We start from the raw sequence: 56,171 nt of genomic DNA, 5'->3' as shown, positions 1-56,171 counted from the left end.
GGGGCGATAAAGCCCGTGGCGGCAAGGGCACGGGCCTGGGCTTGGCGATCGTCAGGCGGATCGCCTCGATGCATGGCGGCAATGTCGAACTGCGCAACCGGACCGGGGGCGGCCTGGAAGCGCGGGTTCGTTTGCCGCTGGGGTTGATGCTGCCCCGCGATGCGGTCTAAAAGCAGCGGCGAGCTACAAGCTATAAGCTGCAAGCAAGAGCGCCGCTGCCTTTAGCTTGCGGCTTGAAGCTCATAGCTCGTAGCTGCTTTTATCCTTTCCCTTTGGTCCGGGTCATGTTCGGGCCGCCGTTCTTCTCGATGTGCTCGATGATGATCCCGGCCACGTCCTTGCCGGTGGTCACCTCGATGCCTTCCAGGCCCGGCGAGGAGTTCACCTCCATCACCAACGGGCCGTGATTGGAGCGCAGGATATCCACCCCGGCCACGCTCAGGCCCATCACCTTGGCCGCACGAATCGCGGTCATGCGTTCTTCCGGGGTGATCTTGATCAGGCTGGCGCTGCCGCCGCGGTGCAGGTTGGAGCGGAACTCGCCGGGCTTGGCCTGGCGCTTCATCGAGGCAATCACCTTGTCGCCGACCACGAAGCAGCGGATATCGGCGCCACCGGCTTCCTTGATGTACTCCTGGACCATGATGTCCTGCTTCAGGCCCATGAACGCCTCGATCACCGACTCCGCCGCCGTCGCCGTTTCGCACAGCACCACGCCGATACCCTGGGTGCCTTCGAGCACCTTGATCACCAGCGGTGCGCCGTTGACCATCGCGATCAGGTCGGGGATATCGTCCGGCGAGTGGGCAAAACCGGTGACCGGCAAACCGATCCCGCGCCGCGAGAGCAACTGCAGCGAGCGCAGTTTGTCCCGCGAACGGGCAATGGCCACCGATTCGTTGAGGGGAAACACCCCCATCATTTCGAACTGGCGCAGCACCGCGCAGCCATAAAAGGTCACCGACGCGCCGATCCGCGGGATCACCGCATCGAAACCTTCCAGGGGCTTGCCGCGATAGTGGATCTGCGGCTTGTGGCTGGCGATGTTCATATAGGCGCGCAAGGTGTCGACCACCACCATTTCATGGCCACGGGCGATACCCGCCTCTACCAGGCGGCGGGTGGAATACAGACGCGGGTTACGCGACAGCACAGCGATCTTCATGCAACACCTGTGGCAGAGGTAGTAGTGACCGGGAAAACCGGCTTGTCTTGAACGTATTTGTGCTCCGGATTGACCACCAGTTGGCCGTCGATCAGAGCTTTGGAACCGAGCAACAGGCGATAACGCATGGCCTTGCGGCAGGCGAGGGTGAACTGCACCTGCCAGACCCGGTCGCCCAGGGCCAGGGTGGTGGCGATCACATAACGCACCTGGGCATGGCCGTTGGAACTCTTGATGGTCTTCATCGTCAGCAAGGGGGCTTCACAGCGGCGGTGGCGCAACTGCACCACGCTGCCCAGGTGAGCGGTAAAACGTACCCACTTCTCACCGTCGCGCTCGAAGGGCTCGATCTCGGTGGCGTGCAGGCTGGAGGTGCTGGCGCCGGTGTCGATTTTTGCCCGCAGGCCAGCGACTCCCAAATCTGGAAGCGCCACCCACTCGCGTAGACCTACAACAGTCAAATGGTCAAATGTCTTCAAAATGCTCAACCGGTGAAAAAGCGTGCTCTGGCTGCCCGGCAGCCGTAATCGCGGTATTCACGCAGAATATCGGGTAAATGGCGATAGTTATCTCAGCGACCTGTTTCAGGTCGTGAAATTACCCCCTGGATCACCTGGCATTCTAGACTGGCCAGGACCATTCAGCTTCGACAGCAACGGTAGTACAGTTCGACAATATTTCAGTTTGAGGAAGGCCAGTGGCGCAGAAAGCGGAAGAGGACGACAAGGTTCGGTTGGACAAGTGGTTATGGGCGGCGCGCTTCTATAAAACCCGTGCCCTGGCCAAGGCGGCGATTGAAAGCGGCAAGGTGCATTGTCGTGGCGAGCGCTGCAAGCCGGGCAAGGAGCCGCGGGTGGGCGACGAGATCCAGATTCGCAACGGTTTCGACGAACGGACCGTGGTGGTGCAGGCGCTGTCACTGATCCGTCGTGGCGCTCCCGAGGCGCAGACGCTCTATGCTGAAACCGAGCAGAGCCTGGCCAAACGCGAGGCTGCGGCGGCACAACGCAAGGCCGGAGCGCTGGGCCTGACCACCGACGGCAAGCCGAGCAAGAAACAGCGGCGAGATCTGTTCAAGTTCCGTGGCAGCGGCACCGAATAGGGCGTAATACCGGGCGTCTTCTGGAGATGAGGTTTAGCGGAGGGGCGCGGTCCTTGTAGGAGCCGGCTTGCTGGCGATTGCGATGCAAGCTTCACTGACGCCATCGCTGGCAAGCCAGCTCCCACAGGTTTTGCGTTACCTGGCCGACCAATGTCCTTGACTGAGCGGCATTCGCCCCCATGTTGCTTGGTACAAATCCCGTTTGTTCATAAAATGCTCACCTACCTGGGCAGAACACCCTTATTCCTACTTCCAGAATTGATACCTATGTCAGACCTACCGGACACCGACTACTCCCAGCGCTTCATCTTTGATGACAGCGACACCCGCGGCGAACTGGTGTCGCTGGAGCGCAGCTATGCCGAAGTGCTGGCCAAGCACCCCTACCCGGAGCCTATCGCGCAATTGCTCGGCGAGCTGATGGCCGCCGCGTCGTTGCTGGTCGGTACCCTGAAGTTCGACGGCCTGCTGATTCTCCAGGCGCGTTCCGACGGCCCGGTGCCGCTGCTGATGATCGAATGTTCCAGCGAACGGGAAATCCGTGGCCTGGCCCGTTACGACGAGGCCCTGATCCCTGCCGACGCGACCCTGGCCGACCTGATGCCCAACGGCGTGCTTGCCCTGACCGTCGACCCGACCCAGGGCCAGCGCTACCAAGGTATTGTCGACCTCGACGGCGAAACCCTGGCGGAGTGTTTCACCAACTACTTCGTCATGTCCCAGCAGGTCGGCACGCGTTTCTGGCTCCACGCCGACGGCCGTCGTGCCCGTGGCATGCTGCTGCAGCAACTGCCCGCCGACCGCCTGCGCGAGCAGGAGGAGCGCGACGCCAGCTGGCAGCACCTGACCGCCATGGCCAGCACCCTGAGCGCCGACGAACTGCTGAGCCTGGACAACGAAACCGTCCTGCACCGTCTCTACCACGAAGAGGCCGTGCGCCTGTTCGACATCCAGCCGCTGCGCTTCCATTGCAGCTGTTCGCGGGAGCGTTCGGGCAATGCATTGGTCAGCCTGGGGCTGGAAGATGCGCAGAAACTGGTGGTCGAACATGGAGGCCACATCGAGGTCGATTGCCAGTTCTGCAACCAGCGTTATCTGTTCGATGCCGCTGATGTTTCGCAATTGTTCGCCGGTGCCGGCGTCGACACCCCGTCAGATACTCGTCACTAAAACGGTTCAGCGCAGGTAAATCTCCTGTCAAACGACAGAAAACGGTCGTTCTGACAGGAGGACCCTACTCTTTTTGGGCTTTTCTGGCATAATCCCGCCCACTTTTTTCGCGGTAGTAGTGCACGACTTTCTACTACAAAACGTTTGGAGCACTCGGCCAGTGGCCGACGGGGAATCTCATGACGCAAGCAAACAATGCCGTGTACACCGATCTGAGTGTTGACGATCTGGTAAAAGAAGCCCTGGCTCGTGGTGAAGGCGAACTCGCCGACACCGGCGCGCTGGTAGTGCGCACCGGTCACCGCACCGGTCGTTCGCCTGTCGACCGTTTTATCGTCGAAGAGCCTTCTACCCAGGACGCCATTGCCTGGGGCCCGATCAACCGCAAGTTCCCGGCCGACAAGTTCGACGCCCTGTGGAACCGTGTCGAAGCCTTCATCGGCGAGCGCGAGCGCTTTGTTTCCCACGTGCACGTCGGTTCCGATCCGGCGCACTACCTGCCGGTCAAGATGACCACCGGTACTGCCTGGCACAACCTGTTCGGCCGTTGCCTGTTCATCAACCCGGAAGCCGGCCAGTACAACGCCGGTGGCAAGGACGAGTGGCAGATCCTCAACGTGCCTGAGTTCGAGTGTGTGCCAGAGCGTGACGGCACCAACTCCGATGGCACCGTGATCCTCAACTTCGCGGCCAAGAAAGTCCTGATCGCTGGCATGCGTTACGCCGGTGAGATGAAAAAAGCCCTGTTCTCGGTGCAGAACTTCCTGCTGCCGGCGGTCGACGTGCTGCCAATGCACTGCGCGGCGAACATGGGCGAAGAGGGCGACGTGACCCTGTTCTTCGGTCTGTCGGGCACCGGCAAGACCACCCTGTCGGCTGATGAAAGCCGTTACCTGATCGGTGACGACGAACACGGCTGGGGCGTGGGCGTGGTGTTCAACATCGAAGGCGGTTGCTATGCCAAGTGCATCGACCTGTCCGAGAAGAACGAGCCGGTGATCTGGAAAGCCATCCAGCACGGCGCCGTGCTGGAAAACGTCGTGTTGGACGCCAACAAAAAGGCCGACTACGCCGACGACAGCCTGACCCAGAACAGCCGTGCGGCCTACCCGCGTGAACTGATCGAAAAACGCGCAGCGAAAAACCTCGGTGGCGAGCCAAACGCCGTAATCTTCCTGACCTGCGACCTGACCGGCGTACTGCCACCGGTGTCGATCCTCAGCGAAGAGCAGGCCGCTTACCACTTCCTGTCCGGCTACACCGCACTGGTGGGCTCGACTGAAATGGGTTCGGGCGCCGGCATCAAGTCGACCTTTTCCACCTGCTTCGGCGCACCGTTCTTCCCGCGTCCGGCGGGTGAATACGCTGAGCTGCTGATCAAGCGTATCCGTGGTTTCGGCTCGAAGGTCTACCTGGTCAACACCGGCTGGACCGGCGGCGGCTACGGCGTTGGCAAGCGCTTCAACATCCCGACCACCCGTGGCGTGATTGCAGCGATCCAGAGCGGTGCGTTGATTGGCGCCGAGACCGAGCACCTGGACACCGTCAACCTGGACGTGCCATTGGCCGTGCCGGGCGTCGAGACTGGCCTGTTGAACCCGCGCAACACCTGGGCTGACAAGGCTGCCTACGACGAAGCGGCAAAAGCGCTGGCGGGTCTGTTCATCGAGAACTTCAAGAAGTTCGACGTGAGCGACGCGATCAAGGCGGCTGGGCCGAAGTTGTAATCGGGTCTGGTTACCCGCTTCAAAAATTAACCGCCCCTAGGGGCGGTTTTTTATTGTGTGGACAGCGTGCCACGGACAGCCAAGAAGCTGCCGCAGGAGCGAACTTACGTCGTTGGCGTTCCTGGCCCCTTATTGAACCTGTTTTCATCTGCGATAACATTCGTCCGTTCTCCCAGAAAGTCTGGATCGGCGAGGGGTAGTTCAGCCAATGAAGCCCAAGTGGGTTGTACATTGCGCGCAGACGCGGCGTTGGGTTCGTGGCAATTTCCGAGAGACGGCATTGGTGCATCTTCGGATTTTGCATCAAGAGCTTCTTGCGGTTTGGCATTTTTCTGATGTTCCAGACCGCTGCATGGGATAGAGACAGCGGCGATGCGAGAGGAAAAGTACTTCTTGAAGTCCTCCCCGTCTCGAAACTCTTCGGGTGCAACAGATAGCGCCATGAGGCGGCCAATGAGGCCACATATCCAGTCTGCGCATTGGAGTGTCTGGAAAAGGTGGCTTTCGCCTTGGACTGGAGGCTCGATCAGAGTCCTGCACGTGGGGAGCTGCAGTTTTGTGCTCACCTGTGTAGAACACGTGCCCGCCGACTTGTTTGATCTGATTCAGCAGCCGAAATGTAGAGTGTCTCAGCGATTGATACTTGGCAATGTTCGTAGGCGTGTAAATCGAAGCGCCTTTCTTTTCCCATTGGTAAGGAGGCAGTTGCCTTGGATTTTTATGCTGTAGATCCCAGGCCAGCAGATGGCACTTGAGTTTGTAGAAGTAGATCGCGAATTCGCGCACGTGGTGCGCGGGAATGAGCATGCCACCCAGCCCGAAAACAGGGCTTGTCTTGTATTGAGAATGGTTTCTGGAAACGTATTGGCCGACGTGTCCGAACTCGTCGAGATAGGCAACGTAATGCATTGGCTTTCCTTATGCCCGAATACACGAAAGCCCACTCGACGAATCGATGTGGGCCTCGGAAGGTGGGCAAATGGTTAACCAGATGCGTTGAGAAAATACTATCAACGGGGTTGCTGCCAGGCAAGCTGTTTGAGAATGGTTTGCCTGGTGTATTTTTTCTAAATGTATCTTCTTTTTTTCAAGGATAGGCTTGGTCATCGGAGCGGTCCCGTCAGTGCGTCGGTGAGGAGCTCCGAACAATGAAGGACCTGGCGCTTGTGCTGAATCAGCATGTACCGGTGCAGGGTGTGGCCGGGCTCTCAAGTGCTGGTTATTAATTGCCTCGTATGAGTAGGCCATTTCCTTTGAGGAAATAACCTACCCGCGAAGGGGCTACTAAGCGACTGGCCGGCTCAGCGCCATCGTCCGCTGTTTTCCCCTACGCGCTAAACGTCTTCATCGCCGTGCAATAGCGCTCCTGCATCCCTTTGCTTTTCTCCTCCTGGTCGCGGTCCCAGCGCTTGCCCCATTCGCCGCACTGTTCCTTGAAAAATACCGCTGCCGACTTGCGGCATTCGCTGTGCTCGGTACTGGTGGCCAGGAAGTTGCCGCAGACGCTGGCGTTGTCGATGACGTTGTTGAAGATCCGCCACTTCGCCTGATAACGGTCGCGGCCGTCCCATTCGCGAATGCTGACCGTGGCGATTTCGTACTGGCGCGTCTGTCTGGCTTCAGGCGCATTCAAGTTGGCCTGGTAACCGGCCAGGTAGCTGGCCGACACCAATCCCTGGGCCTTCGGCACGGGGGCCGAGACTGTGGCGGGCGCTGCCGCCGCCGCTGGGGCCTGAGTCTGCACCACGACAACCACTTGCGGTGCGGGCGTCGGCGCGATTTTGGCGCTGGGCGGATTAGGTGCTTGCACCGGCTCCTCCGGCACTTGGGGCTGCGCAGGTGCTTCAGTCGGCAACGGCTCAGCCGCCGGCATTGGCTCGACAGAAATCGGGCGGCTGCTGTTCCGGTTGAGCGTCATGTAGCCGAGCATGCCCACGAGTATCAGCACCATTACCCATATGCCGTAGGACTTGGGCTGCGCAGGGCGCGGCACTTTCTGCTTGGCCGGGTGCGATCCCAGCACCACGTCGAAATGTTCGGGGTGCAGGCGTTTGAAACGGATGACGCCATCGTCATCTTCTTGCTCGGAATGTTGCATATCGCCGCGGCCTTCCATGGTGAGTCAGCGGGTTATCGGCGCTTTCTCGTGGGCTTTGAGGGGGATTGCAGATTAAATCTTCAAACAGCTATTGGCGAGTAACGACGGCTCCACAAAAATGAAATTTTCCTTTTAAAAAGCAGACGCCTCGGACAAAAAATCGGTATGTTTCGCACCAATTTTCAGGGCGCCTCCCGGTGTCCGAGTTTTGCACTTAAAGGGAGTTAAGTATGTCTCTGCTTCGCGTGGCCTCTGTCTTGTCGTTGTGTGCCGTCGCCTGGTCGGTCCAGGCCGGGCAATTGCCCATCGAAGTCCTCAGTGCCGTGGTCAAGGATCAGAAGATCGCCGACGCCGAAGTGCTGTTGCAGCGCAACGGCGAGCAGAACGTGGTCGGCAAGACCAACGCCCAGGGCCAGGTCGTCCTCGAGGCCAGCTTCGCCGACGATGCCAGCAACCTGTTGATCATCAAGAAGGCCGGTTACTCCAATCTGGTGGTCAAGTGTCCCTGCAAGGACATGACCTATGCCGTCAGTCCAGTGATGCAGAGCCTCGACGGCCTGCGCGTGGTGCTGACCTGGGGCAAGACCCCGGCAGACCTCGATTCCCACATGATTTTCCCCGGTAACAATATCTACTTCGAACAGCAGAAGGGCACCGACGCCGAACTGGACGTGGATGACACCGACAGCTATGGCCCGGAAACCATCACCCTGCAGAAGAAGCACTACGGCGAAAGCTATGTGTATGCAGTGCATGACTACACCAACGGCAACAATCCGGCCTCGCGCCAACTGTCCAACAGCCAGGCCACGGTGTTTGTCTACATGGGTCAGTCCCTGGTTCGTACCTATTACGTTCCCACCAACCGCAGCGGCAACCTGTGGACCGTGTTCCGGATGACCGGCAGCGGTGACTTTCAGGACATCAACACCTTCAGCGGCGCGACCGTAGAGGCCAAGGATGTGCTGAATGAAGTCTCGCCGCTGCTTGATGACAAGGTCGCGGTCGCCGAAGTGGCGGTCAGCTCTACGGCGCAGATCGATGCAAAGGCTCTGAATGTGAAAGGCGAGGCGGCCTACAAGGCAGGTAATCTGGAGCAGGCGATTGCCTTCTTCCGTCAGGCCATCGATCTGAACAACAGCTTTGGTCAGGCCTACAGCAACCTCGGTCTGGCGTATCAGAAGGCCGGTAATACCGCTGAAGCCATTTGGGCCAACCGCAAGGCCGTTGCCCTGGCATCCGGCAGTTCGGCCAACACCGTTCGCGCCAGTTCCTACTACAACATTGCTCGTATCTATGAAGGTGCCGGGCAGTTCTCCGATGCTCAGCGTCACTACGAGCTGGCCAAGGAACAGAAAGCCAATCCGGTGTATGACACGGCGATCGAGCGAGTAAAAAATCGCTGAATCACACACTGATCCAGCCCCACAACGCGCCCTGTCTGGCGCGTTGTTCGTTTCCGGGGGCTGTTACAGGGACATTGTTTTGCGTGTTCTATCCCGCAGGACCGTTATCGGTAGGTGAGAGTTGTCGGCGGCTGCTTCGCTCGCTTGCCAGTCGCGTTGCTGCCGCCAGATCCATCAGTCACCCCAGTCGCCTCGATGTAATCGGCACTCTCAGCAGGACGCACCTGTAGATTTGTATCTGGGTATTGGCCGCTACCCCGCAACCGCGGCCCGCTTTGCGCTAGTCTGGCGCGCCGTAGCAGTTTGTAATGCTTGCCTCGGCCCTTTTCTCGCCCGACCGCCTAGGGTTTGTTTATCCACAGCGGTCAACGGAGTGACAGCTTATGTACGACACCCTCCAGCGGGTTTTTGGTTATCCACAGTTTCGCGGTGGCCAGGAGGCGGCGATCAGTGCGGTATTGGCCGGGCGTTCGGCGGCGGCGATTTTCCCCACCGGTTCCGGCAAGTCCTTGTGTTATCAATTGCCGGCGCTGCTTCTGCCGCACCTGACGCTGGTGGTGTCGCCACTGCTGGCGTTGATGCAGGATCAGTTGGCCTTTCTGCAACGCCATGGCATTGCGGCGGCGAGCATCGACTCGGCCCAGAGCCGGGATGAGGCCAATGCGGTGATGGCCCGAGCCCGTTCCGGCGAATTGAAGATCCTGATGATTTCCGTGGAACGCCTGAAGAACGAGCGCTTCCGCAATTTTCTCCAGCAGGTGCAGATTTCCCTGCTGGTGGTGGACGAGGCGCACTGTATTTCCGAGTGGGGCCACAATTTCCGTCCCGATTACCTGAAGCTGCCGGACTATCAGCGCCAGTTCCGCATTCCCCAGGCGTTGCTGCTGACCGCCACCGCCACCCCGAAAGTGATCACGGACATGCAGGCCAAGTTTGCCATTGCGCCGGACGATGTGGTCACCACCGGTTTCTATCGGCCAAACCTCAACCTGTTGGTGGAGTCGGTCGGCGGCGATGACAAGCATCGTCGGCTGGTGGAATGGCTGGGCGGCCGCGTCGGGCAGCCGAGCATTGTCTACGTCACCCTGCAGAAGACCGCCGAGCAGATCGCCCAGCACCTGAGCCGCAATGCCATTCCGGCCACGGCCTATCACGCCGGTTTGCCCCATGAGCAGCGGGAGGCGATCCAGAAGCAGTTCATGGCCGGGCAGTTGAATTGCATCGTCGCCACCATTGCTTTCGGCATGGGCATCGACAAGGCGGATATCCGCAACGTGGTGCATTTCGACCTGCCCAAGTCCATCGAGAACTACAGCCAGGAAATCGGCCGGGCCGGACGCGACGGCCAGCCTTCCGATTGTCTGGTGTTGGCCAACCGCGACAGCCTGAATGTGCTGGAAAACTTCGTCTACGGCGATACGCCGGAGCTGGAGGGGATTCGGCGGGTGCTGGACGAGCTGAAGGGCGCGATCCCGGATGGCCAGTGGGAGTTCCTGCTCGGGCCCTTGGCGGACCAGAGCAATATCCGCCAGTTGCCACTCAAGACCCTGCTGGTCCAGCTGGAGTTGCGGGGCTTGATTGCACCGCGTTATGCGTATTTCGCCGAATACCGTTTCAAGTTCCTGGTGGAACCCGAGGTGTTACTGGAGAAGTTCGAGGGCGAGCGGCGCGACTTCGTCTCGGCGATTATCCAGACCTCCAGCCGCGCCCGGACCTGGGCCACGGTGAATTTCGACGCCTTGTATCAACAGCATCAGGCCGAGCGTGGCCGGGTGGTAAAGGCCTTGGACTTTTTCCAGGAGCGGCGCTGGATCGAGCTGGAAAGCAAGCAGATGACCGAGGTCTACAGCCTGTTGGTCAGCGACTTCGATCCCCATGCCCTGAGCCTGGAGCTGTATGCCTATTTTGCGCAGCACGAAGTCAGCGAGATTGCGCGGATTCACGCCATGCTGGCGCTGTTCGCGACCGAACAATGCCTGGGTTATCGGTTGGCCCGCTATTTCGGTGATGAGCAGGCGCCTGAGCGATGCGGGCATTGTTCGGTGTGTCACGGGCAGGTGGCCTGCCTGCCGGAGCCGCCGGCGTTGCCTGCCCTTGATCAGCGCGATTTCCCTGGGCTGTGCAGCGGCTTTATCCACAGGCATCAGGAGCACAACGGGCATTCACCGAGTGCGGAGTGCCTGACGCGCTTCCTCTGTGGTATCAGCGTGCCGTTGTTTACGAAGCTGAAGGCCAGGGCGCTGCCGGGGTTTTCGGTGTTGGAGGCCTATCCCTATGCAGAGGTGCGGGAGTGGGTTGCGGCTTGGTCCCTTGAGGGGCAGGCACAAACCGCTTAGGTGCTATCCAGGGCGGCGCGTCTTATTGCGCAACCGGTCGGTCACTGAGTACCGCGTACTCTTCGCCTTCCAGAGTGAAGCCGGCGACTTCATGCATGCCCAGGCGCTCATGGGCACGCAACGAGGCGCTGTTGTCCCGGCGTATGAACAGAATCGCCTCGCGCCCCGGGCAATGCTGTTGAAGTTGCGCGTAGAGCCGGGGCAGAAGGCCTTGGCCTCTTTCCGAGGCGGCGATGCAGGCCGGACCGTACACGTAGGCGTCGGGCGCGCCCGGCCAGGCGGCCAGCATGGCGGTGATCGATGGCGGAGCGGGGTGCAGGTCTTTCGCCGCGCTGAACAGCACGCCAACGACGGTGTTATCGCGGGAGGCAACTACCACGGGGGAGCCGCCGAGGGCCATTTGCCTGACCTTGTCGAGGGGGAACTCCCCAGTCAGTGATCCACCCCGGGAAGGGGCGTTGGCCTGGAGCAGTTGGGCGATACCTTCGATGTCCGCGGCGGTAGCCAGGTTGATCTTGTACATGAGTAGTCTCCTGAAGGGAGGCGAACCTACTGCATGGATGGCGCCTGGGCATTCATATTACGCCCGGAAGGCTGGCCGTGGCAGGCACGGCTGTATTGCATTCAGTTTCCAGGTGGCGTGGAGGTCAGGTTCTGCCCCACCGCCAGTCCGGCGCGGATCGCTGCCAGTGCGGCCTGGTAGTAGGCCTTGCCTTCCGGCGATTCGGCAAAAGTGCTGAACTCTTCCAGCTCCGGGTCGGACAGGCCGCGGTAGACGTAGAGCAAGGTGTTATCCAGGTCGTTGCCGATCTGTTCCATCAAGCGTTCGCGCTGGCCGTTCAGCATGCTCTGTGCCGCTCCCGCCCCCAGCAGCCCGGGGATCATCGAGCTCAGGCTGTCGGCCGCCACGCCGGCGATGGCCAGGCTGACTTCGGCCCCGGCTTCGCGCGCCGGCAGCGCACGGCCCAGATGGTTGATCAGCAGGCGGCGGGTGGCGCTGGCGTCGATATGCGGCAGGCCCTTGGCATTCTTGGCCAATTGGTCGCGGCGGGTGGCGAGCAGTTCGGCAGAGACGATCTTGCGCCCCAGCGGTGACTGGAAGAATGTCAGTGCTGGTTTCGGGTTGTCGAGGTTCTGGCGCAACTGGGCCTCGGCCCGCTGGTCCATGGCCTGGGGCGCGAAACGCTGGTTGCTGTTGCTCACCAGGGCGTCATAGACCGCCGGTGGCAGGCTATTGCGGTACTTTTGCTGGGCGGCGCTCAGGGCATCGTTGAAATGCGCGCGTTGTTCCGGCCAACCGGCGACCCGGTACAGCTGGTCGTGGTTGTCTGCCCAGGCGGGCAAAGTGCAGAACATCAACAGCGAAAAAAGCAAACGGCGCATAGGGACTCCTGTCTACAGCCGGCTATTGTCCCGGCGAGCGCGGTACTTGTCGAGAATTCCTGTAAGTCGTTCGGGGGGCTCTGTCGGATTTCCGGGCATCTGGATACTATGCGCGGCATGCACATTCCCTCTGATCATCCGCTGCTGTTACGTATCGTCGACGACCTGGCCGAGCGCGGCTGGTCGCAGCAGAGCATCTTCCTGCCGCCAGCGCTGACCGTTGCCCTGGCCGCCGAGTGTCGCCAGCGCGCCGCCGAAGGCGAGTTGGCGCCGGCCGGGGTCGGTCGCGGGCCGGCCCAGGAAGTGCGCGAGGGGATTCGTGGCGACCATATCCAATGGCTGGAACCGGGCCAGGCCGGGCCCTGCGATGAGTACATGGACTTGATGGACAGCCTGCGCGAGGCCCTCAACCGCGGGCTGTTTCTCGGGCTCGAGGATTTCGAAAGCCATTTCGCCCTGTACCCGCCCGGCGCCTTCTACAAAAAACATGTCGACCGCTTCCGTGACGATGATCGACGCGCGGTTTCTGCGGTGATCTATCTGAACGACGCCTGGTTACCTGAGCACGGCGGCCAGTTGCGCATGTACCTGGAGGACGGCGTGGAACATGACGTGGTTCCGACCGGCGGTTGCCTGGTGCTGTTCCTGTCGGGCGATGTGCCCCATGAAGTCTTGCCTGCCACCCGCGAGCGCCTGTCACTGACCGGCTGGTTTCGTCGGCGTGGCAATGATCCGTTCTGATGAAACAGAAAATTCTGGTCAGTCGCTGCCTGCTGGGGCATCTCGTTCGTTATGACGGCGGGGCCAGCGGGCCTTATGCGCAGCTGTCCCAGTGGCAGGCCGAGGGGCGGGTGGTGCCGTTGTGCCCGGAAGTGGCCGGCGGCTTGCCGACACCCCGGGCGGCAGCGGAAATTCCCGGCGGACAGGGCGTGCAGGTACTGGCAGGGCTGGCCCGGGTGATCACCAGCGAAGGCGAGGATGTCAGCGAAGCCTTTCTCTCGGGTGCGCATCAGGCGCTGGAGCTGGTGCGGCGGCATGGCATCGGCATCGCCGTGCTCAAGGCCAACAGCCCGTCGTGCGGCAACCTGCTGACCTACGACGGCACCTTCAGCGGCGTGAAGGTGCGCGGCGAAGGGGTCACGGCGGCCTTGTTGAAGCAGGCTGGCGTGCAGGTGTTCAGTGAGTTGGAGCTGCCTGAAGCACTGATCGCCCTGCAGCGCCTGGAACATCCCCCCGCACCGTAAAGCGCCGACTCACGGTTTCGGCGGCTGGGTCGTATCCTTACCAAACCACTTCTGCGAGAGCGCGGCGAGGCGTCCGTCCGCTTTCAGGCGTTGCAACGCCTTGTCGAGACTGGCCTGGAACGCCGGATTGCCTTTCTGGAACGGAATCACCAGGGTCACCGTTGCTCCCTCGACCGTATCCGCCGTGAGCGGTAACGGGCTTTCGCGCATGGCGAGGGGGATCTGTGTCGGCGAAACTTCCTTGTGCACGATCAATTGCGCGCTGGGGTAACTATAAGGTTCGCTGAAGTCGTAACGTTTTTGCAGTTCAGCAGTCATAGCCATGTGGTTGATGGCGACATCGTATTTGCCCGTCTCGACGCCCTGCAACAGGTCAGTGGCGTCGGTGGGGACGAACGAGGCTTGCACGTCCAGTTCCTTGGCCAGTTGCTCGCCCAGTTCGACCTCGAAGCCGGTCAGGTGTCCGTCTTCGTTGAAACCGAAGGGTCGCATGTCGCCTTCCAGGGCGATGCGTAACTCGCCCCGGTCGTTGACGTCATCAATCAGTTCAGCCTGGGCAAAAGGGCTGGCGAAGGGCAGTAAAAGTAATAGGCCAGGCAGAAAACGCATGGTCGCTCCCGAATTGGAATACAAATATGTTCCGCGCCGTTCAAGCACGCTTTGCTATGTTATTGAGTGCCTTGGACCACGAATCGCCACAAAGTTGTCATAACCGTACTGAAATCGCGGAAAAACTGGAGAAGTGAATGAACACCTTAGTTTCTCGTATTGCGTTGGCTACTGTTTTGCTGGGCTCTTCGATGCTGGCGCTTGCGGATGATATTCCGCGGGTTGCGGCGCCCGAGGGTGCCAAGGTCTTTATCGTTTCGCCGAAAGACGGCGCCACGGTCGGCAAGACCTTCACGGTCAAGTTCGGCATGAAGGGCCTGACACTCAAGCCGGCCGGTGATCTTACCCCTGGCTCCGGTCACCATCACTTGCTGGTCGACCAGACGGCTCTGCCGGACCCAACCCTGCCGATCCCGGCGACCGACACCGTGATCCACTACGGCAAGGCCCAGACCGAAACCCAACTGACCCTGACCCCGGGCAAGCACACCTTGCAATTGGTGGCGGGCGACAAGGGCCACATGCAGTTCGATCCGACCGTTGCCTCGAAAACCATCACCGTCAATGTGAAATAAAAAAGGAGCCCCGAGGGGCTCCTTTTTTGGCAGCAAGCGGCAAGCCATAAGCTTCAAGCGGGCGTTTGGCTTGCCGCTTGAAGCTTACCGCTGCTTTTAAAACAACACTCGGGAGCGGATGGTGCCCTTGATGTGTTGCAGCTTCTCTTGCGCCAGGTCCGAGTACTCGGCGTCAACGTCGATGACCACGTAACCGACTTTCTCGTTGGTCTGCAGGAACTGGCCGGAGATGTTAATGCCGTTTTCCGCGAAGACCTTGTTGATTTCGCTCAACACACCCGGAATGTTTTCGTGGATGTGCAACAGGCGATGTTTGCCAGGGTGAGCCGGCAGGGCCACTTCAGGGAAGTTCACGGACGATACCGAGGTACCGTTGTCGCTGTACTTGACCAGCTTCTCCGCCACTTCCAGACCGATGTTGGCCTGGGCTTCAGCGGTCGAGCCACCGATGTGCGGGGTCAGGATCACGTTGTCCAGGCCACGCAGCGGGCTTTCGAAGATGTCGTCGTTGGAGCGTGGCTCCACCGGGAACACGTCGATGGCCGCGCCGATCAGGTGCTTGTCCTTGATCGCGTCCGCCAGGGCGTCCAGCTCGACCACGGTGCCGCGGGCAGCGTTGATCAGGATGCCGCCCTTCTTGATGGCGCGGATTTCCTTCTCGCCGATCATCCACTGGGTCTCAGCGGTTTCCGGAACGTGCAGGGTGACGATGTCGGACATGCCCAGCAGGTCGGTCAGGTTCGCGACCTGGGTCGCGTTGCCCAGCGGCAGCTTGGTCAGGGTGTCGTAGAAGAACACCTGCATGCCCAGGCCTTCGGCCAGGACCGACAGCTGCGTACCGATCGAGCCGTAACCGATGATCCCCAGTTTCTTGCCCCGGATTTCAAAGGAGTTGGCCGCGCTCTTGATCCAGCCACCGCGATGGCAGGAAGCGTTCTTCTCGGGAATACCGCGCAGCAACAGGATCGCTTCGGCCAGCACCAGCTCGGCAACGGAGCGGGTGTTGGAGTACGGGGCGTTGAACACGGCGATGCCGCGTTGACGCGCCGCGTCGAGGTCGACCTGGTTGGTACCGATGCAGAAACAGCCGACGGCGACGAGCTTCTTCGCGTTTTCGAAGAGTTCCTCGGTCAGTTGGGTGCGCGAGCGAATGCCGATGAAGTGGGCATCGGCGATCTTTTCCTTCAGTTCGGCGTCCGGCAGTGACTTGGTGTGGTACTCGATGTTGGAGTACCCGGCGGCCTTGAGGACGTCGACTGCGGATTGGTGGACGCCTTCGAGAAGAAGGAACTTGATCTTGCTCTTATCGAGAGAAGTCTTGCTCATCTGCGTAAACCTGTGTCCCGGAGAAAAATGGCAGGGAAATGGACAGCTTGAGCTGACCGCGCGGCGTGATCGCCGGCACCGCAGATCGGCTTGTTAGCACGCTCGAACGGGGGGCGTATGCTAGCATATGCGACCTGCAAACACTCATTCTGCGACGTGAAGCGTCCTCAGGATGACCATGAATTGTTCGAGAGTTCTGTCGATGACCCATCCTGCCCTGATTGATGAGCTGAAGACCCTGGTTGAGCCTGGCAAAGTCCTGACCGATGCTGACTCCCTGAATGCTTACGGGAAGGATTGGACCAAGCATTTCGCCCCGGCGCCGACGGCCATCGTGTTCCCGAAAACCACCGAGCAGGTCCAGGCCATCGTGCGCTGGGCCAACCAGCACCAGGTCGCGCTGGTGCCATCGGGCGGTCGTACCGGGTTGTCGGCTGCGGCCGTGGCGGCCAACGGTGAAGTGGTGGTGTCCTTCGACTATATGAACCAGGTGCTGGACATCAACCTGACCGACCGTACCGCGGTCTGCCAGCCGGGTGTGGTCACCGAGCACTTGCAGAACGTGGCCGAAGAACAGGGCCTGTACTACCCGGTGGACTTCGCTTCGGCGGGTTCCAGCCAGATTGGCGGCAATATCGGCACCAATGCCGGCGGGATCAAGGTGATTCGCTACGGCATGACCCGTAACTGGGTGGCCGGCATGAAAGTCGTGACCGGCAAGGGCGATGTCCTGGAACTGAACAAGGACCTGATCAAGAACGCCACCGGTTACGACCTGCGCCAGCTGTTCATCGGCGCCGAGGGCACCCTGGGTTTTGTGGTCGAGGCGACCATGCGTCTGGATCGCGCGCCGAAGAACCTGACCTGCATGGTCCTCGGCACCCAGGATTTCGATTCGATCATGCCGGTGCTGCACGCCTTCCAGGGCAAGCTGGACCTGACCGCCTTCGAGTTTTTCTCCGACAAGGCCCTGGCCAAGGTCCTCGGCCGTGGCGACGTACCGGCGCCGTTCGAAACCGACTGCCCGTTCTACGCGCTGCTGGAGTTCGAGGCGACCACTGAAGAAGTGGCCAACCAGGCCCTGGAAACCTTCGAGCACTGCGCCGAGCAGGGCTGGGTGCTGGACGGCGTGATGAGCCAGAGTGAAACCCAGTTGCAGAACCTCTGGAAGCTGCGCGAGTACATCTCCGAAACCATTTCCCACTGGACGCCGTACAAGAACGACATTTCGGTCACCGTGTCGAAAGTGCCGGCTTTCCTCAAGGAAATCGACGCCATCGTCGGCGAATACTATCCGGACTTCGAAATCGTCTGGTTCGGCCACATCGGCGACGGCAACCTGCACCTGAATATTCTCAAGCCGGAAAACCTGAGCAAGGACGAGTTCTTCGCCAAGTGCGCTACCGTCAACAAGTGGGTGTTCGAAACCGTCGAGAAATACAACGGTTCGATCTCCGCCGAACACGGCGTGGGCATGACCAAGCGCGATTACCTGACCTACAGTCGTTCCCCGGCTGAAATTGAATACATGAAGGCGATCAAGGCGGTGTTCGATCCGAACGGGATCATGAACCCGGGCAAGATTTTCGCGGTTTGAACCTGAAGTCACTGATGACAAAGACCAGGAGTCGGTAATGAGCTATCAGCACCAGTATGTCGACGGTACCCGTATTCACTTTCCTCTCGGCAAAGTGGTGTGCATCGGCCGTAATTACGCCGAGCACGCCAAGGAGCTGGACAACCCGGTGCCGACCGAGCCGCTGCTGTTCATCAAGCCAGGCAGTTGCGTGGTGCCGCTCGAGGGTGGTTTCAGCATCCCGGCGGACCGTGGTTCGGTGCATTACGAGGCCGAGATTGCCGTGTTGATCGGCAAGCCGCTGTCCAACAAGCCGAGCGCTGAAGAAGTGCTGGATGCCATTTCCGGTTTCGCCCCGGGGCTGGACCTGACCTTGCGTGACAAGCAGGCGGAGTTGAAGGGCAAGGGTTTGCCTTGGGAAATCGCCAAGTCGTTCGACGGTGCCTGTGTGCTGGCGCCGTTCGTGGTTGGCAGCAGCTTTGCGGACCTGACCCAGATCGGCATTCGCCTGACCATCAACGGCCAGGTTCGCCAGGACGGGATCAGCAGCGACATGCTCAACCCGATCGTGCCGATGATCCAGTACATGGCGGCGTGTTTCTCGCTGCAGGCTGGCGATGTGATCATGACCGGCACGCCGGTTGGCGTCGGTCCGTTGAATGCAGGGGATGAGCTGGTACTGGAATTGCCGGGCGCCAGCAGCTTCAACAGCAGCGTTCGCTAACCCGGGTTGCTCCCACCCTGTGGGAGCTGGCTTGCCAGCGATGAGGCCGGCAAGCCTTGCGTTGTCCTTGATGCCGCCATCGCCGGCAAGCCGGCTCCTACACAGGGAGTCGGTGTTTGCCGGTCTGGCGTTCCAATCAGACCTTGAGGGTCTTCACGCCTTCAGGCGTGCCCAACAGCAGCAGATCCGCCGGACGGGCCGCGAACAGGCCGTTGGTGACCACGCCGACAATCGCGTTGATCTGGCTTTCCAGCTCCACCGGGTTGGTGATCTGCAGGTTGTGCACATCCAGAATGATGTTGCCGTTATCGGTCAACACGCCTTCGCGATACACCGGATCACCCCCCAGTTTCACCAGTTGGCGCGCCACATGGCTGCGGGCCATCGGGATCACTTCGACCGGCAGCGGGAATGCGCCGAGCACCGGTACCAGCTTGCTGCCGTCGGCGATGCAGATAAAGGTCTTGGCCACGGCCGCGACGATCTTCTCGCGGGTCAGGGCCGCGCCGCCGCCCTTGATCAGGTTCAGGTGTTCGTCGCTTTCGTCGGCGCCGTCGATGTAGAACTCCAGGTCGCTGACGGTGTTCAGCTCATAAACCGGAATCCCGTGGCCCTTGAGGCGGGCGGCGGTGGCTTCGGAGCTGGCGACCGCGCCGTCGAAGGCGCCCTTGTGTTGCGCCAGGGCGTCGATAAAGCAGTTGGCGGTGGAGCCGGTGCCCACGCCGACGACGCTTTTGTCATCGAGCTTGGGAAGGATGAAGTCGACAGCGGCTTGGGCCACGGCCTGTTTGAGTTGATCCTGGGTCATGCGGGCTCCGAAAGCGGGCAGAGGGGTGTGCGAAAGGCCGGCATTATAAGCGTCGGGGCGGGGAAGGTCATTGTCCGTTTGGCCGCAGGCGTGGCTAACAAAACCTCAGGAACCCTGTGGTCGTTGCCGCAAGCGCTGGGTTAGACTCCTCGGTCCCTGTCCACACCCGCCAGCGATGCCTTCCGATGCTTGAACAGTACGTCAAGAAGATCCTCACCTCGCGCGTCTACGACGTTGCCGTGGAAACCCCGTTGCAGACCGCTCGCCAGCTCTCCGAGCGGCTGGGTAACAAGGTCTGGCTCAAGCGTGAAGACTTGCAGCCGGTGTTCTCCTTCAAGATTCGCGGTGCCTACAACAAGCTGACCCAGCTCAGCGACGCCGAGCGCGCCCGTGGCGTGGTCACCGCGTCGGCAGGCAATCATGCCCAGGGCCTGGCCCTGGCGGCCAAGGTGCTGGGGGTCAAGGCGACCATCGTGATGCCCAAGACCACGCCGGAAATCAAGATCGAAGGCGTGCGCTCCCGTGGCGGCAAAGTGGTGCTGCATGGTGACTCTTTCGCCGAAGCCCTGGCTCATTCCCTGAAGCTGGTCGAGGAAAAAGGCTACGTCTATATCCACCCCTACGATGATCCGCACACCATTGCCGGGCAGGGAACCGTGGCAATGGAGATTCTGCGTCAACATCCGGGGCCGTTGGATGCGATCTTTGTTCCGGTCGGTGGCGGCGGGTTGATTTCCGGTATCGCGGCCTATGTGAAGTACCTGCGGCCGGAGATCAAGGTGATCGGCGTCGAGCCGGATGACTCCAACTGCCTGCAACAGGCCATGGCCGCCGGCGAGCGCGTGATCCTGTCTTCCGTGGGCCTGTTCGCCGACGGCGTGGCGGTGGCGCAGATCGGCCAGCATACCTTTGATATCTGCAAGGACTATGTCGACGAGGTGATCACCGTCAGTACCGACGAGATCTGCGCCGCCATCAAGGATATCTACGACGATACCCGCTCGATCACCGAGCCGGCCGGCGCCCTGGGCGTGGCGGGGATCAAGAAGTACGTCGAGTCGCGCAAGATCACCGGGCAGACCCTGGTGGCCATCGACTCCGGCGCCAACGTCAATTTCGACCGCCTGCGCCATGTCGCCGAGCGCGCCGAGTTGGGCGAGGGCCGTGAAGCGATCATCGCCGTGACCATTCCGGAGCAGCCGGGCAGTTTCAAGGCGTTCTGCGAGGCCATCGGCAAGCGTCAGATCACCGAATTCAATTACCGTTATCACACCGGTCACGAAGCGCACATTTTTGTCGGCGTGCAGACCCACCCGGACAGCGATCCGCGTAGCGTCCTGATCGACAGCCTGACCGCCCAGGGCTTCCCGGTGCTCGACCTGACCGACAATGAGCTGGCCAAGCTGCATATCCGCCATATGGTCGGTGGCCATGCGGCCCATGTCAGCGACGAAATGGTGCTGCGTTTCGAGTTCCCGGAGCGTCCGGGGGCGTTGTTCAACTTCCTCAACAAGTTGGGTGGGCGCTGGAATATCTCGATGTTCCACTACCGCAACCATGGCGCGGCGGATGGTCGAGTGGTCGCGGGCTTGCAGGTACCGGTGGATGAGCGCCATCTGGTGCCGGCCGCCCTGGCGGAAATCGGCTACCCGTATTGGGATGAAAGCGATAACCCGGCGTACCGCTTGTTCCTCGGCTGAAACCGGGCGCAGGACTGCTAAGCTGATGAGCAAGGCGCTTTCTGGCGGCCAATGCGGTCATTGTGGGAGCTGGCTTGCCAGCGATGAGGGCCGCGAGAGCGACGCAAGTCTCCAGGTCCCCATCGCCGGCAAGCCGGCTCCTACAGGGGTTGTGTAGAAGCTGCTGTCTGATTGCTGCTCGAAAGTTGATCGTAAAAACCAGGGAAACAATGAAATGGAAACCTTCACCGCCTTGAAACTGCTACACGTTGTGGCGCTTGTGCTGTTGCTGGGCAGTGCATTGGCGGTGACCATCGGCCTTTGGCGTGGCCGCCGTGCCGGCGACGGGGCCGTGCTGAACCGGGCCTTGCAGCTCCCCTGGGTTTTCGCCTGGGCATTGATGGCGCTGTGCCTGGCCGTGCTGCCGGTCAGTGGCTGGTGGTTGGTGCACCTGGCCGGTTGGTCGCTGGGCCAGACCTGGCTGCTGGCTTCGAGTGTGCTCTACACCCTGAGCACCTTGAGTTGGGTCTGGCTGGTGGTCCGTCTCAATCGCCTGCGCCGTGGCATAACGGCGCGGCATCCGGGGTTCACGCTGGCCCTGGCTATTTTCACGGTTGTCGGTTTTATCGCCATTGCCGGCCTGATGGGCGCGAAACCGGTTTAAGCCGTCAGGCTAGGGAATTGCCATGAAGGTGCTTCTGGTGGGGGCCACGGGTTTCGTCGGCCGCCATTTGCTGACGGCGTTGAACGCCGCCGGCCACGAAGTGATCGCGACCAGCCGTGGCCATCACCTCCGCTCGCTGCCGGGCGTCGAATGGCAGGTGCTCGACCTGGATCGGTTGGCCGAGGACGCCAAGCATTTCATCCTGCCCCACGATATCGACCTGTTGATCAATGCCGCCGGTTTGCTGAGCGTCGATGAGCAGGCACTGCGCCTGACCCAGGACCTCGGTACGCGAGCGCTGTTCGACCTGGCGGCGCGCCAGGGGCTGCGGGTGTTGCATATTTCCGCGCTGGGCGCCGGCGAACAGCCCGACGTCCCGTTCCTGGCGAGCAAGGCGGCGGCGGATGAGTACCTGATGGGTCTCGGCGTGCCGGCGGTGGTGCTGCGGCCCTCGTTGCTGTTGGGGCCGGGTGGCGCCAGCAGTGCCTGGCTGGCGCGCCTGTCGCCGTGGCCGCTGATTCCCCTGCTGGACCTGCAAGCGCGCCTGCAACCGCTGCATATCGATGATCTGTGCGCTGCCGTGCTGGCCTTGCTCAGGCATTGGCCGGCGCAGTCCCAGATGTTGCCGCTGGTGGGGCCGCAGGTGCTGACCTTGGCTCAGGTCCTCGATCAGTTGCGTGAGGCCCAGGGCTGGGGGCCGGCGCGTTATGTGAAAGTGCCGGGGATCCTGTCGCGGGCGGGTGCCTGGCTGGGTGAGCGACTGGGCTGGCGGGCCTTGAATCGTCAGAGCTTGCGCATGGCCCAGCGTGACAATGTCGCCGACCCGGAGGCGTTGGCTGCGGTCTGTGGTTACCGGGTCGCGCCACTGTCGACCCGCCTGGTAGATTGGCCGAACGCCGGCCAGAGCGTCCAATGGGCGCTGCGGCCGTTGCTGCTGGCGGTGATGCTGTTGATCTGGCTGGGAACGGCGGCGGTTTGCCTCGGGCCGGGTTATGACTGGGGCCTGCGGATCATGGCCGAGGCCGGTGTGAGCGGGACACAGGCGGTGTTCGCGGTCTATGCCGGGTCGCTGTGCGACGCGTTGCTGGGCCTGGGAATGCTGTTTCGGCCCACGCGCAAGTGGGCGTTCCGGGCGCAATTGCTGTTGATGACTGGCTACACCCTGATTATCAGCTTCGTGCTGCCGCACTACTGGTTTGACCCTTATGCCGCTGTCGCCAAGAACCTGGTGTTGATAGTGGCGACACTTTGGCTGCTTTGGACCGAACCGCGTCGATGAGTGCTTACCTGCTGCTGAAAACCCTGCATATCCTGTCTTCCACCATTCTCTTCGGCCTGGGCGCCGGTTCTGCCTATTACGCCTTGCGTGCCTGGCGTACGGGTCAGGTCGAGGTGATCGCGGTGACGTTCAAACACCTGGTGTTCGCCGATTGGGCGTTTACCACGACCACGGCGGTGTTCCAGCCGTTGAGCGGGCTGGGGCTGATGCATCTGGCGGGGTGGCCGATCCAGCAAAGCTGGCTGATGTGGAGCCTGGGGCTGTTCGTGTTTGCGGGGATCTGCTGGTTGCCGGTGGTGTGGCTGCAGATTCGGGTGCACAAGATGGCCGAGCAGGCCTTGCGTGAGGGTACGGCGATGCCGATCCGGGCCGAGACCTATATGCGCTGGTGGTTTGCCTTGGGCTGGCCGGCGTTTTTGTCTTTTATGGCGATTTTCTACCTGATGGTCTCCAAGCCGGCCTGATCGCCGCCCGCCAGGGCTCTTGCGGATTTGCCCGTGATGGCGATGTCGGATTCACTGCCGCCATCGCCAGCAAGCCGGCTCCTACATGGGTGGTGGGGATCAGTCGCGCAGACTGATCACCGGCCATCCGCGCTTTTCGGCCTCGGCCCGCAGATTCGGGTCCGGGTCCACGGCCACGGGATTAGCCACCTGCTCCAGCAACGGCAGGTCATTCATCGAGTCGCTGTAGAAATAGCTGTCTTCCAGGCCATGCCCGGTCTCTTCCAGCCAGAGATTCAAACGCGTCACCTTGCCCTCGCGAAAGCACGGGATATCGGTGCTGCGCCCGCTGTAGCGGCCGTCGATCATCTCGCACTCGGTGGCGATCAGGGTCTCGACCCCCAGCCGCGCGGCAATCGGTGCCGTCACGAAGCGGTTGGTGGCGGTGATGATCACCAGCTTGTCGCCGGCATCGCGGTGCCGGGCCAGCAGCGCCAGGCCCTTGGGCAGCACGATGGGCTCGATGCAGTCGCGCATGTAATCGCGATGCCACTCGTCCAGTTGGGCCATCTCGCTGCGGCCGAGAATCTCCAGGCAGAAATTCAGGTATTCGGCGTTATCCAGGCGCCCCGCCAGGTAGTCCTGATAGAACTCGTCGTTGCGGGTTTTATAGGCCACCGGATCGAGAATACCCCGTTCGCAGAGGTAATCGCCCCAGGCGTGGTCGCTGTCGCCGCCCAAAAGTGTGTTGTCCAAGTCGAATAAAGCCAGACGCATTGCGGTTACTCGCTGATAAGCCTGTAAAAAGGCCTCCAGAATACGGTCTTTTCACAAGAGTGCACATAAGGTAGGAAGGCTCGTTGCTGCTTTCACAACCTTTGTGGAACAATGCGATGACATGCGTTTGCGAGGTGGTTGCCGTGATCGACCCCGATGGTTTCCGTCCTAATGTCGGGATAATTCTGACGAATGATGCTGGGCAGGTCCTCTGGGCGCGCCGCATCAATCAAGATGCATGGCAGTTTCCGCAAGGCGGGATCAATCCAGACGAAACGCCTGAAGACGCTTTGTACCGCGAATTGAACGAAGAAGTCGGCCTGGAACGCGAAGATGTGCAAATTTTGGCCTGTACCCGGGGCTGGTTGCGCTATCGTTTGCCGCAACGTCTGGTGCGTACCCACAGCCAACCGCTGTGCATCGGCCAGAAACAGAAGTGGTTTCTCCTGCGCCTGCTCTCCAACGAGCAGCGGGTGCGGATGGATTTGACCGGTAAACCGGAGTTCGATGGCTGGCGTTGGGTCAGCTATTGGTACCCGTTGGGCCAGGTGGTGACATTCAAGCGCGAGGTCTACCGTCGCGCGCTCAAAGAGCTTGCCCCGCGCCTGTTGGCGCGCGACTGACACGGAGTTCGACCCCGAGCCATGCTCAATACGCTGCGCAAGATCGTCCAGGAAGTTAACGCCGCCAAGGATCTCAAGGCGGCGTTGGGCATTATTGTATTGCGCGTCAAAGAGGCCATGGGCAGCCAGGTCTGCTCGGTCTACTTGCTGGACCCCGAGACCAACCGCTTTGTCCTGATGGCCACCGAGGGCTTGAACAAGCGCTCGATCGGCAAGGTCAGCATGGCGCCGAATGAAGGCCTGGTTGGCCTGGTGGGTACGCGCGAAGAACCGCTGAACCTGGAAAATGCCGCCGATCACCCGCGGTATCGCTACTTTGCCGAAACCGGTGAGGAGCGTTACGCCTCTTTCCTCGGCGCGCCGATCATCCACCATCGCCGCGTCGTCGGCGTGTTGGTGATCCAGCAGAAAGAGCGTCGCCAGTTCGATGAAGGCGAAGAAGCTTTCCTCGTGACCATGAGCGCCCAGCTCGCCGGCGTTATTGCCCATGCCGAAGCCACCGGTTCGATCCGTGGGCTGGGGCGTGAAGGCAAGGGCATCCAGGAAGCCAAGTTCATCGGTGTGCCGGGTTCTCCGGGCGCGGCGGTGGGTACGGCGGTGGTCATGTTGCCGCCGGCGGACCTGGACGTGGTGCCGGACAAGGCGATCGCCGATATCGACGCCGAACTGGCGTTGTTCAAGACCGCCATCGAAGGTGTGCGTGCCGATATGCGCACGCTCTCGGCAAAACTGGCAACCCAGCTGCGCCCGGAAGAGCGCGCGTTGTTCGACGTCTACCTGATGATGCTCGACGATGCCTCCCTGGGCAGCGAAATCACCAACGTGATCAAGACCGGCCAATGGGCCCAGGGCGCCTTGCGCCAGGTGGTGACCGATCACGTCAACCGTTTCGAACTGATGGACGACGCCTACCTGCGCGAGCGTGCGTCGGACGTCAAGGACCTCGGGCGGCGGTTGCTGGCTTACCTGCAATCCGAACGCCAGCAGGCCCTGGTCTACCCGGACAACACCATCATGGTCAGCGAAGAGCTGACCGCGGCGATGCTCGGCGAGGTGCCGGAAGGCAAGCTCAAGGGCCTGGTGTCGGTCTTGGGTTCGGGTAACTCCCACGTGGCGATCCTGGCGCGAGCCATGGGTATTCCGACGGTCATGGGCCTGGTCGACCTACCGTACTCGAAGGTCGACGGCATCGAGATGATCGTCGACGGCGCGCGCGGTGAGGTGTTCACCAACCCCAGCGAAGTCCTGCGCAAGCAATACGCCGGTGTGGTGGAAGAAGAACGCCAGCTGTCCGAGGGCCTGGACGCCTTGCGCGAACTGCCGTGCGTGACCCCTGACGGTCACCGCATGCCGCTGTGGGTCAACACCGGTCTGTTGGCGGATGTGGCCCGGGCGCAGCAGCGCGGCGCCGAAGGTGTCGGCCTGTACCGCACCGAAGTACCGTTCATGATCAACCAGCGCTTCCCGAGCGAGAAGGAGCAACTGGCGATCTATCGCGAGCAGTTGTCTGCGTTCCACCCGCAACCGGTGACCATGCGCAGCCTGGACATCGGCGGCGACAAGTCGCTGCCGTACTTCCCGATTGAAGAAGACAACCCGTTCCTCGGCTGGCGCGGTATCCGCGTGACCCTCGACCACCCGGAAATCTTCCTGGTGCAGGCGCGGGCCATGCTCAAGGCCAGCGAGGGCCTGAACAACCTGCGGATCCTGCTGCCGATGATCTCGGGCATCCACGAGATGGAAGAGGCGCTGCACCTGATCCACCGGGCCTGGGGCGAAGTGCGCGATGAAGGCACGGACGTGCCGATGCCGCCCGTGGGCGTGATGATCGAGATTCCGGCGGCGGTGTATCAAACCCGCGAGCTGGCACGGCAGGTGGATTTCCTGTCGGTGGGTTCCAACGACCTGACCCAGTACCTGCTGGCCGTGGACCGTAACAACCCACGGGTGGCCGATCTTTACGACTACCTGCACCCGGCGGTGCTGCAAGCCCTGCAGAACGTGGTGCGTGACGCCCATGCCGAAGGCAAGCCGGTGAGTATCTGCGGCGAAATGGCCGGTGATCCGATGGCGGCGGTGCTGTTGATGGCGATGGGCTTTGACAGTTTGTCGATGAACGCCACCAACTTGCCGAAGGTGAAATGGATGCTGCGCCAGATCAACCTGAGCAAGGCCCAGGAACTGCTGGCCCAGGTGATGACCATCGACAACCCGCAGGTGATTCGCAGTACCTTGCAGTTGGCGCTGAAGAACCTCGGGTTGTCACGGATGGTGGTGCCGACCGTTACGCATTGAGGCGAGGGGGTCTAGAGTTTCAACTCCACCTCGCCCAAATGCCCGCCATAAGGGCCGAAGCTGCGCTCCAGCAAATGGCGCGTGCCGTCGGCCTGGGTGATCAGCACCGTGCTGGCCCGGGTGCCGTAGCTGGGGCTGGCGATGAAGACGCTGGATAACAGGCTCTCGGTCGCCAGTCCCACCCCGGTCTCCGGCAATTCGGCGGGCGGCGCGGTTGTCGGATCGCCGAGCAACGCCAGCAATGCCTCCGGCCGGGGATCGGCCAACTCCCAGGACAGAGCCGCGCGGGCCTTGAGCAATTTCGGCCAGGGCGTATCGAGCCCGGCATTGGACAGTCCGTACACGCCCTCCGCCAACTGCCGCGGTGCTTTCTCGTGAGAATTGAAATGCCACAACGCATCGGCTGTTCCCAGCAGCAGGTTGAAGCCGGCATATTCCGATGATCTTGCGTTGATTTCGGCTAAATAGTGATCAATGGACAGGTTTTCGCTGAGAAACCGCGCCACCAGCTCTCCGCGTGAACGCCGGCCGAGCGGCTGGTGCGGGTCGCGGATATTGGTCAAGGCGGCAAAGCGTCCCTGTGGGCCAATCCCGAGCCAGGTCCCGCCGGCTTCCAGATCCCGCCCGGCATAAACCTGCGGCGCTTCGGGCCATTGCGCCAGCGGCAGGCTTGGCCGGGCATAGAACTCGTCACGGTTGGCTGCGACGATCAGCGGCTGGGCATGGCCCGGGCGCCAGGCAAAGACAATCAGGCACATCAGGTGGTCCTCGATGTTTTTGCCCACTCTACGCAGGGTATCCATCGCCATCCAGTAGAGCCGTGTGTCTCCTTCCGTTACCATGCCGGACTTGTTTAGCGGGTGCGCCCATGGAATTTCTGCTCTATCTGCTGTTGGGGGCCTGTGCCGGCGTGTTGGCCGGGCTGTTCGGCGTGGGCGGGGGAATCATTATCGTCCCGGTGCTGGTGTTCAGTTTCACCCTGCAAGGCTTTGATCCGCTGATCCTTACGCACCTGGCGGTGGGCACCTCCCTGGCGACGATCATTTTCACTTCGTTCAACACCATTCGCGGGCACCACAAGCGTGGCGCGGTGCGCTGGCCGGTCTTTGCCTGGATGGCGGTGGGCATCCTGCTCGGCTCGGGCCTCGGCGCGTTGACCGCCAACGCCATTGCCGGCCCGCACCTGCAGAAGATCATCGGTGTGTTTGCCCTGGTGGTCGCGGTGCAGATGGCCCTGAGCCTCAAGCCCAAGGCCAGCCGCAGCGTACCTGGCAAGTTCGGCCTGGGCCTGGCGGGTGCGGTGATCGGCTGGGCGTCGGCGATTTTTGGCATCGGTGGCGGCTCCCTGACCGTGCCGTTCCTGACCTGGCGCAGCGTGCCGATGCAGCAGGCGGTGGCGACCTCCTCGGCCTGCGGCTTGCCGATTGCCCTGGCCAGTACCTTGAGTTTCATGATCCTGGGTTGGCACGATCCGTTGTTGCCGGCCCACAGCCTGGGCTTTATCTATTTGCCGGCCTTGCTCGGCATCGCCCTGACCAGTATGTTTTTTGCTCGTTTTGGTGTGCAACTGGCGCACCAGCTGTCGCCGTTGTTGCTCAAGCGGCTGTTTGCCGGCCTGTTGTTCATTGTCGGCATGAAGTTCCTGTTGTAGCGGTAGGAGCGAGCAAGCTCGCTCCTACCGATGAGCCGGCACCTGCGCTGGCGCAATATTGGCTTAATGGCGCGGTTGCAACATGACCCGCCGGCCCAGGCGAGGACTGTTCGCCGGGCCCTGAATTTTTACTCTATCGAGGAGTTGCAATGCTGCCTTACCCGCAGATTGACCCGGTGGCCCTGGCCATCGGCCCGCTGAAAATCCACTGGTACGGCCTGATGTACCTGGTCGGCATTGGCGGTGCGTGGCTGCTGGCCTCCCGGCGCCTGAACCGTTTCGACCCGACCTGGACCAAGGAGAAGCTCTCCGACCTGATCTTCTGGTTGGCCATGGGCGTGATTGTCGGCGGACGGCTGGGGTATGTGCTGTTCTACGATCTGCCGGCCTACATCGCCAGTCCGACGCTGATCTTCGAGGTCTGGAAGGGCGGCATGGCGTTCCATGGCGGCTTTATCGGGGTGATGGTGGCGGCCTGGTGGTTTGGCCGGCGCAACGGCAAGTCGTTCTTCCAACTGATGGACTTTGTCGCGCCGATGGTGCCGATCGGCCTGGGTGCCGGGCGGATCGGCAACTTCATCAATGGCGAGTTGTGGGGCAAGCCGACCGACTTGCCGTGGGCGATGATCTTCCCGCCGTTCAGCGACCCGGCCCAGTTGCCGCGCCACCCGTCGCAGCTGTACCAGTTCGCCCTGGAAGGCGTGGCCCTGTTCGTGATTCTCTGGTTGTTCTCGCGCAAGCCGCGGCCGACCATGGCGGTTTCGGGCATGTTCGCGTTGTTCTACGGGATCTTCCGTTTTGTCGTCGAGTTCGTCCGGGTGCCGGATGCGCAACTCGGCTATCTGGCGTTCGGCTGGGTGACCATGGGGCAGATTCTCAGCCTGCCGATGATCATCGCTGGCCTGGGTCTGCTGTGGTTCGCTTATCACCGTGCCCCGACGACACCGGCAGCGAAAGACGCCGCGCTTTAAATTCGAATCGGGGTCCACGGGCCCCGCATTCAAGGATGCAGGTAATTCATGAAGCAATATCTCGAACTGGTCGCCCACGTCATCAAGAACGGCACCAAACAGGCCAACCGTACCGGCGTGAACACCATCAGCTTTCCCGGGGCCATGCTGCGTTATGACCTCAAGGAAGGCTTTCCGGCGATCACTACGCGCAAGATGGCCTTCAAGTCTGCCGTCGGCGAGATGTGCGGTTTTCTCCGTGGGGTGAACAACGCCGCCGAGTTCCGTGCGCTGGGCTGCAAGGTCTGGGACCAGAACGCCAACGAAAACGCCCAGTGGCTGGCCAACCCGTTCCGTCAGGGCGAAGACGACCTGGGCGAGATCTACGGGGTGCAGTGGCGCAAGTGGCCGGCGTACAAACAGATCGCCAAGAGCAATGTGGCGGCGATTGAGCAGACCTTGGGCCAGGGCTATCGGCAGATTGCCGAAGGCGAGGAAAACGGCCAGGCCTATGTGGTGCTGTACAAGGCCATCGACCAGGTGCGCCAGTGTGTCGACACTATCATCAAGGACCCGGGCAGCCGGCGGATCCTGTTCCATGGTTGGAACTGTGCGCAGCTGGATGAAATGGCGTTGCCGCCGTGCCATTTGCTCTACCAGTTTCACCCGAATGTGGAGACGAAGGAGATTTCCCTGACCCTCTACATCCGCTCGAATGACCTGGGGCTGGGCACGCCGTTCAACCTGACCGAAGGCGCGGCGTTGCTGAGCCTGATCGGACGGCTGACCGGTTATACGCCGCGCTGGTTCACCTACTTCATCGGTGATGCCCATGTGTATGAAAACCACTTGGACATGCTCAATGAACAGCTGACCCGCGAGCCGTTCCCGATGCCGAAGCTGGTGATTTCCGAGCGTGTGCCGGAGTTTGCCAAGACCGGTGTGTACCAGCCGGAGTGGCTGGAGTGGGTGGAGCCTGGGGATTTCTCGCTGGAAGGCTACCAGCACCATGCGCCGATGACGGCGCCGATGGCGGTTTAAGCCGGGTCGAGAGTGCACTTTGTGGTGATCGGGCTCTGTGGCGAGAGCGCTTGTTGTGGCGAGCGGGCTTGCCCGCGCTGGGCTGCGAAGCAGCCCTAAAACCAGTGATTGCGGTGTGTCAGGTAGAACACGGTGATCGATTTTGCGACTGTTTCGCAGCCGAGCGCGGGCAAGCCCGCTCGCCACAAGGGTGCGGCGTTCCGACAAACCTGCTCACCACAGAAGGTCGTTAGTGGCCGTGGCTGCGGCCCACATGGGAGTGCTCGGTCTCTGTCGGCAGCACACTGCCGCTGACTTCCAACCGCTGCAAAATCCCGCACTGATCCAGATCCGGCCCGCCACCACAGCGTTGGCGCAGGTCGAGTAACTGCGTCTGCAACGCCAGCAAGCCGTCGATCCGCGCTTTCACGTGGTGGATATGCTCGTCGATCAGCGCATTCACGCTTTCGCACTGGTCCTGCGGACTGTCGCGCAGGCCCAGCAGGCTGCGGATCTCCTCCAGCGTCATGTCCAGGCTGCGGCAGTTGCGGATAAAGGTCAGGCGTTCCACATGGGCCTGGGTGTACAGGCGGTAGTTGCCCTCGCTGCGCGCCGGTTCCGGGAGCAGGTTTTCCTTCTCGTAATAGCGGATGGTTTCCACCTGGCAGTCGGTGAGTTTCGCCAGTTCGCCAATCTTCATCGTTCGATCTCCCAAAAGGGTGCTTGACCCTATAGTGGCTACAGGGTGTTCACTTGGCAACAAGCACTTTCAGGGACGCACCCATGAGCGACTCCATTCACACCTCTCACAAACCTGCCGGCGATCACGCCCATGCTGGCCACGATCACGATCACGATCACGGCCACAAGCATGACCACGGCCATGACCACGGTCCTGCCGATAAGCCGGCGCCTCAGGCTTTCCATGTCCTCAAGCCGGTAAAGGCCTCCCACTCCCACGGAGCGGCCGGGCATGCCCACAGTTGCTGTTCGAGCGCCGAAGCGCCCGCGCTGATCAAACTCAGCGAGACCACCAGTGCCGACGCACGCTTGAGCCGTTTCCGCATCGAAGCCATGGACTGCCCCACCGAGCAGACGCTGATCCAGAACAAGCTCGGCAAGCTGGCCGGCGTGCAGCAGCTTGAGTTCAATCTGATCAACCGGATCCTCGGTGTGACCCATGACCTGCCTTCGACCACGCCGATTGTCGAGGCCATCAAGTCCCTGGGCATGCAGGCCGAGCCGCTGGACGAGGGCGCAGGCGCCGAAACCCCAAGCTCGCCGCCGGTGAAGAAACCCTGGTGGCCCCTGGCGCTGTCCGGTATCGGCGCGTTGGCTGCCGAAGTGATTCACTTCACCGGCCTGGCCCCGACCTGGGTGGTCGCCATCGTCGCGCTGGTTTCCATTCTCAGCGGCGGCCTGACCACCTATAAAAAGGGCTGGATCGCCCTGAAGAACCGCAACCTGAACATCAACGCACTGATGAGCATCGCCGTGACCGGCGCACTGCTGATCGGCCAATGGCCGGAAGCGGCCATGGTGATGTTCCTCTTCACCATTGCCGAATTGATCGAAGCCAAGTCGCTGGACCGTGCGCGCAACGCCATCAGCGGCCTGATGCAGATGACCCCGGAAAAGGCCACGGTCCGCCAGGACAACGGTGAATGGGTCGAACAGGAGGTTAAAAGCATCGAGCTTGGCGCCTTGGTACGGGTTCGTCCCGGCGAGCGCATCGGCCTCGACGGCGAAGTGGTCTACGGCAGCTCCAGTGTCGATCAGGCACCGATCACCGGTGAAAGCCTACCGATCGAGAAGAACCCTGGCGACAAGGTCTTCGCCGGTACCATCAACCAGGCCGGTTCGCTGGACTACCGGGTAACGGCCGTCGCGGGCAATTCGACCCTGGCGCGGATCATCCATGCCGTCGAGCAGGCCCAGGGCGCGCGGGCACCGACCCAGCGGTTCGTCGACACCTTCGCGAAAATCTACACCCCGGCGGTGTTCGCCTTCGCCCTGGCCGTGGCGGTGCTGCCGCCACTGTTCATGAACGGCCTGTGGTTCGACTGGATCTACCGGGCACTGGTACTGCTGGTGGTCGCCTGTCCGTGTGCACTGGTGATTTCGACCCCGGTGACCATCGTCAGCGGCCTGGCCGCGGCTGCTCGCAAGGGCATCCTGGTCAAGGGCGGGGTGTATCTGGAAAGCGGGCACAAGCTCGATTACCTGGCCCTGGACAAGACCGGGACCATCACCCACGGCAAGCCGGTGCTGACCGACTATCTGTCCCTCAATCCACAGTTCCTCGAGACGGCGCCGCTGATCGCCGCCAGCCTGGCGGCACGCTCCGATCACCCGGTGTCCCTGGCGATTGCCCGGGATGCGAAGGACAAACAGTGGACGCTGCGCGACGTCGAGGCCTTCGAGGCCCTGGCCGGGCGCGGGGTGCGCGGTGAGGTCGGCGGCAACGCCTATCACTTGGGCAACCATCGTCTGGTGGAAGATCTCGGTCTTTGCTCGGCGGCCCTGGAAGAAAAACTCTTCGCCCTGGAAAAACAAGGCAAGACCGTGGTCCTGCTGCTCGATGCCTCCGGCCCGCTGGCGTTGTTCGCCGTGGCCGATACGGTCAAGGCCTCCAGCCGGGAGGCGATCGCCGAGTTGCATGCGCTGGGGATCAAGACCCTGATGCTGACCGGCGACAATGTCCACACCGCCCGGGCCATTGCCGCCCAGGTCGGGATCGACGAAGCGCGGGGTGACCTGCTGCCCACCGATAAACTGCAAGCCATCGAAGCGCTCTACGCCCGTGGCCATCAGGTCGGCATGGTCGGTGACGGCATCAACGACGCCCCGGCCCTGGCCCGCGCCGAGATCGGTTTCGCCATGGCCGCCGCCGGTACCGACACCGCCATCGAGACCGCCGATGTCGCCTTGATGGACGACGATCTGCGCAAGATTCCGGCTTTCATTCGCCTTTCGCGCCAGACCGCGGGTATTCTCAGGCAAAATATCGCCTTGGCGCTGGTGATCAAGGCGATCTTCCTGGCGGTGACTTTCCTCGGCCTGGCGACCATGTGGATGGCGGTGTTCGCCGATATGGGCGTCAGCCTGCTGGTGGTGTTCAATGGGTTGCGCCTATTGCGCAAATAAACGAATGAGAGGGTGATGTGCTGAGTGCCGAGCTGAAGGCGTTTTACATGGTCGCCCGCCTGGGCAGCATCACCCTGGCGGCGAAAAAACTCGGCCTCAGCCAGCCCACGGTAACCACCCAGATCCGTCATCTGGAAAGCCAGTACTCGGTCGAATTGTTCTATCGCGGTGGTCGGCGGCTGAGCGTCAGTGAAGACGGCGCGCGCTTGCTGCCGATGGTCAAGACGTTGTTGCAGCAGGAAGCCGATATCGAGTTTTTCCTGCGCAATGCCGGGCAGGTGCAGGGTGTCTTGCGGATTGCCGCGACGGCGCCTTACTACATCCTCGATCTGGTGAAGGCCTTTCGCGAGCGCTTGCCGCAGGTGGAAGTGTCGGTGGAGATCGGCAACTCCCAGCAGGTGCTGGAGGCGCTGGAGGATTACCGGGTCGATGTGGCGGCCTCGTCGCAGTTGCTGGAGGACCCGAGGTTGATCCGCCGGGTGCTGGGCAGCGATCCGCTGGTGCTGGCGGTGCATCGCAACCATCCTTTGGCGGTGCATGATCATGTGCCGCTGAGTGCGTTGGCCGGGCATTGTCTGCTGATGCGCGAGGCGGGCTCGACCACTCGGCAACTGACCGAAGCGTTATTGCGCGATGCACAGGTCAGCTATGGCCCGCTGCTGGAAATCGGCAGCCGTGAATCGATTCGTGAGGCGGTGCTGCGCAATATCGGCATCAGCATCATTGCCCGCCAGGAAGTCCCCCACGACCCGCAATTGCGGGTGCTGACAATCGAGAATGCGCCGCAGATTCCCGAATACCTGTATTGCCTCAAGGAGCGCAAGGCCGCGCGCCTGCCGGCGGCATTCATGGGGCTGGCCCAGGAAATGGCGCCGGTCTGACCCAAATCTGCCAATACCACTATCGGCAGCTTTTGCCTTATTGCCACATAGCCTACGCATTCGCTCCCTAGCATGACCCTCATCCGCTTGATGAGGTCCGTCCATGAACAACTCGATCGCCAACGCCCTGGCCAACCCCGGCGCCCCGATGAAGGTCCGTGGCGTGCGCAAGCGCTTCGGCGCCTTCACCGCGCTGGATAACGTCTCCCTGGACGTGGCCGCCGGTGAGTTGGTCTGCCTGCTGGGCCCCTCCGGCTGCGGCAAGACCACCTTGCTGCGCTGCATCGCCGGCCTGGAGCGTCAGGACGACGGCGAGCTGTTCCTGGGCGAACGCAACGTCTCCGAACTGCCACCGCAAGCCCGTGACTACGGCATTCTGTTCCAGTCCTACGCGTTGTTTCCGAATCTGACAGTCGAGGCGAATATCGCCTACGGTCTCACCGGCAGTGGCCGCGAGGAAACCCGCAAGCGTGTCGGCCAGATGCTGGAACTGGTGGGGCTGCTCGGCAGCGAAAAGAAATACCCCGGCCAACTGTCTGGCGGCCAGCAGCAACGGGTGGCCCTGGCCCGTGCCCTGGCCCCGGCGCCTTCGCTGTTGCTGCTCGACGAACCGATGTCGGCCCTCGACGCCCGGGTCCGCGAGCATCTGTGCACCGAGCTGCGCCAGCTGCAACGCAACCTCGGCGTGACCACGCTGATGGTGACCCACAACCAGGACGAAGCCATGCTGATGGCCGACCGCATTGCCGTGATGAACAACGGCAAGGTCGAGCAGTACGCCACGCCCCAGGAAATCTACGACAAACCGGCCACGCCGTTTGTCGCCGAATTTGTCGGCCAGGGCAACTGGTTGCCATTCCAGCGCAGCAGCGACAGTCATGCGCGGGTCGGCGGGATGGATGTGCGTTTGGCCGATGGCACCGCCCGCGCCGCCTCCGGTCGACTGTTCTGCCGTCCTGAAGCGATCAACGTCAACCCGCCGGTCCATGAGGAAAATCTGTTCCCGGCCCGGGTTCGGGAAATTACCTTCCTCGGCAACCGCTGCCGTATGAGCTTCGAACTCAATCAATTGCCCGGTCACGCGCTGTTGGCCGAAGTCGGCCCGCAGGACATGCCGCGCCTCGGTGCGCCGGATATCTGGGTGGCGCTGCCGCCGCGCAGCCTCCAGGTGTTTGCCTGAGATGGCCGCGCCAATCAGCCTGGCCTTGTCCCGACAGTCCCACGTGAAGACCGCGCGCGTTGGCCTCGGCGACCGCCTGTTCGTGGTCGGTGGCAAGCTGCTCTGGCTTTGCCTCCTCGGCGTGGCGGTGTTGCTGCCGCTGCTGGCGATCTTCTGGCGCGGTTTCAGCAGTGAAGCCGGGCAGGGCGGTGGCTGGCTGGCCGCGAAGGAACTGGTGAACAGCGACAACTTTCACTGGCTGCTGGGTAATAGCCTGAAAGTTTCCCTCAGTGTCGCGGCGATCGTCGTACCGCTGGCCTATCTGTTTGCCTACGCCCTGCAACGGACCCTGATCCCCGGCAAGACGCTGTGGCGGGCCTTGTCCCTGTTGCCATTGATGGCACCGTCGATGTTGCCGGGTATTGCACTGGTCTATCTGTTCGGTAACCAGGGCCTGCTGCGTGGCCTGCTGTCAGACAATATCTACGGTTTCTGGGGCATGGTCCTCGGCGAGGTCATCTACACCTTTCCCCACGCCTTGATGATCCTGATCTCGGCCTTGTCCCTGGCCGATGCGCGGCTGTTCGACGCGGCCTCAAGCATGGGCGCCAGCCCCTGGAAAGCCTTTCGCAGCATCACCTGGCCGGCCAGCCGCCAGGCGCTGTTCGCGGCCTTCTGCCTGGTCTTCACCCTGACCATCACCGACTTCGGCGTGCCCGTGGTGGTTGGCGGCGACTATCAGGTGCTGGCGCTTGAAGCCTACAAGGCGGTGGTCGGCCAGCAACAGTTCGGCCGAGGCGCTTTGATCGGCATGATCCTGTTGCTGCCGGCACTGTTCAGTTTTGCCGTCGATGCCTGGCTGCGCCGTCGTCATGGCGAGGCCATGAGCGGACGCGCCCAGGTATTCAAACCGGTGCCGTCATGGCGACGCGACGCCTGCTACCTGGTGATCGTACTGTTGATCTGCGCGGCCCTGCTGCTGGTGTTCGGCATGGCGGTGTACTCGTCGCTGGTGAAGTTCTGGCCGTACAATCTGTCGCTGTCGCTCAGTCACTACGCCTTTAATGCGAGCACCGGCAGCGGCTGGCTGGCCTACCGCAACAGCCTGACCCTGGCCTTGAGCACGGCATTGATCGGCAGCGGGCTGATTTTCACCGGGGCCTACCTGATGGAGAAAACCCGCAGCCAGCGCGGCCTGAACCTGGCCCTGCGGATCCTCGGTTTCGTGCCGATGGCGGTTCCGGGCTTGGTCCTCGGCCTGGGCTACGTGTTCTTCTTCAACCTCAACGGCAACCCGCTGAATGTGTTCTACGGGACCATGAGCCTGCTGGTGGTCTGCACCATCGCCCATTACCTGACCACCGCGCAGATGACCGCCACCACCGCGCTGCGTCAGCTCGACAACGAATTCGAAGCCGCGGCCCTGTCCCTCAAGGCGCCGCTCTACCGGCATTACCTGCGGGTGACACTGCCGATCTGCCTGCCGGCGTTGCTGGATATCGTCCGCTACCTGTTCGTCTCGGCGATGACCACGGTGTCGGCGGCGATCTTTCTCTACAGCCCCGACACCATCCTCGCGGCGGTGGCGGTGCTGAACATGGACGACGCCGGCAATGTCGGCGGTGCCGCCGCCATGTCGACCCTGATCCTGTTCACCTCGGTGGCCGTGTCGCTGCTGCTGGCCTGGGCTTCGCGCGGCGTACTGCGCCGCTCCCAGGCCTGGCGGCAGACCGAGCCCGGCCATTGATCCCGCGCCAACCCTTTGCCCAACCCCAACCGCACTCAACAAGGAACCGCACCATGTTCAAGCCCCTGGCTCTTGCCGCTGCTGTCCTCACTGCTTTCAGCCTGAATGCCTTTGCCGCGAAAACCGAGTTGACCGTGTACACGGCCCTCGAATCCGAGCAGTTGACCGCCTACAAGAACGCGTTCGAAGCGGCCAACCCGGACGTGGAAATCAAATGGGTGCGTGATTCTACCGGCATCATCACCGCCAAGCTGCTGGCCGAGAAGGCGCGTCCGCAGGCCGACGTGGTCTGGGGCCTGGCGGCATCGAGCCTGGCGATTCTCGATCAGCAAGGCATGCTGCAAAGCTACGCACCCAAGGACCTGGGCAAGATCGGCAGCAACTATCGCGACGCGGCGAACCCGCCGTCCTGGGTCGGCATGGACGTGTGGGCGGCGACCATCTGCTTCAACACCGTCGAAGCCGAGAAGCAGCACCTGACCAAGCCGGTGAGCTGGCAGGACCTGACCAAGCCCGAGTACAAGGGCAAGATCGTGATGCCGAACCCGGCCTCGTCCGGCACCGGTTTCCTCGACGTCAGCGCCTGGTTGCAGACCTTTGGCGAGAAGCAGGGCTGGAAGTACATGGATGACCTGCACCAGAACATCGGCCAATACGTTCACTCCGGTTCCAAGCCGTGCAAGCTGGCGGCGTCGGGCGAGTTCCCGATCGGTATTTCCTTTGAATACCCGGCGGTGCAGCTGAAGCGCCAGGGGGCGCCGCTGGATATCATCTTGCCGAAGGAAGGTCTGGGCTGGGAAATCGAAGCCACGGCGGTGATCAAGGGCACGCCCCATGAAGAGGCGGCGAAGAAGCTGGCGGATTTCTCGGCCAGTCCTGCGGCGATGGAACTCTACAAGGAAAACTTCGCCGTGCTGGCGCAGCCGGGCATTGCCAAGCCGCAGACCGAATTGCCGGCGGACTACGAGCAGCGCCTGATCAAGAACGACTTTGCCTGGGCGTCGAAGAACCGCGACGAGATCCTGACCGAATGGCGCAAGCGTTATGACGGCAAGTCGGAAAAGCTGCCGCAGTAAGTGTGTTGCCTGATCGCGGAGCAGCCTTTGTGCCTGTCACTCAAGGCTGGCCGCGATCCCTTGTAGGAGCCGAGCTTGCTCGCGATCCGCGTAGCGGCCATTCCCCTCAGGACCCCTCCATGACCAATAACAGCGACATCCTCATTGTCGGCGCCGGCATCCTGGGCCTGTCCCACGCCTATGCCGCCGCCCGACGCGGCCTCAAGGTCAGCGTCTTCGAACGCAGCGCCACGCCTCTGGGGGCCTCGGTGCGCAACTTCGGCCAGGCCCTGGTCACCGGCCAACCGCCGGGCCCAATGTTCGACCTGGCCCGCGCCAGCCGTGAAATCTGGGCCCAATGGGCACAGCAGGCGGGCTTCGCGCTCAAGCGCAACGGCTCGTACCTGTTCGCCCGCACGGAAGCCGAAGAACAGCTGCTCGACGCCTTCTGCGCCGGGCGCGCCCAAGAACAGGGCTACCGGGTCGAGTTGCTGCGCGGCGCCGCGTTGAACGACCTCTACGGCGGCCAGTTCAGCCATCACCGCGCCGTCCTGCACGGTCTTGACGACCAGCAACTGTACTCGCGCGAAGCGATCCCGACGTTGATCGAGTACCTGCAACGGGAACTGGGCGTGACCTTCCACTTCTCGACCCTGGTCCGCGACGTCGAGCCCGGCCGCTTGTACAGCACTGCCGGGACCTTCCACGCCGAACAGATCATTGTCTGTTCCGGTCACGATTATCAGACGCTGCTGGCCGAACCCATCAGCCAGCTGCAACCAAGCATCTGCCGCCTGCAAATGCTCCGCGCCCGGCCCACGGTCGAATTGGACCTGCAGCACGCGCTGCTCACCGGCCTGAGTTGCGTGCACTACGGCGCTTTTGCCGACCTGCCGGAAGCGGCGGCGATCCAGGCGCAGATCCTGCGGGAAGCCCCGCACCTGCACGAACACGGCATCCACCTGCTGATCAGCCCGACCCCTTATGGCGAACTGATCATCGGCGACTCCCATCACTACGGCAGCGATGCGTCGCCGTTCAACGCTGAACAGGTGGATACCTGGATGCTGGAACTGGCCGAGCAGACCCTGGGTTGCAAGGTGCAGGTGGTGGAGCGTTGGCAGGGGGTCTATGGCTCCAGGGGACCGGGGCCGTTTTCGCTGCTGCCGGTAGCCCCCGGACTGAGTGCTGCGCTGATGCATACGGGGGTGGGCATGAGCGTCGGGCCGGCCCTCGCCGAAGGTCATATCGCCCGCTTGCTGGGGGAGTCGGCATGAAGCCCGTCGAGCAGGTGCTGGATGAGGTCTTCGGTCTCTACCAGCAGTTCGGCAACGCCGACTACATCGGTGAGCCGGTATCCCAGTTGGAGCATATGTCCCAGGCCGCGCAACGGGCGTTGGCCGAGGGCTTCGACGACGAAGTGGTGCTGGCGGCGTTCTTCCACGACATCGGGCATATCTGCCCGACCGAGGAGCCGCTGACGGGAGATATGGGCGGTTATGGCGTGGTCAGTCATGAGCGCCTCGGCGCTGACTATTTGCGCCGGGCCGGCTTCAGCGAGCGGCTGGCGCGACTGGTGGAGTATCACGTCCAGGCCAAGCGTTTTCTGACGTTGCGTGAGCCTGGGTACTACGAGTGCTTGAGCGAAGCGAGTCGCCGTACCCTGGAGTATCAGGGCGGGGTCATGACGGAAGAGCAAGCCCGCTTGTTCGAGCAGGACCCGTTGTGCGCCGTGAGCCTGCGGATGCGTCATTGGGACGAGCAGGCCAAGCTCGAGGAGGTGCCGCTGATCGACCTGCAACTGTTGCGCACCAAGGCGACGCGGCTGCTGAGTTTGTAAGGTCAGGTTCCTACAGGTTCATACGGCTTTGCGCCGTCTTGCGGAGACTATTCGGATATAAATAAATACGACCTTGGCCGAAGATGGCTCTCGCAGTTCAAGCACGGCACGCCGTTCCGGAACTGTCTGAAAGTTCGAGTTTACGCTGCTCTCGCCGCACGACTCGATGCTGTCTTCATCCAATAATAATGCCGAGGTCTACACCTATGCTGGAAGCAACCCAACAAGAAAACACCCTTCAGGAAATGACCCTTGAAGAGACCCAGGACGTTCGTGGTTCCGGGTTCTTCACCGAATTCGGTCCGATCCTCGACAAAGCCGTCGACTGGATCTCCGAAGGCCTGAGCAAAGCCAGCTGATCAGGCACTTGATGCCCGGGCGATAGACATCGCCCATTGTGCAGGAGCCGGCTTGCCGGCGATGGCGTCCGGATGGGCAACGCGAGACCTTGCGGGCCCATCGTCGGCAAGCCGGCCCCTGCCGTGTGCATCCTGTCCTCAAGCCTGTATTCCTTCATCGGCGCGAGCCCTGTCGCGTCGGTTGCCCTGCATGAGTTCCCCCTATGCTTGAATTGGGCAAGGTCGCGCCGCGAGCGGCGCTGGCACCCGTGGTCTTCGCCTGGTTCGTCTGCCTGTTTTTTGCCGGTGGTCTGGTCTTGCTGTTTATCGGCAACTACGCGAAGAAAGAAGATGTCCAGGGACGCATCCTCACCCGCGATGTGGTCCGCATCACCAGTGAACGCCCGGCTCATATCCGCGAGGTACTGGTCGCGGCCGGTGACTCGGTGAACAAGGACCAGCCCCTGGTGCGGATCCGCACCCTGGAGCCGGAAAGCTTCAACGAAGGCAGCGACAAACCCCTTTCCGCCCAAAGCGCCGAGCGCCTGGGCAGCCTGTTGGACGATGCCGCCGGCGACGAAAGCCAAACCCGTTCGGCCCACGCCACCCAGAAAAAACTCCTGCACTTGCAGATCGAACAGTTGCACAAGGACCTGCAGCTCACCGCCACCATCAAGCGCTCGATCCAGCGGCGGGCGGCGATTGCCCAGGAAAACCGCCAGCGTCATGAACGACTGGCGGCAGAGGGCGCGGTATCCGTGGCGGCATTGAACGAGGTGATCGTCAAACACGAAGCGGTGCTCCAGGACCTGGCGAACAACGATCTGGCCCAGGCCAGCGCACAGCAGCGCATCCTCGAACTGGAGCAGCGCGGCAGCGAGGCCGATCACACCCTCACCAGCCGTCTCAGCGATCTCGCCCGGCAACGCCATGACCTGCGCGAACGCCTCGAAAACCTCAACAAGAGCCAGGAATATGTCCTGTTGTCCCCCGTCGAAGGGGTGGTCGATGCCGTCTCGGTATTTCCCGGCGCACGGGCCCAGGGCGGTCAGCCGATGATGTTGCTGCGCATCAGCCGGGCCTTGCACGAGGCGCCGGTGGTGGTCCTCGATGTCAGCCCGGCGGCCATCGGCTTCGCCAGCGCCGGCACCGAGGTCATCGTGCGGGTCGATGCGTTTCCCTATGAACGTTATGGTGTGATCAAGGGACGGATCGTGCGCAGCAGCGCCAGTACCTACCTTGAAGCGCCGCCCGGTGCGAGCACCGCTGGCGAGGAGCCGGGGCCGACTTATCGAGCGGAGGTGGCGCTCGATTTTTCCGACCCGCGCACCAGGATCCGCCAGGATTGGCTCAAGGACGGCATGACCCTCAGCGGCTCGCTGCGCCTGGAGCGCCTGAACCTGATGGAGTGGCTGTTTCTGCCGGTGCTCCGTGGGCTGGCGGGCAATCCGGACTACCTGCCGACGCTGGCGCCGCCTGTGGACAAGTCGGCATGAGCCGCCTCAAGCAATCGCTGCGCGAGGCCTTGGCCCGTTCGCGGCAGCTGTTCCAACGCACGGTCCCGGTGATTCTCCAGGACGAAATGTCCGAATGTGGCATGGCCTCGATTGCCATGGTCGCCGGTTATCACGGCAAGGCCCTGAGCCTGCGTGAAATGCGCCAGCGCTACCGGGTGGCGCGGGACGGCATGTCGTTGTTCCAGGTGATCAAGGTCAGCGAGGAGCTGGGCTTCAGCTGCCGCCCGCTGCGCCTGCAACTGCATGACGTACGGCAACTGCGCGCGCCGTCGATCCTGTTCTGGAACAACATGCATTTCGTCGTGCTGCAATCCACCAACCGCCAGGGGCTGCATATCGTCGACCCGGCGGTGGGACGGCGCTTCTATACCTGGGAGGAGGCGCTGTCGATGTTCAGCGGCGCGGCACTGGAAATGCTGCCGGGGCTGGGCTTCACCACCCAGGTCCATCGGCAGGCCCCCGGCACCTTCGGCCCGCTCGGCGTGCTGCGTAACAACCCCTGGCTGTTGCGTTACCTGGTGCCCATGGGCTTGCTGTCGGTGGTCGGCTACTTCGGCGCCATCGCCGCGCCCAAGCTGTTTTCCCTGACCATCGATGAAGTGGTGGCGAAGAACGACGAGGATTTCCTGTTTCTGATCCTTTATGTGTTTGGCGGGATCTTTCTGTTCAAGAGCCTCGCCGCCTGGTTGCGCGCGGTCCTCGATATGCGCCTGCGCATCGCCCTGAGCCAGGACCTGTCCACCGGGGTGATCGCCTGGCTGCTGCGTCTGCCGGTGAGTTACTTCGAACGCCGGGCGCCCGGCGATATCCTGCGGCGGACCCAGGCCACCGACAAAGCCTTCGTGCAGTTCACCGCCGGCTGGATGGACATCGCCATCGACCTGGCCTTCGGCGTGGCGTTCCTGGCGTTGATGGCCTTGATCAACGCCAAGCTGGCGGCCCTGTCGTTGCTCTTGTGCCTGCTGTTTTTTGTCTTTCGCGGCGTGACCCTGCCGGTGATGGAGAAACACCACAAGACCTCGATCGAAGCCGAGACGGCGCGCAACGTGACCTTGCTCGGCACCCTGGGCAATGTCGAATCGATGAAGCTCTACAACTATGAAGCGGCCAAGCTGGCGAACTGGAGCAACCAGCACACCGACACCGAAATGGCCCGCGCCGGCGTCCAGCGTTTGCAGGCGATGAATCAGGTGGTGCACGAAGGTTTGTCCCACGGCCATTCACTGCTGGTCAGCGCCCTGGGTGCGCTGGCGGTGCTCCACGGCGAAAACAGCGTCGGCGATCTGTTCGCCTTTGTCCTCTACAAGGACATGTTCATGGGCTGTGCGCTGAAGGTGGTCGATAGCTACATGAACCTGCGACTGGTGAAGGTCGAGCTCAAGCGGGTCGAGGAAATCGTCGATGAGCCGGTCGAGCAGGTTGAGTCGAGCGTGTACAGCGCCGATCCCCTTGGCGGGCAGCAGCCCCTGCACTCGATCCAGATCGAAGGCGCGGGTTTTCGCTACAGCTCGTTCGACCGGCCCACCTTCGAGGACCTGAGTTTCAGCCTGGAAGGCCCGTGTCGACGCATCGCGATATTCGGCCCTTCGGGTTGTGGCAAGAGCACCTTCCTGAAAGTGCTCGCCGGGTTTTATGTCCTCGACACGGGGCGTTTCAGGATCAACGGCCTGGCGATGCGGCACTTCGGTTTGCGCCGCTACCGCCAGAGCGTGGCCTATGTCACGGCCCATGACGAGATCATCGCCGGCAGCGTGATCGAGAACATCCTGATGGACAGCGACCCGCTGGACGGTAGCCGGTTGCAGACGTGTGTCGAGCAGGCCGGGTTGCTGGAGAGCATCCTGAAACTCAGCAACGGCTTCAACACCTTGCTCGGGCCCATGGGCGTGCAATTGTCCTCGGGGCAGAAGCAACGCTTGCTGATCGCCCGGGCGCTGTATCGACGTCCGGAGCTGTTGTTGCTTGATGAGCCGACCTCGCACCTGGACCCCGGCGCCCGTGATGTGATTATCGAGACCGTGCGCCGCTTGCCCATGCTGTGCGTGATCGTGACCCACGACAAGGCCGTGGCCCAGGCCTGTGACACGGTGTTGGTGATGCATCAGGGGCGTTTGCGGCCGCTGACCGGTGCGCCGCGATGACGCCGTTTCGTCCGGGCTGGCCGATCCGTCGCTGGTTGCTGTGGATGCGCCTCAAGGCCAGGTTGCGGGCGCGCCTGATCAAAGGGCTGGCATTGCTGTTTCGATTGAAGATCGCCCATCGTGGCTTGCCGTTATTGCCGGGCCTGCTGCTGCGATTGCCGTCCGCGTGGCGCGGACCGGAGTACAACGCCTGCCGACAGAACCTCGAATTGTTCGGACTGGAGCCTGGCACCTGTCGCCTGCTGGCCTGTCGCTACAGTGCCATCCAGTTGCAGTGCGCGATCTACCAGGCGCTTTACCCGCGCAATCATCCCGAACGCTTGCGCGCCTGGATTCGCGCGATTACCTGGCACGATCCGCAGCAGCACTGGCCGCGCACGCGGGTGCGCTCGACGATTATCGTGCTGAGCCACACGGGGGAATACTGGATGGCGGTGGCCTGCCTGATCGAGCGCTGCCCGGCGCCGAAGCGTTTCATCATCCCGATCTGGAACTTCAACGATCCGCTGACCCGGAGTTCGCTCAAAAGCTTGGAAAGCTTCGGCCATCGCGTGGATATTCTCGACAGCAATGCTCCGAAAACCGCGCTGGCGATTGCCCGGGCGATCAAGCGCGGCGACCAGGTGCTGATCTTTGCCGATCTGCCGGTGAGTTTCGGCGGGGTGCGCTCCGGCGAGCCGGTGGACGGGCACCTGTTCGGGCGCGCCGCGCAATTCGTCAAAGGACCGATGTTCCTGGCGGCGAAAATGAACTGCGATGTGCTGCTGGCGGGACATCGTGCCCGGCTGGGCGGTTGCGGTGAGCTGCATGTGATCCAGTGGATCACCCGCGCCGCCGCGCCGCAGATGCAGGCGCAATGGGCGCGGGCGCTGGAGTCGTTTATTGGCGAGGCCCCGGAGCACTGGTTCTACCTGTCGCGGCTGGAGGCTTTCTACCAGCGGCAAAAGACTTCGGACGAGAAGGCTTCGGGATTGCCGGGGCTGCTGCAACGGCGGAGGGTCGGATGAAGTTACTGTTGCTGGTGGTCCTGCTGTTGGCGGGGTGTTCGTTCATCCCTGACTATCAGCCGCCGTCGCCAACCGTGGCCGAGCACTGGCGTGACGCGGCTACGCTGGCTGATGCCGCGCCGTTACCGGACTGGCAGGAGGTGTTTCTCGATCCCGAGCTGCAACGGCTGATCGAGCTGGCGCGGCTGCATAACCTGGATCTGCAGGTTGCCGTCCTGCGTATCGACGAGGCTCGTGCGCTGTATGGCATTTCCGCTGCCGATCAATGGCCCGGCGGAGGCATCGACGGTTCGGTGCAGCGCCAGAAAACCTCCGCCGCGGATTCGCCCACCGGCAAAGCGTTGATCCACGAGCAAGGGCAGTTCAGGCTGGGGATCACCGCTTTCGAACTGGATCTCTGGGGCCGGGTCCGGGCCTTGAAAGCTGAAGCCGGACAGCGCCTGGTGGCGCGTGAAGACGATGCCCGGAGCGTGCAAATCAGCCTGGTCGGCGAGGTTGCGACGGCCTACTACGAACATCGTGCCTATCTTGAGTTGCACCGGCAGAACCGGCAGTTGCTGGAGCGGGCGGGGGAGTCGAAGCGTTTGATCGGCCGCCGCCAGGAACTGGGGCTGGCGAGCGAACTGGAATTGCGCCAGGCCGATGCGTTGGCCTTGACCCTGGAGGCCGAGATGGTTGATGCCGCCAGGCAACAGGGGCTGGCCCTGAACCGCCTGGAATTGCTGGTGGGGACGACGCTTGAGCCTTCGCGGTTTTCCTCCCGGACCTGGATCGATGGGCCAGCGTTGCCGGAGATTGCTCCTGGCCTGCCCTCCGAGCTGTTGGTCAGGCGCCCGGATATTCGCGCCGCCGAGGCCCGGCTCAAGGCCTTCAATGCCAATATCGGCGCCGCCCGGGCGGCCTTTCTGCCGAGCATTTCCCTGACTGGTTTCTTCGGCGTCAGCAGCCCGCAGTTGAGTGAGCTGTTCTCCGGAGAGGCCAAGGGCTGGTCCTTTACGCCGGCCGTGAGCTTGCCGCTGTTCGATATGGGGCGACGGTTTGTGCAACTTGAACTGTCGAAGGTGCAACGCGAGATTGCCGTGGTCGAGTACCAGCGTTCGATCCAGCAGGCTTTTCGCGAAGTGGCTGATGCCCTGGCTTCCAACGAACCACTTAATCGGCAGCTCGATGCACAGCAACGGCTGGTGCTGAACGAATCGCGCCGCGTCGAGCTGGCGCAACTGCTCTATCAGGATGGCTTGAACAGCTACCTCGAAGTGCTCGATGCCCAGCGCGGCCTGAGCACGGCACAACAAGCACTGATCAGGACCCGATTGTTGCAGGTGAGCAACCGTATTGCCCTGTACAAGAGCCTGGGCGGTGGTTGGTCCGAGGAACGGGGTGTTCGAGAGGCTTCATGATTCGTCTCGATTTCCGACGGGTATTTGGGACGGGTCGGCTTGAGACCTGATCGATAGTGGCACTAGTTTGAAGAAACTTTTACCGATACCGACAGGAGTTGTTATGCGTTATTTGAAAGCCATTGGCCAGGACCTTGGTCTAACCGGAAGGGCCAATACCGTACTGCTCAAATTCTATAAGGACATCCTCTGCCAGCCTGACCAACAGGTGGCCCTGGCTGTTGCGGTGGATCAGACGGGGGATGCCCGTTTTGATTTCGGAATGGCCGGCGATATTAACCAGGACGGCCGCGTTTCCCTTCGCGACCAGCGTCTGTTGAAGGCCTTCACGGATGTTTTCCTGCAAGTGAACTGGTTCAACCCGGGTGGCAATGAACAGCGTTATCTCAAGATTTTTGCCGAAAATTATCAGGATGATGACTCTCCCAATGTCGTCAAGCTGGAGTTTTATGAGGATTGCACCGTTTCGGGGGAACAGACGCTGGTCTACAGGGCCGCCGGGTATGACGGTGATAACGACGGGGTCTTTGAGTCCTTTACCAATGGTGACGTTGATGGAAATGGCATTGCCAATAAAGCCGACAAAGAACTGATCCGGGGGTTGATCAAGAGTTTTCTGGAGTTTGACACCTGGAGTGCCAAACCCCGCTCTTCATGTCGGTCTGATGCCTGACCGGAGCGTTACCGTGCCTCTCGGCACAGAGCGCGGTTTCGCACACAAGCTCAGGAATCCTGGTCTGGTGGCTGAAAGATTCGCTGCACTAAGGTGGTGGCTCACATGGAAAGGAGTTTTTTATGCGTTATTTGAGAATGACCGCCCAGGATCGCAGCGGCAATGGCCGGGCCGATACCGTGTTGCTGCGCTTTTATGAAGAAGTGGCGGGCAAACCCGACAAACTGGTGTTCAAGGCGGCGGCGGTCGATATGACCGCCGATGGGGTCACGGACTTGCAGTTCGGGGGTGACGTCAACCGTGATGGCAAGGACAACGCCAAGGATGAAAAACTGCTCCGGGCCTTTGCCAATGGATTCCTGAAGTTCGGCTGGTTTAACCAGGGGAAAAGCTGGCAGCGCTATATCAAGGTATTTGCCGAGAACTATCACCACGACAAGTCACCGAATGTGGTGAGGCTGCATCTTCATGAAGGGACCGGGACGCCGAGAAACCAGACCCTGCTCTACAAGGCCTCGGCCCATGACACCGACAATAATGGGACCCTGGATTCGGTGGTTTACTTTGATATCGACGGCGAGGACATTTTCAGTCGGGCCGAAGAGGACTGGATCAAGCACATGGGGCGGACTTTCCTGAAGTTCAAATGGTATAGCTGACCGCGCTGTTTCAGGTTTCAGCCAGGCGTTGCAGCAACAGATCGATTTGCTCCTGGCGTTCTGGCTGATTCAATCGGGCCTGGGGGTTGAGCGACGACCATTGCGGATGTGCCCGGGCCTTGTGCAAGGCCTCGGGCAGTTTGCCCTCACGCCAGTGGGTATCCGCCGGCAGGCTCATCTTGATGCTTTCCATCGCCGCATGCCCACGGGCTTCCAGGGCGTGCAGCAGTTGCCGTTGGCGCAGCGCCAGCAGCCGCAGCACGTTGTCATCGACGGTCAGTTCCCGTTGTCCCTTGAGTTTGCCCAGCAAGCGGCTGCCATAGCTGCGGGCGGTTTGCAGGGCGCCACCGGCAATGGCGCCGGCCAGGGCGGCCGCGCCGAGGGTCAGGCCACCCACCAGCAGGTCGATACCGGCACCCGCCGCTGCCCCCGCGGCAATCCCGCCGCCGACCTTGACGCCCAGTTGCTTGAGGGTTTCCGGGTTGAACAGATCATCACCCCAGCGTCCATCCAGCAATGGCAGATCACCCGCCGCCGCGTCGCCGGGGCGGAACCCGTAGAGCTTGAGCAAGGCCTCGACACAACGTTGCTCCCGTCGGCGCACGGCTTGGCGCAGTTCGTCGATGGCCCGGGTTTGCGCGTCGGCCGCGCTGATCACACTACGCCGACAGGCCCCACAGTCGATCAGCAGTTCGGCGATCAACCGGTTGGCGCTTTGGCGTCGTGCCCCTCGCTGTGCTTCCAGGTCGAGGACCAGTCGCTCCAACTGGGGCCGCGCGCCCTCCAGCAACAGCGCCAGGCTTTCATACAGCCGCCGTTCACCATCCTCTGGCGGGGCCACGCTGTCGAACCGCACCAAGGCATGCAAGCCCCGGCGGGCCAGGGCTTCACGCCATTGCGGCTCGCGTTGTTCTGCACTGCTGACAAAGTTGAGCACCGGTAACAGCGGCTTGCCGCAACTGGCGAGTACGCTCAGTTCGTCACGGTATTTGGCCAGCACCGGTTCGCGGGCGTCGATCACATAAAGACCGGCGTCCGAGGCCAGCAATTGGCGCAGCACCTTGGCTTCCTGTTCGAAGCGCTGGCGGGCTTCGCTGCCGTCGAGAAAACGCGCGACCCGGGCCGGGCCGTCGAGGCGTTCGCCGGGGCGATCCAGGCGTTCGAGGTAGTCGAGCAGGGCGATGGCGTCTTCCAGCCCCGGGGTGTCGTAGAGTTCGAGCAGTGCTTCGCCGTCCACCGACAACCGTGCGCCTTCCACGTGCCGGGTGGTGCTGGGGCGGTGGGAGACTTCACCGAAGCCGACATCGCGGGTGAGGGTTCGCAGCAACGAGGTCTTGCCAACATTGGTGTGGCCGACCACGGCCAGCTTCAGGGCTTTAGTCATGGCCGGTCTCCAGCCAGTTCAGCGGGGCGCTGTCGGCGAAGGGTAGCTCCAACTGTTGCAGGGCGTTGTGCCAGTCGCCGAGGCGATCGGCATCCAGCGCCTGGCCGGGGGGCGCTTGCAGCAGCCAGACGCGGGTGGCTGCGGCGCTGCGGGCCAGTTCGGCGATCAGTCCGAGGCTGCCACGGTCCGGCGAGCGCCGTGGGTCGCAGGCGATCGCCAGGCGCGCCGGCGGGAAGCGGGTCAATTGTTCGAGGAGTTTTTGCCGCGACTCGCGGCTGTCGAGGATGCCGGCGTCGCGGACGCTCTTCGGCAAGGTCGGTGGCCAGGGGCGCTGGCTGTCCAGTTCGATGGCTACCAGCAAGGCGCCCTCGCTTTCCAGGGCCGTGGCCCCGGCCTCGGCGTTGTGCAGGGCGTCGGGCGCCGCATCGCTGATCCCCAGGCGTTCGCTGCTGGGCATCAGGCGCTCGCGCAGTTGCGCGTAGCCGGGCAGGTTGAGGTCCAGGCTCAGGGAGCGGCTGCCGAGCCGCCAGCGCCAGAGACAGAATCCGCCGAGCAGCAGGCGCGGCAACACGCCGTAGACCACCAGCACCCCCACCAGCCAGGTGGCCCAGGCGTGTCGGGCGGTTTCCAGGTTCAGGGCGCTATTGCCGCTGGCGCGGATCATCTCGGGGTCGGGCAGGCTGAAGCCGAACAGGGCGGGCAGGGCGCCGAGGGCCTCGGTCACCGCGACAAAGGTGTCGCCGCGCAGCAGGGTGGTTTCCCAGATAAAACCGTAGCGCCGGGTCGACATCAACAGCAGCAGCAGGAGCAAAGCGCTGAGCATGGCCAGCAACCAGAGGCCGTGGACCAGCGTGCCGATGGCCCAGCGATTGAGGTGTCGGCGCTGCAACATCAGCAACAGGGCCGGCGCCAGTTGCGCGGCCTGGGCATCGCGGGCGAGTTTTTCGCTGAGCCACAACCAGAGGCGGCCGAAGCTGGCGGCGTGTTCACCGGCAAAGGCCAGGCCCAGGGCCCAGCTCAGCAGCAACAGCAGGTTCAGGCCGAGCAGGCTGCCCAGGGCCCAGAACACATTGACCGGTGCCTGGCCGTTGCCCAAGGCGGCGAAGGCCATGCCGGCGCCGCTGACGATCACCACCACGGCCAGGATCAGCAGTGCCAGCCGGGCGCCTTGCAACCAATGTTGCAACGCTGTGAGCAGGCCATCGCGTTCGGCCAGCCAGAGGGCGCGGTGCTGGATGCGGGTCGGCAGGTCGCCCCCCGCGACGCGGGCGCGGCGATTGGCTTCGAGGTCTTCCAGCGGACCTGCCTGTTCTTCGCGCAGGCGCACCGTCTCGGTCAGCCAGAGACGGTGCAGGGGAGTCGGTTCAGTCACGCGGCGTCCTGGGCTCAAGTGAGTGGGAAGCATAACCGCTGTGGCGGGGAGCTGCATCCCGCTGTCCGTGGTGGCCAGGGCGAGTTAATTTTGTCGGCGTATGTCCGAGTCGGCCCATGGGCTCTGGTATCCTCGGCGGCATGAACAGAACTCTCCCTTTAAGCCTGATTGCGGCCCTCGGTGAAAACCGCGTGATCGGCGTCGACAACAGCATGCCCTGGCATTTGCCGGCGGATTTCAAGTATTTCAAGGCCACGACCCTCGGCAAGCCGATCATCATGGGGCGCAAGACCTGGGATTCCCTGGGCCGGCCGTTGCCGGGCCGGTTGAACCTGGTGGTCAGTCGCCAGGCCGGTCTGCAGCTGGAAGGCGCGGAGGTTTTTCCGTCGCTGGAGGCGGCGCTGGTGCGCGCGGAACAGTGGGCGCTGGAGCAGGGCGCGAGCGAGCTGATGCTGATCGGCGGGGCGCAGTTGTATGCCCAGGGCTTGGAGCAGGCGGATCGGCTGTACCTGACCCGCGTGGCGCTGAGCCCGGAAGGCGATGCCTGGTTTCCGCAGATCGATGAGAGCCTGTGGGCGTTGGTGTCGGATGAGCCGCACCCGGCGGCGGATGGCAAGCCGGCGTTCAGTTTCGAGGTGTGGGAAAAAGCCTGAAAGCATCGCGAGCAGGCTTGCTCCTACAGGTTCCGTGTCGACTCAAAATGTTGTGAGCGACGCGAAATCTTGTAGGAGCAAGCTTGCTCGCGATAGCAATCCATCAGGCGCTACCCAACTCAAGCCTGCGCCAACTCCCCATGCTCATCAGCCTCCAACAAAGCCTTGTCAGTCTGCTGCATAACCTGGCTGGTGATCGCCCCAGCAGTGATCGAACCACTCACGTTCAACGCCGTGCGCCCCATGTCGATCAGTGGCTCCACGGAAATCAGCAGCGCCACCAGCGAGACCGGCAAGCCCATTGCCGGCAGCACGATCAGCGCGGCGAACGTCGCCCCGCCACCGACTCCGGCCACCCCGGCTGAACTCAAGGTCACAATCGCCACCAGCGTCGCAATCCACAGCGGGTCCAACGGGTTGATCCCCACCGTCGGCGCAACCATCACCGCCAGCATCGCCGGATACAACCCGGCACAACCGTTCTGGCCGATGGTCGCGCCGAACGAGGCGGCAAAGCTGGCAATCGATTGTGGAATCCCCAACCGGCGGGTCTGGGCTTCAATGCTCAGCGGAATGCTCGCCGCACTGGAGCGGCTGGTGAAGGCAAAGGTCAGCACCGGCCAGATCTTGCGGAAGAAGCGCAGCGGGTTGATCCCGGCCAGCGACACCAGCAGCCCGTGGACCACGAACATCAAGCCCAGGCCGATGTACGACACCACCACGAAACTGCCCAGCTTGATGATGTCCTGCAGGTTGGAACCGGCGACCACCTTGGTCATCAGTGCCAGCACGCCGTAGGGCGTGAGTTTCATCACCAGGCGCACCAACCGCGTGACCCAGGCTTGCAGGGTATCGATGGCATTCACCACCTTCTGACCCTTCTCGGCGTCATCCTTGAGCAGTTGCAGCGCGGCCACGCCCATGAACGCGGCAAAGATCACCACACTGATGATCGAAGTCGGCTTGGCCCGGGCCAGGTCGGCAAAGGGGTTCTGTGGAATGAACGAGAGCAGCAGTTGTGGCACGTTCAGGTCGGCGACCTTGCCCGCGTAATCGCTCTGGATCAGTTGCAGGCGGGCCATTTCCTGGGTCCCGGCCACCAGGCCTTGGGCCGTGAGGCCAAACAGGTTGGTCAGGCCGATACCGATCAGCGCGGCGATGGCCGTGGTGAACAGCAACGTACCGATGGTCAGGAAACTGATCTTGCCCAGGGACGTGGCGTTGTGCAGGCGGGCCACGGCGCTGAGGATCGAGGCGAACACCAGCGGGATCACGATCATCTGCAGCAATTGCACGTAGCCATTGCCGACCAGGTCGAACCAGCCGATGGAGGCCTTGAGCACCGGGTTGCCGTCGCCATAGAGGCTGTGCAGGGCGATACCGAAGATCACCCCCAGGGCCAGGGCGAGCAGCACTTTTTTCGCCAGGCTGAAGGTGGTGCGACGGGTTTGGGCCAGGCCTAGCAGGAGGGCGAGGAACACCAGCAGGTTGAGAATCAGCGGCAGATTCATTGAAGCTCCGAAAAACGATAGGTGCCAATTGCTCTGGTCGGCAATTGTGAACCGGTAAGCCTAACAGCTTGAAATATATAGATTTAATAACGATATGGAATGGCGACTGGTGTTTTTGGAATAAGCCGGTGGCGCTTGGATGCAGGTGGGCGTTAATTTATAGATAGTGTTTTTACGAGCTCGCTAGAATCCTGGCGGTGCGGTTATCTTGCAGTCGATTGCTGAATGGTTGGTGGGCGGACCGCACTTTTGAATTTTATATTTGGGAGTGGTGATGGGCGCTTTTGCAAGGTATGCGAAAAGTTTTGAAGGGACTTGTGGCAAGCTCAAACAAGGCGATTATATAAAACGCCATGACCTACGCAGTAAAGACGGTGTCTGCTACGCCTTGTGCCTGATCTATCTGGCCATGCGCCGAAACGGTGTCGAATTTCGCAGCGCCAAGGAGGAAGAGGCGACCTGGATGTACGCCGACAAGTTACAGGCGATCATCGATAGTCCGGATGATGTGCAGGGTATTTTGCCGCAGGTTCCCCGGCGGGTTGAGTTGGCGGCCCTGAGCACCGGCTGGCGAGTCTCGGGATATAACGTCAGCCCTGCACCCTATTTACAAATCGCCGGTTACATGATGAATACCCCAGGGGCCTTCATTCTGATCGCGGGTAAACATGCATGCGCGGTGTTCAAAGAAGCGGATCAGAAAATGCGCTTCTTTGATCCCAATTTCGGGCAAGCGACCTTTGCCTCGGCAAAAAATCTTTGCTCGTTTATCACTGCTTTTTTTCAGGATCGCGAAATTCAGAAAGCTTACGGCATCGACTTAATGGTGCCGGTCGTGGCCATTCGATTGCAGTGAGGTAGATGAGGGGCTGAACAAACGACGCTAAAAAGCCCGGCACTATCGCCGGGCTTTTTAGCGTGCGGGGTGGCTTAAGGCACCAGCTTGTCCAGCATCGCCTTGTCGCGTACCGCGCCTTTATCGGCGCTGGTGGCGAGCAACGCGTAGGCCTTCAAGGCCGTGGTCACCTTGCGTGGACGCACTTCCACCGGCTTCCAGCCTTTCTTGTCCTGCTCGGCACGGCGTGCCGCCAGCTCTTCATCACTGACCAACAGGTTGATCGAGCGATTCGGAATGTCGATCAGCACCTTGTCGCCGTCCTGAACCAGGCCAATCGCGCCGCCCGCAGCCGCTTCCGGAGAAGCGTGGCCGATGGACAGGCCCGAGGTACCGCCGGAGAAACGCCCGTCGGTCAGCAGGGCGCAGGCTTTGCCCAGGCCCTTGGACTTCAGGTAGGAGGTCGGATAGAGCATTTCCTGCATGCCCGGGCCGCCTTTCGGACCTTCGTAACGGATGATCACGATGTCGCCGGCCTGCACTTCGTCGGCGAGGATGCCGCGTACGGCGCTGTCCTGGCTTTCGAAGATTTTCGCGTTGCCTTCGAACACGTGGATCGACTCGTCGACGCCGGCGGTTTTCACCACGCAGCCGTCCAGGGCGATGTTGCCGTACAGCACGGCCAGGCCGCCTTCTTTCGAATAGGCATGCTCGACACTGCGGATGCAGCCGTTTTCACGGTCGTCATCCAGGGTTTCCCAACGGGTCGACTGGCTGAACGCGGTCTGGGTCGGGATACCGGCGGGGCCGGCCTTGAAGAAGGTGTGCACCGCTTCATCGCTGGTCTGGGTGATGTCCCACTTGGCGATACCTTCGGCCAGGGTCCTGCTGTGCACGGTCGGCAGTTCGGTGTGCAGCAGGCCGCCACGGGCCAGCTCGCCGAGGATGCTGAAGATCCCGCCGGCGCGGTGCACGTCTTCCATGTGGTACTTCTGGATGTTCGGTGCGACTTTGCACAGCTGTGGCACGTGGCGGGACAGGCGGTCGATGTCGTGCAGGTCGAAATCGATCTCGGCTTCCTGGGCGGCGGCCAGCAGGTGCAGGATGGTGTTGGTGGAACCGCCCATGGCGATGTCCAGGGTCATGGCGTTTTCGAACGCCTTGATATTGGCAATGTTGCGCGGCAACACCGAGTCATCGTTGTCACCGTAGTAACGCTGGCACAGCTCGACGATGGTACGACCGGCCTGCAGGAACAGCTGCTCGCGGTCGGAGTGGGTCGCCAGGGCCGAACCGTTGCCCGGCAGGGCCAGGCCCAGGGCTTCGGTGAGGCAGTTCATCGAGTTGGCGGTGAACATGCCGGAGCACGAACCGCAGGTCGGGCACGCGCTGCGCTCGTACTCGGCAACCTTCTCGTCAGAGGCGCTGGAGTCGGCGGCGATGACCATGGCGTCCACCAGGTCGAGGCCGTGGGAGGCGAGTTTGGTCTTGCCGGCTTCCATCGGGCCGCCGGACACGAAGATCACCGGGATGTTCAGGCGCAGGGCGGCCATCAGCATGCCGGGGGTGATCTTGTCGCAGTTGGAGATGCAGACGATGGCGTCGGCGCAGTGGGCATTGACCATGTATTCGACGGAGTCGGCGATGATCTCGCGGCTCGGCAGCGAATACAGCATGCCGTCGTGGCCCATGGCGATGCCGTCATCCACGGCGATGGTGTTGAATTCCTTGGCCACGCCACCGGCGCGTTCGATCTCGCGGGCGACCAGTTGGCCCATGTCCTTGAGGTGGACGTGACCGGGAACGAATTGGGTGAAGGAGTTGGCGACGGCGATGATCGGTTTCTTGAAGTCGGCGTCTTTCATCCCCGTGGCGCGCCAGAGGGCACGGGCACCGGCCATGTTGCGACCGTGGGTGGATGTTTTCGAGCGGTAATCAGGCATGGAGCACTCCGGGCGGCTAATCAGGTATCAAAGTGGGGAGTGAGCTTCTATTGTCCTCGGGAACACTCAGAAATGGCCGTGTGTCCGAAAGCTGCCGATAACGCCACGGGATCGCCGTGCGCTTCAGCCTGAGCTCATAAACCCGCCGGGGGATGACTGGCGATGAATAGCTCGATTCTACACGGGTCGTGAGCGGAAGGAATGGCGACAAGCGTTGTGTCAGGGGTGACAAAGCGTGTGGGATGACGATCGGCGGCTACTTCCCCTGTAGGAGCGAGC

At 62.0% G+C, this 56,171-nt stretch carries 52 protein-coding genes (1 of these 52 cut by a window edge); 36 read left to right on the top strand and 16 right to left on the bottom strand.

What is annotated here, in order from left to right; all coding sequences use genetic code 11:
- On the top strand, window positions 1-170 hold the final stretch of the coding sequence (locus HX866_RS31755) for an ATP-binding protein (RefSeq protein ID WP_177098203.1). Its footprint begins 1,144 nt before the window's first position; only the last 170 of its 1,314 coding nucleotides appear in the window; its start codon lies off the left edge, out of view; the stop codon is at window positions 168-170.
- Between the two features lie 89 nt (window positions 171-259).
- Here HX866_RS31755 and rimK read toward each other — a convergent pair whose 3' ends face one another.
- Window positions 260-1,165, bottom strand: a complete 906-nt coding sequence (rimK, locus tag HX866_RS31750) for a 30S ribosomal protein S6--L-glutamate ligase (RefSeq protein WP_177098204.1) — start codon at window positions 1,163-1,165, stop codon at window positions 260-262.
- Entirely contained in the window at window positions 1,162-1,644 is a 483-nt protein-coding gene (gene rimB / locus HX866_RS31745) for a retropepsin-like aspartic endopeptidase RimB (RefSeq protein ID WP_103497980.1), read from the bottom strand. The genes rimK and rimB overlap by 4 nt, the downstream gene beginning before the upstream one ends.
- A 218-nt stretch (window positions 1,645-1,862) precedes the next feature.
- Between rimB and HX866_RS31740 the strand changes: the two genes are divergently transcribed.
- The 3 genes from HX866_RS31740 to HX866_RS31730 all read left to right on the top strand — a co-directional run bounded on the left by HX866_RS31740 (window position 1,863) and on the right by HX866_RS31730 (window position 5,164).
- Window positions 1,863-2,267 carry an RNA-binding S4 domain-containing protein gene (locus HX866_RS31740; RefSeq protein ID WP_177098205.1) on the top strand — a complete coding sequence of 135 codons (405 nt, stop codon included), beginning with the start codon at window positions 1,863-1,865 and terminating at the stop codon, window positions 2,265-2,267.
- A gap of 267 nt (window positions 2,268-2,534) precedes the next feature.
- Window positions 2,535-3,437 carry an Hsp33 family molecular chaperone HslO gene (gene hslO / locus HX866_RS31735; protein WP_177124323.1) on the top strand — a complete coding sequence of 301 codons (903 nt, stop codon included), beginning with the start codon at window positions 2,535-2,537 and terminating at the stop codon, window positions 3,435-3,437.
- A gap of 179 nt (window positions 3,438-3,616) precedes the next feature.
- The gene (locus tag HX866_RS31730) at window positions 3,617-5,164 is read left to right on the top strand and encodes a phosphoenolpyruvate carboxykinase (RefSeq protein ID WP_177141104.1); all 1,548 of its coding nucleotides are present in this window, start codon (window positions 3,617-3,619) and stop codon (window positions 5,162-5,164) included.
- 303 nt (window positions 5,165-5,467) lie between these two features.
- Here the strand turns inward: HX866_RS31730 and HX866_RS34975 are convergent, their stop codons facing one another.
- Both HX866_RS34975 and HX866_RS31720 read right to left on the bottom strand, forming a co-directional pair.
- On the bottom strand, window positions 5,468-6,073 hold the full coding sequence (locus HX866_RS34975) for a DUF3800 domain-containing protein (protein WP_371318737.1): 606 nt from the start codon (window positions 6,071-6,073) through the stop codon (window positions 5,468-5,470).
- Window positions 6,074-6,491: 418 nt separating this feature from the next.
- Window positions 6,492-7,280: a hypothetical protein gene (locus tag HX866_RS31720; protein WP_177141103.1), complete on the bottom strand. Its 789-nt coding sequence runs from the start codon at window positions 7,278-7,280 to the stop codon at window positions 6,492-6,494.
- A gap of 212 nt (window positions 7,281-7,492) precedes the next feature.
- Here HX866_RS31720 and HX866_RS31715 point away from each other — a divergent pair, with 212 nt between their 5' ends.
- Complete coding sequence (locus HX866_RS31715) at window positions 7,493-8,668, top strand: tetratricopeptide repeat protein (RefSeq protein WP_177141102.1); 1,176 nt, start codon at window positions 7,493-7,495, stop codon at window positions 8,666-8,668.
- Between the two features lie 383 nt (window positions 8,669-9,051).
- A complete protein-coding gene (locus HX866_RS31710) occupies window positions 9,052-11,004 on the top strand; it encodes a RecQ family ATP-dependent DNA helicase (RefSeq protein ID WP_177105048.1) in 1,953 nt (650 codons plus the stop codon).
- A gap of 22 nt (window positions 11,005-11,026) precedes the next feature.
- Here the strand turns inward: HX866_RS31710 and HX866_RS31705 are convergent, their stop codons facing one another.
- Together HX866_RS31705 and HX866_RS31700 are read right to left on the bottom strand one after the other, a co-directional pair.
- The gene (locus HX866_RS31705) at window positions 11,027-11,527 is read right to left on the bottom strand and encodes a GNAT family N-acetyltransferase (protein WP_177141101.1); all 501 of its coding nucleotides are present in this window, start codon (window positions 11,525-11,527) and stop codon (window positions 11,027-11,029) included.
- Between the two features lie 101 nt (window positions 11,528-11,628).
- Entirely contained in the window at window positions 11,629-12,387 is a 759-nt protein-coding gene (locus tag HX866_RS31700) for a DUF2059 domain-containing protein (RefSeq protein ID WP_177098212.1), read from the bottom strand.
- Between the two features lie 108 nt (window positions 12,388-12,495).
- On the opposite strand from HX866_RS31700, the gene HX866_RS31695 reads away from it, so the two are divergent.
- Both HX866_RS31695 and HX866_RS31690 read left to right on the top strand, forming a co-directional pair.
- Window positions 12,496-13,128 (top strand): 2OG-Fe(II) oxygenase, encoded by a 633-nt coding sequence (locus tag HX866_RS31695; protein WP_177098213.1) that lies wholly within the window; start codon window positions 12,496-12,498, stop codon window positions 13,126-13,128.
- Window positions 13,128-13,631 (top strand): DUF523 domain-containing protein, encoded by a 504-nt coding sequence (locus tag HX866_RS31690; protein ID WP_177098214.1) that lies wholly within the window; start codon window positions 13,128-13,130, stop codon window positions 13,629-13,631. Before HX866_RS31695 ends, HX866_RS31690 begins: the two co-directional genes overlap by 1 nt.
- Window positions 13,632-13,640: 9 nt before the next feature.
- Here the strand turns inward: HX866_RS31690 and HX866_RS31685 are convergent, their stop codons facing one another.
- Window positions 13,641-14,240 carry a transporter substrate-binding domain-containing protein gene (locus HX866_RS31685; protein ID WP_177141100.1) on the bottom strand — a complete coding sequence of 200 codons (600 nt, stop codon included), beginning with the start codon at window positions 14,238-14,240 and terminating at the stop codon, window positions 13,641-13,643.
- A gap of 137 nt (window positions 14,241-14,377) precedes the next feature.
- Between HX866_RS31685 and HX866_RS31680 the strand changes: the two genes are divergently transcribed.
- A complete protein-coding gene (locus HX866_RS31680; RefSeq protein ID WP_177105043.1) occupies window positions 14,378-14,815 on the top strand; it encodes a DUF4399 domain-containing protein in 438 nt (145 codons plus the stop codon).
- Window positions 14,816-14,911: 96 nt separating this feature from the next.
- Here HX866_RS31680 and serA read toward each other — a convergent pair whose 3' ends face one another.
- A complete protein-coding gene (gene serA, locus HX866_RS31675; protein ID WP_177098217.1) occupies window positions 14,912-16,141 on the bottom strand; it encodes a phosphoglycerate dehydrogenase in 1,230 nt (409 codons plus the stop codon).
- Window positions 16,142-16,343: 202 nt separating this feature from the next.
- On the opposite strand from serA, the gene HX866_RS31670 reads away from it, so the two are divergent.
- Together HX866_RS31670 and HX866_RS31665 are read left to right on the top strand one after the other, a co-directional pair.
- Complete coding sequence (locus HX866_RS31670) at window positions 16,344-17,738, top strand: FAD-binding oxidoreductase (protein ID WP_177141099.1); 1,395 nt, start codon at window positions 16,344-16,346, stop codon at window positions 17,736-17,738.
- 37 nt (window positions 17,739-17,775) lie between these two features.
- Window positions 17,776-18,441: a fumarylacetoacetate hydrolase family protein gene (locus HX866_RS31665; RefSeq protein WP_177098219.1), complete on the top strand. Its 666-nt coding sequence runs from the start codon at window positions 17,776-17,778 to the stop codon at window positions 18,439-18,441.
- Window positions 18,442-18,577: 136 nt separating this feature from the next.
- On the opposite strand, the gene rpiA is transcribed toward HX866_RS31665, so the two are convergent.
- A complete protein-coding gene (rpiA, locus tag HX866_RS31660; RefSeq protein ID WP_177105042.1) occupies window positions 18,578-19,249 on the bottom strand; it encodes a ribose-5-phosphate isomerase RpiA in 672 nt (223 codons plus the stop codon).
- Between the two features lie 185 nt (window positions 19,250-19,434).
- Here rpiA and ilvA point away from each other — a divergent pair, with 185 nt between their 5' ends.
- From ilvA to HX866_RS31640, 4 genes are all read left to right on the top strand, one after another.
- Window positions 19,435-20,949, top strand: coding sequence for a threonine ammonia-lyase, biosynthetic (gene ilvA, locus HX866_RS31655; protein WP_218177606.1), 1,515 nt, complete (start codon window positions 19,435-19,437; stop codon window positions 20,947-20,949).
- Between the two features lie 214 nt (window positions 20,950-21,163).
- Window positions 21,164-21,592: a DUF2269 family protein gene (locus HX866_RS31650; RefSeq protein WP_177141098.1), complete on the top strand. Its 429-nt coding sequence runs from the start codon at window positions 21,164-21,166 to the stop codon at window positions 21,590-21,592.
- 22 nt (window positions 21,593-21,614) lie between these two features.
- On the top strand, window positions 21,615-22,871 hold the full coding sequence (locus HX866_RS31645) for an SDR family oxidoreductase (RefSeq protein ID WP_177141097.1): 1,257 nt from the start codon (window positions 21,615-21,617) through the stop codon (window positions 22,869-22,871).
- Window positions 22,868-23,335: a DUF2269 family protein gene (locus HX866_RS31640; RefSeq protein WP_177141096.1), complete on the top strand. Its 468-nt coding sequence runs from the start codon at window positions 22,868-22,870 to the stop codon at window positions 23,333-23,335. Before HX866_RS31645 ends, HX866_RS31640 begins: the two co-directional genes overlap by 4 nt.
- Before the next feature lie 99 nt (window positions 23,336-23,434).
- On the opposite strand, the gene HX866_RS31635 is transcribed toward HX866_RS31640, so the two are convergent.
- Entirely contained in the window at window positions 23,435-24,091 is a 657-nt protein-coding gene (locus HX866_RS31635) for an HAD family hydrolase (protein ID WP_177141095.1), read from the bottom strand.
- 143 nt (window positions 24,092-24,234) lie between these two features.
- Here HX866_RS31635 and HX866_RS31630 point away from each other — a divergent pair, with 143 nt between their 5' ends.
- Together HX866_RS31630 and ptsP are read left to right on the top strand one after the other, a co-directional pair.
- Window positions 24,235-24,714 (top strand): RNA pyrophosphohydrolase, encoded by a 480-nt coding sequence (locus HX866_RS31630; protein ID WP_040071746.1) that lies wholly within the window; start codon window positions 24,235-24,237, stop codon window positions 24,712-24,714.
- Between the two features lie 21 nt (window positions 24,715-24,735).
- Window positions 24,736-27,009 (top strand): phosphoenolpyruvate--protein phosphotransferase, encoded by a 2,274-nt coding sequence (gene ptsP / locus HX866_RS31625; RefSeq protein ID WP_100942022.1) that lies wholly within the window; start codon window positions 24,736-24,738, stop codon window positions 27,007-27,009.
- Between the two features lie 11 nt (window positions 27,010-27,020).
- On the opposite strand, the gene HX866_RS31620 is transcribed toward ptsP, so the two are convergent.
- On the bottom strand, window positions 27,021-27,767 hold the full coding sequence (locus HX866_RS31620) for an NRDE family protein (protein ID WP_177098345.1): 747 nt from the start codon (window positions 27,765-27,767) through the stop codon (window positions 27,021-27,023).
- A 110-nt stretch (window positions 27,768-27,877) separates the two neighbouring features.
- Here HX866_RS31620 and HX866_RS31615 point away from each other — a divergent pair, with 110 nt between their 5' ends.
- The 3 genes from HX866_RS31615 to HX866_RS31605 all read left to right on the top strand — a co-directional run bounded on the left by HX866_RS31615 (window position 27,878) and on the right by HX866_RS31605 (window position 30,651).
- Entirely contained in the window at window positions 27,878-28,660 is a 783-nt protein-coding gene (locus tag HX866_RS31615) for a sulfite exporter TauE/SafE family protein (RefSeq protein WP_177098226.1), read from the top strand.
- A 149-nt stretch (window positions 28,661-28,809) separates the two neighbouring features.
- Window positions 28,810-29,631: a prolipoprotein diacylglyceryl transferase gene (gene lgt, locus HX866_RS31610; protein WP_177098227.1), complete on the top strand. Its 822-nt coding sequence runs from the start codon at window positions 28,810-28,812 to the stop codon at window positions 29,629-29,631.
- 48 nt (window positions 29,632-29,679) lie between these two features.
- Window positions 29,680-30,651, top strand: coding sequence for a thymidylate synthase (locus HX866_RS31605; protein WP_177098228.1), 972 nt, complete (start codon window positions 29,680-29,682; stop codon window positions 30,649-30,651).
- A 229-nt stretch (window positions 30,652-30,880) separates the two neighbouring features.
- Here the strand turns inward: HX866_RS31605 and cadR are convergent, their stop codons facing one another.
- Window positions 30,881-31,330, bottom strand: a complete 450-nt coding sequence (cadR, locus tag HX866_RS31600) for a Cd(II)/Pb(II)-responsive transcriptional regulator (RefSeq protein WP_121135356.1) — start codon at window positions 31,328-31,330, stop codon at window positions 30,881-30,883.
- Window positions 31,331-31,413: 83 nt separating this feature from the next.
- Between cadR and HX866_RS31595 the strand changes: the two genes are divergently transcribed.
- The 14 genes from HX866_RS31595 (at window position 31,414) to HX866_RS31530 (ending at window position 48,194) form a co-directional block, all read left to right on the top strand.
- Complete coding sequence (locus tag HX866_RS31595; protein ID WP_177141094.1) at window positions 31,414-33,777, top strand: heavy metal translocating P-type ATPase; 2,364 nt, start codon at window positions 31,414-31,416, stop codon at window positions 33,775-33,777.
- Window positions 33,778-33,794: 17 nt separating this feature from the next.
- Window positions 33,795-34,658 carry a LysR family transcriptional regulator gene (locus HX866_RS31590; protein WP_177098231.1) on the top strand — a complete coding sequence of 288 codons (864 nt, stop codon included), beginning with the start codon at window positions 33,795-33,797 and terminating at the stop codon, window positions 34,656-34,658.
- A gap of 103 nt (window positions 34,659-34,761) precedes the next feature.
- Window positions 34,762-35,838 (top strand): putative 2-aminoethylphosphonate ABC transporter ATP-binding protein, encoded by a 1,077-nt coding sequence (locus tag HX866_RS31585; RefSeq protein WP_177098232.1) that lies wholly within the window; start codon window positions 34,762-34,764, stop codon window positions 35,836-35,838.
- A gap of 1 nt (window position 35,839) precedes the next feature.
- On the top strand, window positions 35,840-37,564 hold the full coding sequence (locus tag HX866_RS31580; protein WP_177098233.1) for a putative 2-aminoethylphosphonate ABC transporter permease subunit: 1,725 nt from the start codon (window positions 35,840-35,842) through the stop codon (window positions 37,562-37,564).
- A gap of 53 nt (window positions 37,565-37,617) precedes the next feature.
- Entirely contained in the window at window positions 37,618-38,640 is a 1,023-nt protein-coding gene (locus HX866_RS31575; protein ID WP_177098234.1) for a putative 2-aminoethylphosphonate ABC transporter substrate-binding protein, read from the top strand.
- A 119-nt stretch (window positions 38,641-38,759) separates the two neighbouring features.
- A complete protein-coding gene (locus HX866_RS31570; RefSeq protein ID WP_177098235.1) occupies window positions 38,760-39,896 on the top strand; it encodes a TIGR03364 family FAD-dependent oxidoreductase in 1,137 nt (378 codons plus the stop codon).
- Window positions 39,893-40,459, top strand: coding sequence for a phosphonate degradation HD-domain oxygenase (locus HX866_RS31565; protein ID WP_177098236.1), 567 nt, complete (start codon window positions 39,893-39,895; stop codon window positions 40,457-40,459). Before HX866_RS31570 ends, HX866_RS31565 begins: the two co-directional genes overlap by 4 nt.
- 206 nt (window positions 40,460-40,665) lie before the next feature.
- Window positions 40,666-40,818 (top strand): hypothetical protein, encoded by a 153-nt coding sequence (locus HX866_RS31560; RefSeq protein ID WP_164886265.1) that lies wholly within the window; start codon window positions 40,666-40,668, stop codon window positions 40,816-40,818.
- A 203-nt stretch (window positions 40,819-41,021) separates the two neighbouring features.
- Window positions 41,022-42,293: an HlyD family secretion protein gene (locus HX866_RS31555; RefSeq protein ID WP_177098237.1), complete on the top strand. Its 1,272-nt coding sequence runs from the start codon at window positions 41,022-41,024 to the stop codon at window positions 42,291-42,293.
- Window positions 42,290-44,455: a peptidase domain-containing ABC transporter gene (locus HX866_RS31550; RefSeq protein WP_177141093.1), complete on the top strand. Its 2,166-nt coding sequence runs from the start codon at window positions 42,290-42,292 to the stop codon at window positions 44,453-44,455. Before HX866_RS31555 ends, HX866_RS31550 begins: the two co-directional genes overlap by 4 nt.
- Complete coding sequence (locus HX866_RS31545) at window positions 44,452-45,462, top strand: hypothetical protein (protein ID WP_177098239.1); 1,011 nt, start codon at window positions 44,452-44,454, stop codon at window positions 45,460-45,462. The genes HX866_RS31550 and HX866_RS31545 overlap by 4 nt, the downstream gene beginning before the upstream one ends.
- Window positions 45,459-46,862 carry an efflux transporter outer membrane subunit gene (locus HX866_RS31540; protein ID WP_177098240.1) on the top strand — a complete coding sequence of 468 codons (1,404 nt, stop codon included), beginning with the start codon at window positions 45,459-45,461 and terminating at the stop codon, window positions 46,860-46,862. The genes HX866_RS31545 and HX866_RS31540 overlap by 4 nt, the downstream gene beginning before the upstream one ends.
- Window positions 46,863-46,965: 103 nt before the next feature.
- On the top strand, window positions 46,966-47,535 hold the full coding sequence (locus tag HX866_RS31535) for a hypothetical protein (RefSeq protein ID WP_177098241.1): 570 nt from the start codon (window positions 46,966-46,968) through the stop codon (window positions 47,533-47,535).
- Window positions 47,536-47,657: 122 nt separating this feature from the next.
- Complete coding sequence (locus tag HX866_RS31530; RefSeq protein WP_177098242.1) at window positions 47,658-48,194, top strand: hypothetical protein; 537 nt, start codon at window positions 47,658-47,660, stop codon at window positions 48,192-48,194.
- 10 nt (window positions 48,195-48,204) lie between these two features.
- On the opposite strand, the gene HX866_RS31525 is transcribed toward HX866_RS31530, so the two are convergent.
- Window positions 48,205-49,578, bottom strand: a complete 1,374-nt coding sequence (locus HX866_RS31525; RefSeq protein WP_177141092.1) for a DUF3482 domain-containing protein — start codon at window positions 49,576-49,578, stop codon at window positions 48,205-48,207.
- Window positions 49,571-50,950 (bottom strand): DUF2868 domain-containing protein, encoded by a 1,380-nt coding sequence (locus tag HX866_RS31520; protein WP_177141091.1) that lies wholly within the window; start codon window positions 50,948-50,950, stop codon window positions 49,571-49,573. Before HX866_RS31520 ends, HX866_RS31525 begins: the two co-directional genes overlap by 8 nt.
- Window positions 50,951-51,090: 140 nt before the next feature.
- Here HX866_RS31520 and HX866_RS31515 point away from each other — a divergent pair, with 140 nt between their 5' ends.
- Window positions 51,091-51,603 (top strand): dihydrofolate reductase, encoded by a 513-nt coding sequence (locus HX866_RS31515; protein WP_177141090.1) that lies wholly within the window; start codon window positions 51,091-51,093, stop codon window positions 51,601-51,603.
- Between the two features lie 119 nt (window positions 51,604-51,722).
- On the opposite strand, the gene HX866_RS31510 is transcribed toward HX866_RS31515, so the two are convergent.
- Window positions 51,723-53,114 (bottom strand): L-cystine transporter, encoded by a 1,392-nt coding sequence (locus tag HX866_RS31510; protein ID WP_177141089.1) that lies wholly within the window; start codon window positions 53,112-53,114, stop codon window positions 51,723-51,725.
- Between the two features lie 274 nt (window positions 53,115-53,388).
- On the opposite strand from HX866_RS31510, the gene HX866_RS31505 reads away from it, so the two are divergent.
- Window positions 53,389-53,970 (top strand): YopT-type cysteine protease domain-containing protein, encoded by a 582-nt coding sequence (locus HX866_RS31505; protein ID WP_177141088.1) that lies wholly within the window; start codon window positions 53,389-53,391, stop codon window positions 53,968-53,970.
- A 74-nt stretch (window positions 53,971-54,044) separates the two neighbouring features.
- On the opposite strand, the gene ilvD is transcribed toward HX866_RS31505, so the two are convergent.
- On the bottom strand, window positions 54,045-55,892 hold the full coding sequence (gene ilvD, locus HX866_RS31500; RefSeq protein ID WP_177141087.1) for a dihydroxy-acid dehydratase: 1,848 nt from the start codon (window positions 55,890-55,892) through the stop codon (window positions 54,045-54,047).
- Window positions 55,893-56,171: the final 279 nt, after the last annotated feature.

Origin of the sequence: Pseudomonas gingeri, assembly GCF_013386165.1 — a bacterium.
GTDB lineage: Bacteria > Pseudomonadota > Gammaproteobacteria > Pseudomonadales > Pseudomonadaceae > Aquipseudomonas > Aquipseudomonas gingeri_C.
Note: the sequence above shows the minus strand (reverse complement) of the source record. Positions and strands in the feature narration are given on the sequence as shown.

Excerpts from the sequence above, each read along its gene's own strand:
- rimK (WP_177098204.1), bottom strand. The coding sequence starts at position 1,165 with ATGAAGATCGCTGTGCTGTCGCGTAACCCGCGTCTGTATTCCACCCGC.
- hslO (WP_177124323.1), top strand. The coding sequence starts at position 2,535 with ATGTCAGACCTACCGGACACCGACTACTCCCAGCGCTTCATCTTTGAT.
- HX866_RS31730 (WP_177141104.1), top strand. The coding sequence starts at position 3,617 with ATGACGCAAGCAAACAATGCCGTGTACACCGATCTGAGTGTTGACGAT.
- HX866_RS34975 (WP_371318737.1), bottom strand. The coding sequence starts at position 6,073 with ATGCATTACGTTGCCTATCTCGACGAGTTCGGACACGTCGGCCAATAC.
- HX866_RS31720 (WP_177141103.1), bottom strand. The coding sequence starts at position 7,280 with ATGGAAGGCCGCGGCGATATGCAACATTCCGAGCAAGAAGATGACGAT.
- HX866_RS31715 (WP_177141102.1), top strand. The coding sequence starts at position 7,493 with ATGTCTCTGCTTCGCGTGGCCTCTGTCTTGTCGTTGTGTGCCGTCGCC.
- HX866_RS31710 (WP_177105048.1), top strand. The coding sequence starts at position 9,052 with ATGTACGACACCCTCCAGCGGGTTTTTGGTTATCCACAGTTTCGCGGT.
- HX866_RS31705 (WP_177141101.1), bottom strand. The coding sequence starts at position 11,527 with ATGTACAAGATCAACCTGGCTACCGCCGCGGACATCGAAGGTATCGCC.
- HX866_RS31700 (WP_177098212.1), bottom strand. The coding sequence starts at position 12,387 with ATGCGCCGTTTGCTTTTTTCGCTGTTGATGTTCTGCACTTTGCCCGCC.
- HX866_RS31695 (WP_177098213.1), top strand. The coding sequence starts at position 12,496 with ATGCGCGGCATGCACATTCCCTCTGATCATCCGCTGCTGTTACGTATC.
- HX866_RS31690 (WP_177098214.1), top strand. The coding sequence starts at position 13,128 with ATGAAACAGAAAATTCTGGTCAGTCGCTGCCTGCTGGGGCATCTCGTT.
- HX866_RS31685 (WP_177141100.1), bottom strand. The coding sequence starts at position 14,240 with ATGCGTTTTCTGCCTGGCCTATTACTTTTACTGCCCTTCGCCAGCCCT.
- HX866_RS31680 (WP_177105043.1), top strand. The coding sequence starts at position 14,378 with ATGAACACCTTAGTTTCTCGTATTGCGTTGGCTACTGTTTTGCTGGGC.
- serA (WP_177098217.1), bottom strand. The coding sequence starts at position 16,141 with ATGAGCAAGACTTCTCTCGATAAGAGCAAGATCAAGTTCCTTCTTCTC.
- HX866_RS31670 (WP_177141099.1), top strand. The coding sequence starts at position 16,344 with ATGACCCATCCTGCCCTGATTGATGAGCTGAAGACCCTGGTTGAGCCT.
- HX866_RS31665 (WP_177098219.1), top strand. The coding sequence starts at position 17,776 with ATGAGCTATCAGCACCAGTATGTCGACGGTACCCGTATTCACTTTCCT.
- rpiA (WP_177105042.1), bottom strand. The coding sequence starts at position 19,249 with ATGACCCAGGATCAACTCAAACAGGCCGTGGCCCAAGCCGCTGTCGAC.
- ilvA (WP_218177606.1), top strand. The coding sequence starts at position 19,435 with ATGCTTGAACAGTACGTCAAGAAGATCCTCACCTCGCGCGTCTACGAC.
- HX866_RS31650 (WP_177141098.1), top strand. The coding sequence starts at position 21,164 with ATGGAAACCTTCACCGCCTTGAAACTGCTACACGTTGTGGCGCTTGTG.
- HX866_RS31645 (WP_177141097.1), top strand. The coding sequence starts at position 21,615 with ATGAAGGTGCTTCTGGTGGGGGCCACGGGTTTCGTCGGCCGCCATTTG.
- HX866_RS31640 (WP_177141096.1), top strand. The coding sequence starts at position 22,868 with ATGAGTGCTTACCTGCTGCTGAAAACCCTGCATATCCTGTCTTCCACC.
- HX866_RS31635 (WP_177141095.1), bottom strand. The coding sequence starts at position 24,091 with ATGCGTCTGGCTTTATTCGACTTGGACAACACACTTTTGGGCGGCGAC.
- ptsP (WP_100942022.1), top strand. The coding sequence starts at position 24,736 with ATGCTCAATACGCTGCGCAAGATCGTCCAGGAAGTTAACGCCGCCAAG.
- HX866_RS31620 (WP_177098345.1), bottom strand. The coding sequence starts at position 27,767 with ATGTGCCTGATTGTCTTTGCCTGGCGCCCGGGCCATGCCCAGCCGCTG.
- HX866_RS31615 (WP_177098226.1), top strand. The coding sequence starts at position 27,878 with ATGGAATTTCTGCTCTATCTGCTGTTGGGGGCCTGTGCCGGCGTGTTG.
- lgt (WP_177098227.1), top strand. The coding sequence starts at position 28,810 with ATGCTGCCTTACCCGCAGATTGACCCGGTGGCCCTGGCCATCGGCCCG.
- HX866_RS31605 (WP_177098228.1), top strand. The coding sequence starts at position 29,680 with ATGAAGCAATATCTCGAACTGGTCGCCCACGTCATCAAGAACGGCACC.
- cadR (WP_121135356.1), bottom strand. The coding sequence starts at position 31,330 with ATGAAGATTGGCGAACTGGCGAAACTCACCGACTGCCAGGTGGAAACC.
- HX866_RS31595 (WP_177141094.1), top strand. The coding sequence starts at position 31,414 with ATGAGCGACTCCATTCACACCTCTCACAAACCTGCCGGCGATCACGCC.
- HX866_RS31585 (WP_177098232.1), top strand. The coding sequence starts at position 34,762 with ATGAACAACTCGATCGCCAACGCCCTGGCCAACCCCGGCGCCCCGATG.
- HX866_RS31580 (WP_177098233.1), top strand. The coding sequence starts at position 35,840 with ATGGCCGCGCCAATCAGCCTGGCCTTGTCCCGACAGTCCCACGTGAAG.
- HX866_RS31575 (WP_177098234.1), top strand. The coding sequence starts at position 37,618 with ATGTTCAAGCCCCTGGCTCTTGCCGCTGCTGTCCTCACTGCTTTCAGC.
- HX866_RS31570 (WP_177098235.1), top strand. The coding sequence starts at position 38,760 with ATGACCAATAACAGCGACATCCTCATTGTCGGCGCCGGCATCCTGGGC.
- HX866_RS31565 (WP_177098236.1), top strand. The coding sequence starts at position 39,893 with ATGAAGCCCGTCGAGCAGGTGCTGGATGAGGTCTTCGGTCTCTACCAG.
- HX866_RS31560 (WP_164886265.1), top strand. The coding sequence starts at position 40,666 with ATGCTGGAAGCAACCCAACAAGAAAACACCCTTCAGGAAATGACCCTT.
- HX866_RS31555 (WP_177098237.1), top strand. The coding sequence starts at position 41,022 with ATGCTTGAATTGGGCAAGGTCGCGCCGCGAGCGGCGCTGGCACCCGTG.
- HX866_RS31550 (WP_177141093.1), top strand. The coding sequence starts at position 42,290 with ATGAGCCGCCTCAAGCAATCGCTGCGCGAGGCCTTGGCCCGTTCGCGG.
- HX866_RS31545 (WP_177098239.1), top strand. The coding sequence starts at position 44,452 with ATGACGCCGTTTCGTCCGGGCTGGCCGATCCGTCGCTGGTTGCTGTGG.
- HX866_RS31540 (WP_177098240.1), top strand. The coding sequence starts at position 45,459 with ATGAAGTTACTGTTGCTGGTGGTCCTGCTGTTGGCGGGGTGTTCGTTC.
- HX866_RS31535 (WP_177098241.1), top strand. The coding sequence starts at position 46,966 with ATGCGTTATTTGAAAGCCATTGGCCAGGACCTTGGTCTAACCGGAAGG.
- HX866_RS31530 (WP_177098242.1), top strand. The coding sequence starts at position 47,658 with ATGCGTTATTTGAGAATGACCGCCCAGGATCGCAGCGGCAATGGCCGG.
- HX866_RS31525 (WP_177141092.1), bottom strand. The coding sequence starts at position 49,578 with ATGACTAAAGCCCTGAAGCTGGCCGTGGTCGGCCACACCAATGTTGGC.
- HX866_RS31515 (WP_177141090.1), top strand. The coding sequence starts at position 51,091 with ATGAACAGAACTCTCCCTTTAAGCCTGATTGCGGCCCTCGGTGAAAAC.
- HX866_RS31510 (WP_177141089.1), bottom strand. The coding sequence starts at position 53,114 with ATGAATCTGCCGCTGATTCTCAACCTGCTGGTGTTCCTCGCCCTCCTG.
- HX866_RS31505 (WP_177141088.1), top strand. The coding sequence starts at position 53,389 with ATGGGCGCTTTTGCAAGGTATGCGAAAAGTTTTGAAGGGACTTGTGGC.
- ilvD (WP_177141087.1), bottom strand. The coding sequence starts at position 55,892 with ATGCCTGATTACCGCTCGAAAACATCCACCCACGGTCGCAACATGGCC.